Below are 56634 nucleotides of genomic sequence, written 5' to 3' on the forward strand. Positions count from 1 at the left end.
GGCGTCAGTTCACCTGGCGGGACTGGCCCTTCCAGTACGGCTCGCGGAGTTTGAACTTCTGGAGCTTGCCGGTGGCCGTCCGCGGCAGCTCGTCGACGAACTCCACCCGCTTCGGGGTCTTGTAGCCGGCCAGCCGGGTGCGGCAGAACGCGATCACGTCCTCGGCCGTCACCGGCGAGCCGTCGGTGACGATCAGCGCGGTCACCAACTCGCCCCACTTCTCGTCGGGGATGCCGATCACCGCGACTTCACGCACCGCCGGGAACGAGTTCAGCACGTCCTCGACCTCGATCGAGGACACGTTCTCGCCGCCGGAGATGATCACGTCCTTCTTGCGGTCGGTGATCGACAGGTAGCCGTCCTCGAACGCGCCGCCGTCGCCGGTGTGGAACCAGTCGTCGGCCTGCGCTTCGGCGGTGGCGTCGGGGTTCTCCCAGTAGGCGTCGAGGTTGTGGTTGGTCTGCGAGAGCACCTCGCCGGACTCGGAGACCGCGATGCGCACCCCGAGCGCGGGCGCACCGGCGCGCCCCAGCAGGCGGGCCTGCTCCTCCGCGGGCAGGTCGTCCCACTCGGACCGGAGCCGGTTGATCGTCAGCAGCGGAGCGGTCTCGGTCAGGCCGTAGATCTGGATGAACTCCCACCCCAGATCGGCGCGGATCCGCTCGATCGTCCGGGTCGGCGGCGGCGCTCCGGCCAGGATCACCCGCACCCGGTCACGCCCGGGGATCTCACCCTCCCAGGAGTCCAACGCCTCCAGCACCGCGTTCAGCACCGCCGGCGCCGCACACATGACGGTCACCCCGTGGTCGCGCACGCGCCGCAGGATCTCGGCGCCGTCGACCTTGCGCAGCACGACCTGGTGCACGCCGAGCCCGGTCATCGCGTAGGGCATGCCCCAGCCGTTGGCGTGGAACATCGGCAGCGTGTGCAGGTAGACGTCCCGGTCGGTGACGCCGGCGTGGAGCGCGAACACGGTCGCGTTGAGCCAGTTCGCGCGGTGGGTGAGCTGGACACCCTTGGGGCGCGCGGTGGTTCCGGACGTGTAGTTGAGCGTGCACGTCGCACCCTCGTCGGCCGCCCACGGCCGCGGTTGCCCGCCCCCGGTGAACATCGCGTCGTCACCCAGCACCACGGTGTGTTTCGCCGGCACCGAATCCAGCAGGCCGCGCAGCTCCGGATCGACGAGCAGGACGTCGGCTCCGCAGTGCGCGACGATGTACCCGATCTCCTCGGCGCCGAGCCGGAAGTTGATCGGCACCAGGATGCGGCCCCAGCCGGAGACCCCGAAGAACGACGCCAGCATGCGCCCGGCGTTGTGCGACACGATCGCGACCCGGCCGCCGACCGGGACGTCCAGCCCGTCGAGCCAGGCCGCCTGACTCCGGGCCATCCCGGCGAGCGACCGGTAGGACACCGCACCCAGCGACGGCGCCGGTTGGGTCGGTTCGTCGGTCACCCCGACCCGGTCGGGATAGACCGTTTCGGCCCGATCCAGAAAGTCCTTCACGTTGAGGGGATAGAACACGCGCCACCTCCGACGTCGAACTCGATCGATCGAAAGGTAATCGTGCGGGGCCCTCGACGCACCCGAAGTCGGTTACGCGGCGTGCTTGTGACCGCGACAACTTCTACTCAAAAATCGACAACCGACAAAACAGACTTTACTCGTTCCAGTGAGGCAGTTCACCCCAACATCTTTCTCATGGTTACCATGCGATCACTGACAGCTAAAACGTGTTGCGCAAACGTTACCGGGACCCGTTGACGACTACGAAGGGTTCTGGTGAAGTGTGCGCACTAATGTTGGATCCCGTTGCGATCCACACGGCAAGGAGGCGCACTGATGCCCACCCCTTCGCTTGACTCACTGCTCGGACGCTCCGGGATGAGCCGCCGGTCGCTCCTCCGCGTCACCGGGCTCGGTGCCGGCGCGATCGCCGCGGCCCCGCTGCTCGCGGCCTGCACCGGAGCCGACAGCGGCTCCGACAGCGGCTCCGGGACCGGCACCGTCACGTTCGGCTCGAACGGGTCCGACGAGGTGCCGAAGAAGGCCTACGCGGCCCTGATGTCGTCGGCCAAGGACGCGGCCGATGTGGACGTCAAGATCAACACCGTCGCTCACAACGACTTCCAGAACAACATCAACAACTACCTCAAGGGCAGCCCGGACGACGTGTTCACGTGGTTCGCCGGCTACCGCATGAAGTCGTACGCGAAGCAGGGGCTCGTCGCCGAGATCGACGACGTCTGGGAGAAGGTCGGCAGCAACTTCTCCGAGGCCTTCAAGACCGCCTCGACCGGTGACGACGGCAAGAAGTACTTCATCCCGCTCTACAACTACCCCTGGGGCTGGTTCTACCGCCCGAGCGTGTGGAAGGAAAAGGGCTACACCGAGCCCAAGACCTGGGACGAGCTCATCACGCTGGCCAAGAAGATGAAGGCCGACGGGCTCAACCCGATCGCCTTCGCGGACAAGGACGGCTGGCCGGCGTTCGGCACGTTCGACTACCTGAACATGCGCATCAACGGCTACCAGTTCCACGTCGACCTGATGGCGCACAAGGAGAGCTGGGAAGACGCGAAGGTCAAGAAGGTCTTCGACACCTGGAAGTCGATCTTCCCGTACCAGTCGGCCGACTCGCTGGGCCGCACCTGGCAGGAGGCGGCGCAGACCGTCGTCACCAAGAAGTCGGGCATGTACCTGCTCGGTTCGTTCGTCGGCCAGCAGTGGCCCGAGGGCGACACCGACATCGACTTCTTCCCGTTCCCGGAGATCGACTCGACGATCGGCGCGGACGCGATCGAGGCCCCGATCGACGGCTTCATGATGAGCAAGAAGGGCGGCGAGAACAAGAGCGCCCGCAAGCTCATGGAGTACCTGGCCACCGGTAAGGCCGAGGACGTCTACCAGGCCATCGACTCGAACAACGTCGGGGCGGCCAAGGACGCCGACGCCAGCAAGTACAACGCGCTGCAGAAGAAGTCGGCCGAGGTCATCGGGGCGGCGAAGAACATCTCGCAGTTCCTCGACCGCGACGCCGAGCCCGCGTTCGCGAACAACGCGGCGCTCCCGGCCTTCCAGCAGTTCATCAAGGACGGCAACGTCGCGTCGGTGACCAAGAGCCTCGAGGCGCAGGCCAAGCAGATCTACGGCAGCTGAGACAAGCGATGACGACCCCTCAGGCCACAGTGGCCAAGCGCAAGAAATTGCGCCGACTCACCGGCACCGACCGCGTCGTACTCGGGCTCATGGTCGGTATCCCGACGCTGATCGAGCTACTGCTGGTCTGGGGGCCGGCGCTGTTCTCGGTCCTCCTCGGGTTCACCGACGCCCGGACCGACATCGACCAGCCCGGCGGAGTGCACTTCGCCGGGCTGGACAACTACAAGTTCATCACCAGCGAGTACCCGCCGTTCTGGCCCGCGGTGCAGCACAACATCATCTGGCTGGTGTTCCTGGCGGTGATCGCCACGCCGCTCGGCCTGTTCCTCGCCGTGCTGCTCGACCAGAACCTCAAGGGCTCGCGGATCTACCAGAGCATCTTCTTCGTCCCCGTGATGCTCTCGCTCGCGCTGGTCGGCATCATCTGGCACCTGATCTACAGCCCGGACGCCGGTCTGCTCAACAGCGTGCTCGGCACCGCGGGTACCGCCGATCAGATCGACTGGTTCGGCGACTCGAGCATCAACCTCTGGGCCGCCCTCGTCGCGGCGTCCTGGAAACACGTCGGGTACATCATGGTGCTGTACCTGGCCGGCCTGAAGGGCGTCGACCCGTCGCTGCGCGAGGCCGCGGCGATCGACGGCGCCAACGCGGTGCAGACGTTCTTCCGGGTCGTCTTCCCGGCGATGCGCCCGATCAACATCGTGGTCGTCGTCATCACGGTCATCGAGGCGCTGCGTGCCTTCGACATCGTCTACGTGATCAACCGCGGCACCAACGGCCTGGAGCTGCTGTCCGCGCTGGTCGTACAGAACCTGGTCGGTGAGGGCACCCAGATCGGCGTCGGCGCGGCCATCGCGACCGTGCTGCTGGTGATCTCGCTGGTGCCGATCGTCATCTACCTCTGGCAGACCTTCCGGAACGAGGAGAAGTCATGACGGTCCTCACCGAAACCGGTGGTGAGACCACCGCTCCCCTGACCGCGGCCAAGACCTCCGAGGGTGGGCCGAAGCTCACCCGGGGCGGCCGGATCTTCAGCTACTCGTTCCTGACCGTCACGGCGTTCCTGTGGCTGGTCCCGCTGCTCTGGACGATCTACACGTCGTTGCGGCCGGAGAAGGACACCCAGAAGTACGGCTACCTGAGCACCGGCGGGTCGTTCAACTTCGACAACTACTCCAACGCCTGGAACCAGGGCGGGTTCTCGAAGTACTTCGTGAACTCGGCGATCATCACGATCCCGGCCGTGATCCTGACGCTGATGTTCGCCGCGATGGTCGCCTTCGCGGTGTCGCGCTTCAAGTGGAAGTTCAACGTCTCGCTGCTGATCCTGTTCACGGCGGGCAACCTGCTCCCCCCGCAGATCCTCGCCGCGCCGCTGTTCCAGCTCTACAAGCACTTCGAGCTGCCGTACTCGGTGAGCGACTCCGGGTCGCTGCTGAACACCTACTACGGCGTGATCGCCGCGAACATCGCATTCCAGGTGGGCTTCTGCACGTTCGTGCTGAGCAACTACATGAAGGCGCTGCCGGGCGAGCTCACCGAGGCCGCGATGGTCGACGGTGCCAGCGTCTGGACGCAGTTCTGGAAGATCATCCTGCCGCTGTGCCGTCCGGCGCTGGCCGCGCTGGGCACGCTGGTGGTCATCTGGATCTACAACGACTTCTTCTGGGCGCTGTTGTTCATCCAGACCGGCGACCGGCTACCGGTCACCACGGGTATCAACAACCTGTTCGGCCAGTACGCGCAGAACGACAACCTGATCGCCGCCGGTGCCCTGCTGACCGCGATCCCGGTGCTCGCCATCTACGTCGCGCTCCAGCGTCAGTTCGTCGCCGGCCTCACGCTCGGCGGTAGCAAGGGATGACGCTGCGTGCCGTCACCGCCCGGCTGGGCGGCAAGCTGGCCTACGGCGGTGACTACAACCCCGAGCAGTGGCCGGAATCGGTGTGGCGCGAGGACGTCGCGCTGATGAAAGAGGCCAAGGTCAACCTGGTCTCGCTCGGCATCTTCTCCTGGGCGAAGCTGGAGCCGGCCGAGAAGGAGTACGACTTCGGCTGGCTCGACCGGGTGCTGGACCTGCTCCACGACAACGGCATCGCGGTCGACCTCGCGAACGCGTCGGCCAGTCCCCCGCCGTGGTTCTCCCGCCGGTACCCGGACTCGCTCCCGGTCGACGTGAACGGCCAGCGGCGCTGGTACGGGGCGCGGCAGGCGTTCTGCCCCTCGTCGCCGGACTACCGCACGGCCACCGCGCGGCTGACCCGCACGATCGGCGAGCGGTACACGTCGCACCCGGCCGTGACGATGTGGCACGTCCACAACGAGTACGGCTGCCACAACTGGCACTGCTACTGCGACACCTCGGCCGAGGCGTTCCGCACCTGGCTGCGTGACCGGTACGAGAACCTCGACAGCCTCAACGAGGCCTGGGGCACCGCGTTCTGGAGCCAGCGCTACTACGACTGGGCCGAGGTCATCCCGCCCCGCACCCCGGCGTACAACTCGTTCGCGAACCCGACCCAGCAGCTGGACTACTGGCGGTTCTCCTCCGACGAGCTGCTCGACTGTTTCCGGGCCGAGGCGGACATCCTCCGCGAACTGTCCGACGCGCCGGTGACGACGAACTTCATGACGTTCTTCAAACCGCTGGACTACTGGGCCTGGGCCGCCGAGCAGGACCTGATCTCCAACGACCACTACCGGATCGTCGAGGGTCTCGGCCCGGGTGGGGCCACCCACGACCTGGCGATGTCCGGTGACCTGATCCGGTCGCTGGCCGGCGGCGAACCGTGGCTGCTGATGGAGCACAGCACCAGCGCGGTGAACTGGCAGCCGCGCAACCCGGCGAAGGGGCCCGGCCAGCTGCGCCGCGACAGCCTCACCCACGTCGCCAAGGGCGCCGACGGTGCGCTGTTCTTCCAGTGGCGGCAGTCGAAGGCCGGTGCGGAGAAGTTCCACTCGGCGCTGGTGCCGCACGCGGGCACGGACTCGCAGCTGTGGCGCGACGTGGTGCAGCTCGGCACCGACCTGGAGAACCTCGAGGAAGTGGCCGGCTCCACCGTCCGCGCCCAGGTCGCGATCACCGTCGACTGGGAGAGCTGGTGGGCCGTCGAGCTCGACTCGCACCCGAGCGCGGACGTCACCGGCCTGGGTGAGCTGCGCCGGTTCCACCGGGCGCTGTGGGAGCGCGGGGTCGCCTGCGACTTCGTGCACCCCGACCACGACCTGTCGGCCTACCGGCTGGTCATCGTGCCCACGCTGTACCTGACCGGCGGCGAGGCCGGGCCGAACCTGACCGAGTTCATCGAGGCCGGCGGCACCACGCTGGTGACGTACTTCTCCGGGATCGTGGACCACAACGACCACGTCCGGCTCGGGGGTTACCCGGGTGCGTTCCGCGACCTGCTCGGCGTCCGGGTGGAGGAGTTCAACCCGCTGCTGGAGAGCGTCCGGATCGACGGGCTGGACGACGCGACCGGAACGGTCTGGAGCGAGGCCGCGACCGCGACCACCGCCGAGGTGCTCGCCACCTACGGCGACGGCCCGCTCGCGGGTCGTCCGGTGCTCACCCGCAACACGGTCGGCGACGGCCAGGCCTGGTACCTCGGTACCCGGCTGGACGCCGCGAACCACGCCGCGCTGGTCGGGCGGCTGATGCAGGCGTCCGGCGTCGAACCCGTACTGTCCATCGCGGACTGGCCGGAGGGGCTGGACGTGGTCGAACGGGTCGGCGCCGACGCCCGGTACCTGTTCGCGATCAACGGGTCCGACACCGGGGTCGCGATTCCGGTGCGGGGACGCGACCTCCTCACCGGCCGGGACTGGGTGGAGAGCGATTCCGTCGGAGCGGGTGCGGTGGCCGTGATCCGGATCGCCGTTTAGGGCTGGAGGCATGGGCATGCGGGAATCGGCCAGCTGGCTGGCGCCGGGTCGGGTCAACCTGATCGGCGAGCACACCGACTACAACGACGGCTTCGTGCTGCCGCTGGCCATCGAATTCGGGTGCAGAGCGACGGTCTCACCCGGCCCGGCCGGAAGACTCCGGTTCGTCTCCGCGCAGGAGAACGACGCGGTCGAGCTCCGCGTCCCGGCGCTGCAGCCGGAGCGGGTCACCGGCTGGGCCGCGTACCCGGCCGGCGTGCTGTGGGCGCTGGGCCTCGAGGACCTGCCGGGGCTGACCGTCACCGTCGACTCCGACGTCCCGCTGGGCGCCGGGCTCTCCTCGTCGGCCGCGCTGACCTGCTCGGTCGCCGGAGCCGCGAACGACCTGCTGGAACTGGGCCTCTCGCCGCGCGAGCTGGTGACGGTCGCGCGCAAGGCCGAGAACGGCTTCGTCGGCGCGCCGACCGGCGGCATGGACCAGCTGGCCTCCATGCTCGGCGAGGCCGGGTCGGTGCTGTTCTGCGACATGCGCTCGCTCGACGTGCGTCCGGTGCCGTTCGACCTGGACGCCGAGGGCCTGGCGCTGCTCGTCGTCGACTCGAAGGCACCGCACCAGCACGCGGACGGCGAGTACGCGGCGCGGCGGCGCTCCTGCGAGCGGGCCGCGCACGTGCTCGGGGTGCCCGCGCTGCGTGACGTGACCGACCTCGACGGTGCCCTGGCGAAGCTCGCCCAGGACTCCGAGGGCGAGGAGCTGGTCAAGCGGGCCCGGCACATCGTCACCGAGAACGCGCGGGTCACCGACGTCGTCGCGCTGCTCGACGCCGGCCGGGTCCGGGAGATCGGCCCGGCGCTCACCGCGTCGCACGCGTCGATGCGCGACGACTTCGAGATCACGGTGCCCGAGGTCGACGTCCTGGTCGAGGCGCTGCTCTCGGCCGGCGCGTACGGCGCCCGGATGACCGGCGGGGGGTTCGGCGGGTGCGTCATCGCGCTCGTCGACAAGGACACGGTCGACGCCGCGACGCGTGCCGCCGTGGCCGCGGCGGCCTCGCGGGGCTTCGCCGAGCCGCGTGCCTTCGTGACCTCGCCGGCCGCGGGGGCACACGCCTTGGACGGGCCGGATGCTGGCTAGCCAGCGGCAGGCGCGCATCGTCGAGGAGATCCGCCGGGGCGGTGGGGTGCGGGTCAGCGACCTCACCGAGCTGCTCGGCGTCTCCGACATGACGATCCGCCGCGACCTGGAGGTGCTGGCGCGCGCCGGCGTGCTGCACAAGGTGCACGGCGGCGCGGTACTGGCGAACTCGCGGCGCACCGACGAGCCCGGCTTCGCGGTCAAGAGCGCACTGCAGCAACCGGCGAAGGAGGCGATCGCGGCCCGCGCGGCCGAACTGATCACGCCGGGCACCGCGATCGCGCTCTCGGCCGGCACCACCACCTGGACGCTGGCCCGCCACATCACCGCGATCCCGGAACTGACCGTCGTCACGAACTCGACGACGGTCGCCGACATCCTGGAGGCCCAGGCGCCCCGGGCCGGGTTCACGGTGATCCTCACCGGCGGGGTGCGCACGCCCAGCGCCGCGCTGGTGGGGCCGGTCGCCGACCAGTCGATCGCGTCGCTCCACGTCGACCAGCTGTTCATCGGCATGCACGGCATGGACGCGATCGCCGGGCTCACCACCCCCAACCTGGCCGAGGCCCAGACCAACCGCGCGCTGATCGGCAGTGCCCGGGAAGTCGTCGTGCTGGCGGACTCCACGAAGTGGGGCATCGTCGGGCTCGCCGACTTCGGGCCGCTGTCCACCGCGGACGTCCTCATCACCGACAGCGGCCTGCCACCGGCCGCCCACGACATCCTGGCCGAGTCGGTCGGCGAGCTCATCGTCGTCGACGCCCCGGCCGACCACCCTGCCGTCGGAGACCGCACATGAGCAACATCACCGAGATCCACCTCTCCGACTCCCGAGAGCTGTTCTACTTCGACGACGCACCGGGCAAGGACCGGTCGGCCGTCGACGAGCGGGGCCTGCCGCACGTGACGAGCACGTCCGAGCGCCGGTGGGACAATCTCGCCGGCGAGTGGGTGGTGATCGCCGGGCACCGGCAGTCGCGCACGTTCCTGCCGCCGACCGACCAGTGCCCGCTCTGCCCGACGCGCGACGCGGACCACCGCACCGAGATCCCGGCGCCGGACTACGACGTGGTGGTGTTCGAGAACCGCTTCCCGTCGCTGTCGGTGGCCTCGACCGGCGAGTCCGCGGTCGACGGCCTGTTCGACACCGAACCGGGCAACGGGCGCTGCGAGGTCGTGTGTTTCACGTCCGACCACAACGGGGCGTTCTCGCAGCTGCCACCGGAGCGGGTGCGTACCGTGCTGGACGCGCTGTCGAACCGCACCGAGGCCCTGGGCCGGATCCCGGGGGTGGAGTACGTCTTCGCCTTCGAGAACCGCGGCGAGGAGATCGGGGTGACGCTGTCGCACCCGCACGGGCAGATCTACGCGTACCCGTTCGTGCCGCCGCGCATGGAGCGCACCCGGCAGGCGCTGCGCGGGTACCACGAGGCCACCGGCGAGTGCCTGCAGTGCGCGCTGCTCGCCGCCGAGCAGGCCGCCGGTGCGCGGATCGTCGAGAAGGGCACGCACTTCACCGCGTACGTGCCGTTCGCGGCACGATGGCCCTACGAGGTCATGATCGTGCCCCACCGGCACGTGCCCGACCTGCCCGCGCTGAACGAGGACGAGCTCGCGGAACTGGCGGAGCTGTATCCGTCGGTGCTGCGCCGGTTCGACGGGCTGTTCGAGCAGCCGGCACCGTACATCGCGGGCTGGCAGCAGGCGCCGGTGCGCGCGGGCCGGGAGCAGTGGCACCTGGCGCTGCAGGTGTTCTCGATCCGGCGGGCGCCGGGCAAGCTCAAGTACCTGGCCGGCTCGGAGTCCGGTGCGGCGGTGTGGATCAACGACATCGCCCCCGAGAAGGCCGCCGCGGCGTTGCGTGGAGAGAATTGAGCCCATGCTGACGCCAGACGAGTTGCTGACCACGACGCGCAGTGTCCGGAAGCGGCTGGACCTGACCCGCGAGGTCCCGTTCGCGCTGATCCGGGAGTGCCTGGACATCGCGCTGCAGGCGCCGAGCGGGTCGAACGCCCAGTCCTGGCACTGGGTCGTGGTCACCGACGCGTCGAAGCGGGCCGCGATCGCGTCGTACTACGCGGACTCCTGGGAGCGTTACCTCGCGTCCGGACGCTCGGCGGGCGCCCTCTACGCCGACGACCCGGAGCGGGCCGCGGTGCAGCAGCGCATCGGCAGCTCCGGTCAGTACCTGGCCGACCACATGGCCGAGGTGCCGGTGCTGGTGATCCCGTGCATCCGCGCGGGCTCCCTGGGCGCGGGCAACCAGGCCGGCCTCTGGGGCTCGATCCTGCCGGCCACCTGGAGCTTCATGCTGGCGGCCAGGGCCCGCGGGCTCGGCACCGCCTGGACGACGCTGCACCTGCGTCACGAGGCGGCGATCTCGGAGCTGCTCGGCATCCCCGAGGGCATCGCCCAGGCGGCGCTGATCCCGACCGCCTACTACACCGGCGAGACGTTCAAGCCGGCCGCCCGCCAGCCCCTCGACGAGGTCCTCCACGTCGACGCCTGGTGAGCGGACGGGCGCTGGACGCAGCGCCTAGAATCGCGGCATGGATCAGGCCTGGAAGTTGGAGCAGCACTTCTGGGCGGAGCTCAGCGAAGGCCGGGCGGCCGGCTTCTACGCCCGCCACATGACCTCCGACGGGTACGTGGTGCTCCCCAGCGGTGTCGTCGAGCGGGACGAGCTGATCAGCCGCTGGGAGCAGCACGAGCCGCTCACCTACGAGCTCTCCGAGCCGCGTCTGCTGCTGGTGGACGGCAACGTCCTGGTGCAGTACCACGCGTACGCCGACGGGAGCTGGCTGCCGAACTACCGGGCCTGGGTGACGTCGCTCTACACGTGGGAGGGCGCCGACTGGGCGCTGGTCTTCCGCCAGCACACTCCCACCGGCGAGTTCGCCTTCTAGCGGTCGGCCGGGGAGAGCTCGGCGATCAGGTCACCGAGCACGCGGCGGGCGAGGTCGAGCTCGTCCGCGGCGCGGGCCAGGGCCTGGTCGTGGTCGTTCGTCGCGGAGAGCCAGCCCAGCGTGGCCAGCTCCTCGAAGCTCGCGCACACGTCGGCCAGCGCGCCGGCGCCGATGTTGGCGGCCGAGCCCTTGAGCTTGTGGGCCTTCTCGGCCGTGGCCGACGCGTCCCCGGTGTGCACGGCGTCGCGCAGCGCGGCGAGCGTCTGGGGTGCGGTGCTGACGAACGCGCTGACCATCTCGGCCAGGATCTCCTTCTCCCCGTCGGTGGGGGCCGGCCCGGCGATGTCGGCGAACCGGGCCCGGATGCTGCTCTCCTGCTCGGCGGCGGCGGCCACCAGCCCGGGCTCCCGCGCCCCGGCCCGCGGCGCGGCCTCCCCGGCCGGCGCCTCCGCCGCTCCGGCCGGTGGCGGCCCGGGGGCCGGAACCGCCGAGCGCGCGAACTCGTCCAGGACCGCGCGCAGGTCGTCGGCACGGACGGGTTTGGGCAGGTAGTCGTCCATGCCCGCCGCGCGGCACGCGGCCTTGTCCTCCACCAGCACGCTCGCGGTCATCGCGATGATGTGCGGCTGCCGGTCCTCGGGCACCTCGGCCCGGATCCGGCGGGTCGCTTCCAGCCCGTCCATCACCGGCATCTGCACGTCCATCAGGATGACGTCGTACGGCGCCAGCTGCACCGCACGCACCGCCTCGAGGCCGTCGGCGACGGTGTCGACCAGGTGCCCCTGCTTCGACAGCATCAGCTGGGCCACTTTCTGGTTCACCGGGTTGTCCTCGGCGAGCAGGATCCGCAGCGGCACCGACGCCGGCGCCGGCGGTGCCTCGACCATGTCGTCGGAGTCCGGCAGCCCGCGCGCCACGACCCGCGCCAGCGTCGAGTGCAGCGTCGATCCGCGCGCGGGTTTGGTCAGCACCGCGTCGAACAGCTTCTGCTGGTCGGGGCCCGGCCGCCAGGCGACGCTGGTGAGCAGGATCAGCGGCAGGTCCGCGGTGGCCGGCGACGAGCGCAGCCGGGCGGCCAGCTGCGCGCCGTCCACCTCCGGCATGTGCATGTCGAGCACCGCGACGTCGTACTGCGCGGAGACACGCAGCAGCTCGAGCGCCTCCGCCGCCGACGCCACGTCGGTGCAGCGCAGCCCCCACCCGGCCAGCTGCAGACGCAGCACCCGGCGGTTGGTCGCGTTGTCGTCGACGATCAGCGCGTGGGCGTCGGCGAGCGCGCTGTGGTCGGCCGGCTGGAGTTCCCGGTCGACGCAGCCGGTCAGCAACGCGGTGAGCGTGAACGTCGAACCGACGCCGACCTCGCTGTGCACCGCGATGTCGCCACCCATCGCGTTCGCCAGCCGGCGGCTGATCGCCAGCCCGAGCCCGGTGCCGCCGTACACCCGGGTGGTGGACGAGTCGACCTGCGCGAACGACCGGAACACCCGGTCCATCCGGTCGGCCGGGATGCCCGGGCCGGTGTCGCGCACCTCGGCGGTCAGCGTGACCGGCCCGTCCGGCGCGTCGGTGAGCAGGTGTCCGCGTACCGCGAGCACGACCTCGCCGACCGCGGTGAACTTCACCGCGTTGCTGAGCAGGTTCACCATGATCTGACGCAGCCGGGTGACGTCGCCGCGCAGCACCGGCGGGGTGGCCGAGTCGAGGCTGCCGACCAGTTCCAGGCCTTTGCGCTCGGCGTCCAGCGCCACCAGCGCGAGCGCCGAGTCCATGCACTCGCGCAGGTCGAACGCCTCGTCGTCGAGCTCGAGCTCCCCGGACTCGATCTTCGAGAAGTCGAGGATGTCGTTGATGATGCCGAGCAGCGCCTCGCCGGAGTCGCGGACCGTCTTCACGAACTCGCGCTGGTCGTTGTCCAGGTGGGTGTCCATCAGCAGCCCGGTCATGCCGATCACCGCGTTCATCGGCGTCCGGATCTCGTGGCTCATCGTGGCCAGGAACGAGGCCTTGGCCGCGGCCGCCGCGACGGCCTGGTCCCGGGCCTGCGAGATCGCCTCGATCGAGTCGTTGACCGCCTGCCCCATCCGTTCCAGCTCCACCGGCCCCGACACCTCGGCCCGGCGGCTCAGGTCACCGTCGGTGATCCGGTTCGCGGCCGCGGTGACCTCCTTGATCGGCCGGGTGATCCGCCGGGTCACCCACCACGCGCCCAGGCCGACGACGAGTACCGCCGCGGTCGAGCCCCACAGGATCAGCGCGCGGGTGTTCAGCGCGCTCTGCCTGCTGGCGGCCTGCCGCTCGACCAGCAGCCGCACCTCCTCGGAGCGCATGGCGTCCAGGCCGCTGGAGATCTGGATCATCGCGGCCGAGCCCTGGCCCGACACCGTGAAGCTGCGTGCCGCGTCGAAACCGGCGTTGCGGCGCAGCGACACGGTCTCGGCCATGATCGCGAGCTTGACCTGCACCGGCGGGTCGAGCGCGTCGAGCATGTCCTGCTGGCGGGGGTTGTCGGCGGTGGCGACGCGCAGCTGCGCGAGGTCCTTGCCGACCTGCCTGGTGGCCTCCAGGTACGGGAACAGGTAGCTCTCCCGCCCGGTGATGACGTAGCCGCGCTGCCCGCGCTCGGCGTCCAGGAACCGCTGGCGCACCACGTCGATGCGGTGCAGGACGTCGTAGGAGTGATCGACGGGCGCGCGTTCCTGCAGCAACGTCCCGATCCGGACGTAGGCGCTCAGCCCGATGACCGCCAGCACGAGCATCGCGAGCAGGAAGCCGATCGCGAGCAGCCGCCCGACCGTGAGCCGGGCGGTGAACGGGACGCTGCGCGGCGCGGTGGCCGGGGCGTCCGGGGGCACGGTGCCGGACGGTCCGGACGACTCGTCCGGACCGGTCGCGGATGGCTCCCTCCCCGCGCCGGTCAGCGCTGCCCCCTCGTCCGTCAGTGGGTGCGCGCGTCCGGGCGTTCGGCGAGAAGCACCCGAATCGCACCCGTCGGCCCATCGGCTCCGCGCCCGTCGTCCTGAAGGTTTTCCGATTCTGACGCCACGGCGCGTGGCGGTACGATGCCGCGGTGTCCGGGGACAAGCCCTTACCTGCGCAGTTCGAACCGACCACCTGGTACCCGGAGCTGAGACTGTTCCCGGCGGCCACCAGAGCGGGTGACTGGCCGGCCATCGCCGCCGGTTTCCAGCAGCTGGGCGGCTGGCAGGCGGCCACGGTCGCGATCGACCTGATCGCCGACGTCCACGGGGCCGACCAGTTCTTCCGGCAGGTCGTGGCCCGTGACCCGTCCCCGATGGCGGCGACGATCCTCGGGCGCTGCCTGATCCACGCCGGCTGGCGGATCCGCACCGCCGCCCGCGCCTCGCAGGTGTCCCGGCAGCAGTTCGACGCGCTCCACGCCCACCTGCGTGACGCCGAGCGCGCCCTGATGGACGTCACGGCGCGCGACCCCCGGGCGCTGCTGGCGTGGGAGAGCCGGCTGACCACCGCGCGCGGCCTGGAGCTCGGGGTCGCGGAGGGGCGGCGGCGCTACGACCGGCTCGCCCGGGTGGCCCCCCACCACTTCTGGGCGCAGAGCTTCTTCCTGCAGCACGCCTGCCCCAAGTGGGGCGGCTCCTGGGAGGAGGCGTTCGGGTTCGCCCGGCAGTGCGCGGCCGCCGCACCCCCCGGTGGGATGCACGGTGCGCTGGTCGCGACCGTGCACCTGGAGCGCTGGGCGAGCCTGACGGGCGACGAGTCGACGCAGCACGTGCTCGACGCCCGCCCGGAGGTCTGGGCCGCCGCCCAGCGTTCGGTGCTCCACCCGGCGTTCCGGCGGGAGCCCGGCTGGGTGTTCGCGGTCAACGCGTTCGCGTTCTTCTTCCACGTCACCGGCGACAACCCGGCCGCGCGGCCGTTCTTCCACCTGCTCGGCGACTTCGGGCACACCCGCTGGTGGGAATCGTTCGGCGACCCGGTGGAGGAGTTCCAGGCCGGGAAGGCGCAGACGTTCGGGGGCGTGCGGGCGTGATCAAGGAAACCGAAGTCGACGGCGTCCCGACGCTGATCGCGCCGGTCAACGGCCCGATGAGCGCCGGGCTGGTGTTCCGCGTCGGGTACGCCGACGAGGTGCTGGCACGCGCGGGCATCACGCACCTGATCGAGCACCTGGCGCTCTTCGACACCGGCCAGGCCGACTACCACTACAACGGTCGCACCGGCGCCGCGTTCACCGAGTTCCACCTGCGTGGCCGCGAACACGACGTGGTCTCGTTCCTCACCGGCGTCTGCACGTCGCTGGGTGCGCTGCCGATGCACCGCCTGGAGATCGAACGGCAGGTGCTGCTCACCGAGGAGTCCGGGCAGTCGCTGACGCCGGCGCACGTGCTCGCGCCCTGGCGGTACGGCGCCCGCGGCTACGGCCTGCCCGGGTACCTCGAGTACGGCGTCCCGGTGATCACCCCGGACGAGATCCAGCACTGGCTGCGCACCTGGTTCACCAAGGAGAACGCGGTGCTCTGGATCGCCGGTGACGGCGTGCCGGCCGGGTTGCGGCTCCCGCTGCCGAGCAGCGGCCGACGCTGGGCGCCGCCGGCCGTCACCAGCGCGCTGCCGGTCACGCCGGCGTACTTCCGGGGGCCGCTGAACGGCGCGGCGTTCGACGCGGTGGTGCCGATCGGCGCGGCGTCGCAGGTCTACGCCGAGGTGCTGCAGCGGGAGCTGTTCCGCGAGCTGCGCCAGGCCAGCGGCCTCTCGTACACCACCGCCACCGGGTACACCACGCACGCGCACGGCACCGCCCAGGTGACCGCGGTGGCCGACGCGCTGCCCGAGAAGCAGTCGGCGGTGCTCGGCGGGCTGATCGACGCGCTGCTGACGCTGTCGGTCGGGCGGGTCGAGCAGGCCGACGTCGACGCGGCCAAGACCAAGGGCCGGGAGGCGCTCACCGACCCCGACGCCGAGGCCGCGATGCTCAGCGCGCAGGCCAACGCGCTGCTGGTCGGCAGACCGATCCGGACGGTCGAGGAGCGGCTGGCCGAGCTCGACGCGGTCACCGTCGAGCAGGTCGCCGAGGTCGCGGCCGGCGCGATGACGACCGGCCTGCTGCTGGTGCCGCCGGGTAGCACCGCCGACTGGGCCGGGTTCACCGCCGCCCCGACGACGTCGTACACGGTGGTGCCCGGCCACACGTTCGCCGTGGTCGACGACGATCAGGACCGGTTCCACATCGGCCCGACGGGCGTCAGCCGGGTGATCGGCGACCAGGCCGCGACCGTGCTGTACGCGGAGTGCTCGGCGATGCTGATCTGGCCGGACGGCGGCCGGCTGCTGATCGGCCACGACGGCATGCGTGTCGCGGTGGAGCCGACGATGATCGCCGGCGACCCCACCGTGCTCTACCAGGTGGGGACGGGGTTGCCGCCGCACCTGGTGGTGCGGATGCCCGCGCGCGAGGAGTCGGAGATCCCCCGCCCGGAGCCCGTCGCGCCCACGCCCGCACCACCGGAGAAACAGGGCCTCTTCCGGCGGAAGAAGAGCTAGCTAGGGGCGGGCGCGGGCCGCGGCGTCGGCGATCGGGCCGCGGTGGACGCGCCCGTGGCCCGGCAGCACCAGGTCCGCGTCCAGGGCTTCGAGGGTGCCCAGGGTCTCCACCGTGCGGTCCAGGTCGTGGTGGAAGATCGGGTGCAGCAGCTGCGGGCCGGTGACCGGCGACGTCGGGTGCCCGGTCACCAACGTGTCGCCGGTGACGATCACCCCGTGCTCCGGCAGGAGATAACAGGTGTGCCCGGACGTGTGGCCCGGCGTCAGCACCGGCACCGGGCGCCCGGGCAGGTCGAGCGGCCCCTCGGCCGGGAACGGCGCGGCGTCGGGCAGCGTCACGTGCTTCGTGCCCCCGACCCGCAGCACGTGCAGACCCCAGGGCAGGAAGCCGGGCCGGTGCACGTTGCGCAGGACGTCGACCGGCGTGGCCTGCTCCCGGTACTCACCGTGCACGTGACGCACCTCGGTGGGCGAGAGGTACACCGGCGTGGACCCGCTCACCAGCTGCGGGAGCGAGCCGATGTGGTCGATGTGGCCGTGCGTCACCAGGACGGCCGCGATCTGGGCCGGTCGGTACCCGATCAGGTCCAGCGACTGCCGGACCGCGTCGACGTCACCCGGATAACCGGCGTCGATCAGCGTGACCGCGTCGCCGTCGGCCAGTACGACCCAGTTGACCGCGTCGCCTTCGACAAAATGCACACGATCGGCTACTTCCGTCACGGTGGGGGTGCCCATGTCCCGCGACGGTAGCAAGCGCCGCTACACGGGGATCGCGGCCCACACGGTTTTGCCGTCGGGCTGCTCCTGGCAGCCCCACTTGTCGGCGATCGCGGCGATCAGCGGCAGCCCGCGTCCGCGCGTGGAGAGCGGGTCGAGCTCGCGCACGACGACCGGCCGGCAGCTCTCGTCGTGCACCGACACCTTCACGAACGTGCCGCAGAGCTTGACCGCGAGGCGGAACGGCGTCCTGGCGTGGTCGACGACGTTCGCGACCAGCTCGTGGACGACGAGCAGGATGTCCTCGGCGGCGGTGCCACCGATGCGCCACTGGGTGAGCAGGTCACGCACCGTCCGACGGATCTCGGCCGTCGCGGCCGGCGTCGGTGCGTGCGCCTGGTCGAGCTCGACGGTCGGGTCGCAGTCGCTGCGCATCGGGCTGATCACCTCCACAGTCCCAGTATTTGCCACGACCCGCAGAGCGAAACAAATCGGATCTCAGGCGACCAGGCGCTCGGCCGTGTCCACGTCCGTGATCAGCACGTTCACCCAGTCGTTGAGTAACGCCGCCCGGATCGCGGAGAGCTTCCGCTCACCGCCGGCCACCGCGACCCGCCGGTCGATCGTGCGTAAGTCGGCGCTCGAGATCCCGACGACCCGCTGATCGAGCCGGGACTTCACCGGGCGCCCGTGGTCGTCGAAGAACCGCAGGCAGACGTCGCCGACCGCGCCGAGGGACCGCAGCTCGTCCTGGTCGGCCTCGGCCACCGCGTTGCCCGAGCGCAGCAGCAGCGGCGACGGTTCGAGGCTGCCGATGCCGACGAGCGCGACGGTCAGCTCCTTCCACTGCGCCATGACGGCGGCGACCGCGTCGTCCTGGGTGAGCGCCCGGCGGATCGCCGGGGTGCCGACCAGCCCGGGCGAGGGCACGAACACCGGGCGCGCGCCGGTCAGCTCGGCCAGCCGCCCGGTGAGGCGGGTGGCCTGCACCTGCGCCTCCGGGCTGCCGACTCCCCCGACGATCTGCACGACCCGGTCGGCGACCGAGGTGTGTTTGGGGTGCATGGCGTCGACGGCGGCGAGCAGCGACTCGCTCCAGGACGAGATGCCGATGACGTCGCCGCCCTTGAGCGTCGCGTCCAGGTACACCGCGGCGGCCGCACCGAGCGCGGGGATGACGTCGCCGTTCGAGCCCTCGGTGTCGACGACGACCGCGTCACGCAGCCCGTACCGCTCCTGCAGCCGCTCCTCGAGTTCGGTGTGCACGCCGGGCGGCAGCACGACGACCGTGCGGACGATGCCGCGGGTCGTGGCCTCTTTCAGCAGGCGGGAGACGCGGGGCTGCGAAATGTTTAGTTGCGCGGCGATCTCGGGCTGGCGCATGCCCTGCTCGTGGTACATCCGCGCGACCTTCGCCAGCATCCGGAGCTGCTCGGCCGCCGCGGTGCGCACGCCGGTGACCGGCATCGGCGTCTCCCTCAGAGTTATTCAAGCGAAGTGTAGTGGGGCCGCCGGAGCGGCCCCACCGACACCGGGTCAGGACTTGCGAGCGAAAACCCCGAACTCGTCGGCGTTCGCCTTGGTGACGATCTCGCAGTCGATCGACTGCTTCTCTTCCTTGCCGGACTTGCCGTCCTTGATCGTGGCGTCGGCCTGCTCGACGGCCTGCTCGGCGGCGAGCGCGGCGGGCTGCAGAGCGGTGGCGAGCATCTCGCCGGCCTTGATCGCCGCGATCGCGTCGGGGCTGCCGTCGAAGCCGACGACCACGACCTTGTCCAGCAGGCCGGCACCCTTCAGCGCCGCGACAGCGCCCAGGGCCATCGTGTCGTTACCGGCGATGACGCCCTGGATGTCCTTGTTCTTCTGGATGATCGTCTCCATCTTGGTGAACGCCTCCTGCTGGTCCCAGTTGGCGCTCACGCTGGCGACCTTCTTCATCGCCGGGTACTGCGAGATGACGTCGGCGTAGCCCTTGGACCGCACGCCCGCGTTGGTGTCGGACTCCTTGCCGGTCAGCTCGACGTAGTTGCCCTTGCTCTTCATGCCCTTGACGAACTCCTGCGCGGCCAGCTGGGCACCCTGAGCGTTGTTGGAGACGATCTGGGCGGTGGCGACGCCGGTCTTGTTGATCTCGCGGTCGATCAGGAACACCGGGATGCCGGCGTCCTTCGCCTTGGTGACCGGGCCGATCGAGGCGTCGGCGCCGGCGTTGTCGAGGATGATCGCCTTGGCCTTGCGCGAGATCGCGGCGTCGATCAGCTCGGACTGCTTGTTCGGGTCGTCGTCGTGCGACGCCACCGAGGTCTCGTAGCCGAGCTCCTTGGCCTTCGCGGCCGCGGCGTCGGCCTCGGCCTTGAAGAACGGGTTGTCGGGCGACGGGGTGATGATCGCGATCAGGCCGCCGGCGTCGCCGGACGACGAGCCGCTGCTCGCCGAGTCGCTGTCGTCGCCGCCGCACGCGGCGAGCGAGAACGCGCCGAGAGTGAGGGCGAGGCCGGCCGCGGCCAGGCGGCGCAGTCTGAGAGACATGGGGGGTGGTACCTCCACAGTGAGGGTTTCTCGGGGGTTGGGAGTCAGGAAGCTGAGGTTTGGGCCGCGGCGGCCGCTGCGGCACCGCGCTTCTGGAAGCGCTGCTGGCCCTGGTCGAGCATCACCGCGAGCACGATCACCGCGCCCTTGATGAGGATCTGCCAGAACGTCGAGACGCCCAGGTTCACCAGGCCGTCGGCGAGGAAGCCGATGACGAACGCGCCGACCAGCGTGCCGCGCACGTTGCCGCGGCCGCCGGAGAGCGCCGCGCCGCCGATGACGACGGCCGCGATCGCGTTGAGCTCGAACGTCTCACCGGCCTGCGGTGCGGCCGAGGTGAGTTCGGACGCGATGATCAGGCCGGCCAGCGCCGCGCAGGCGCCGGAGATCATGTAGACGCGGGCCTTGACCCGTTTCACCGGCACGCCGGAGAGTTCCGCGGCCCGCTCGTTGCCGCCGGTCGCGTAGAGCCACCGGCCGAACGGCGCCTTGCGGATCAGCACCGTGAACACGACCGCGAGGATCGCCAGCAGGTAGATCGAGACCGGGATGCCGAGGATCTTGCCGCCGCCGAGGTAGTTGAACCCGGTGTTGCCGAGCTCCGGGTCACCGCCCAGGTTCGGGTAGGTCTCGCCGTCGGAGATCAGCAGCGCCGCACCGCGAGCCACGTAGAGCATGCCCAGCGTGGCGATGAACGGCGCCACGTTGAACCGCGTCACCAGGATGCCGTTGACCGCGCCGACGAGTGTGCCGACGGCGATCGCGACCAGGATCGTCACCCAGACCGGCGGGTAGGCGACGACGCCGAACAGCGTCACGCCGCCGAGCAGCTCACCGGCGACCACACCGGACAGTCCCACGATCGAGCCGACCGACAGGTCGATGCCGCCCTTGAGGATCACCAGCAGCATGCCGAGCGCGAGGATGCCGTTGATCGCGACGTGCTTGGTCATCGTGATCACGTTCGTCACCGTGAGGAACGTGTCCGAGAGCAGCGTGAACACGATGATCAGCACGGCGAGCGCGATGAACGCGCGGGCCTCGAACACCACGTTCAGCACGCGCAGGCGGTTGGCCCGGGCGGCGGCCGAGGCGGCCGCGTCGCGGCGCTCCTCCGTGGGTGGTGGGGTGGTGGTGGCCGTACTCATGACGCCTCTCCGGTCTTCGTCGACGGAATACTGCCGCCGGAGGCGGCCATCAGGTCTTCGCGGGTGAGGGCCCCGCGGGTGAACTCCCCGACGATCCGGCCGCGCGAGAGGACCAGCAGGCGGTCGGGGATGTGCAGGGCCTCTTCGGCCTCGGAGGTGGTGAACAGCACGGCCAGGCCGCGCTGCGCCTGCTCGGCCATGAGCGCGAACACGTCGGCTTTCGCGCCGACGTCGACGCCGCGGCTGGGTTCGTCGAGCAGCAGTACCCGGGGGTCGGTGAGCAGCGCCTTGCCGATCACGACCTTCTGCTGGTTGCCGCCCGAGAGCGACCCGATCGGCGACTTCGGGCTGCTCGTCTTCACCGTGACGTCGGTGATCGTGCGGCTGACCGCGGTCTCCTCGTCGCGCCGGTTCAGGAACACCCGCCGGGCGAACGCGAGCAGGCCGGCGAGCGAGAGGTTCTCCCCCACGCTCATCGTCTGGACGAGCCCGTCGCGCTGGCGGTCCTCGGGCACCAGCATCAACCCGCGGGCGATCCGCTCCCGGATGCTTTCCCGGGCCAACACCTCGCCGGCCAGCGCCACTTCGCCCGACTGGATCGGGATGCGGCCGGCGAGCGCCTCGAGCAGCTCGGTGCGCCCGGCGCCCATCAGCCCGTACAGGCCGACGATCTCCCCGGCACGCACGCGCAGCGTGACGCCGTCGATCGCGAGCCGGTCGGAGTTCGACGGGTCCGGCACGACCAGGTCGGTGATCGTGAGCAGCTCGTCACCGAGGATCGTGTCCCGGTCGGGGAAGAGCGAGTCCTGGTCGCGCCCGACCATCTGACGCACGATCCAGCCCAGGTCGACGTCGTCGGCCTCGGCGGTGGCGACGAGCGAACCGTCACGCAGCACGACGACGTCGTCGGCGATCTCCAGCGCCTCGTCGAGGTGGTGGGAGATGTAGACGACCGCGACGCCGTCGGCGGTGAGTTCGCGGATCATCCGGAACAGCACCTCGACCTCGGGCTCGCTCAGTGCCGAGGTGGGCTCGTCCATGATCAGCACCCGGGCGTCCTGCAGCAGCGCGCGGGCGATCTCCACCAACTGCTGCTGACCCAGGCGCAGGTCACCGACGAGCGTCCGGGGGTCGATCTCCTCCTCGAGGCGCCGCAGGATCGCCGCGGCGGCGGTCCGCTCCTGCTTGCGGTCGACGGCGCCGGCGGCGGTGACCCGTTCCCGGCCGAGGAACAGGTTGTCCTCGATCGACAGGTTCGCGCAGAGGCTGAGCTCCTGGTGGATGATGACGATCCCGGTGTCGGCGGCGTGCCGGGCGCTGGTGAACACGACCGGTTCGCCGTCGACCGCGATGTGCCCGGTGGTGGGCGTCTCGATGCCGGCGAGGATCTTCATCAGCGTCGACTTGCCGGCGCCGTTCTCGCCGAACAGCGCGGTGACCCGGCCGGGCGCCGCCGCGAAGTCGACGCCCTTGAGCGCGTGGGTGCCGCCGAAGACCTTGGTGATCGCGCTCCCGGTCAGCACCGTCATGGCGTGACCTCGAACTTCACCGGGGTCAGCGTCACGACCTCGGGAGTGAGGAACGTGAACGCGCCGACGACCGAGATCTTCGTGCCCTTGAGCGTGTTCGGCTGCACGCCGGCCAGGACCTTCGTGCGGACCTCGTTGTTCAGCGCGGTGCCGGCGTCGGCGTACTGCACCTGGTTGAGGAAGTCGCCGAACTTGATCGTGCCGGTGGCGTCGCGCAGCGAGGTGCCGGTGATGGCCGGGCCGACCTGCACCCAGATCTGGGTGTCCGCGGGCAGGCCCTCGACGACGAGCGAGAGCAGGCTGCCGTTCAGGTCGCCGCCGGTGCCCTCGGCGGTGACCGGGAAGCTGTAGGGGCTGCTGCCCTCGCGCTTGCCGTACTTCTCGCCGGCGGCGTCCGGGTCGGCCTCGAGCGCGGGCACGAGCTCGGTGAGCGGCACCGCGTTCCGCTCGATCAGCGGGGCGATCTCGGGGAACGTCTCGGCGCCGAACTCGGCCGGGTCGAACGTCTGCTCGGCCGCGGCGCGGGTGGCCGGAGCGTCGGCGTCGCGCCACTCGGTGGCCAGGCCCATCGCGGCGAGCACGACGACGACCACGGCCGCCTGGACGGCCCGGACCTTGGCGCTCGGCCTGGTCGCCACGGTGCGGCGGCGGGCCGCGGGACGCGGCGGTGCCGCGGTCGGCGCCGGCTCCGGCCCGGCCTCGGCCGGTGACTCGGTCGACGATGACGACGTCACGGAAGCCTCCTCGAGGCGAGAGAGTGGGATGAACGGTGCAGGGCGGCGCGCCAGGCCGCCCTGGCGGCGGTGCGCTCGGCCCCGGTGGTGGCCGGGGTGAAGTCGGCGGTCGCTCCGGACCGCCAGGGTCCGAGGCCGGCGCCGGCCGCGGCGAGCCGCGCGACGCCCAGCGCGGAGAGGTCGGCCTCGTCGCCCCGCCGCACGGTGCGGCCGGAGAGGTCGGCCTGCGCCTGCATCACGGCGGCGCTGCGGGAGAGCCCACCGTCGGCCAGCAGCGTGTCCACCGGGGTTCCGGCGGCCTCGACCACGGCCACGACGTCCTCCACCTGGAACGCGACCGACTCGATCGCGGCCCTGGCCAGCGCCTCGCGTCCGGTGCCGAGCGTCAGCCCGCTCACCGTGGCGACCGCGTCGGCGTCCCACCAGGGGGCACCGAGCCCGCCGAACGCCGGCACCAGCGACACGCCGTCGGACGAGGGTCCGGCCGACTCGAGCAGCTCGGTCGGAGAGACCCGGAACAGATCGGCCAGCCAGGTGAGCGTCCGGCCCGAGGAGCGGATGTTGCCCTCCAGCGCGAGCGTCGGCGCGGCCCCGCCGACCTGCCAGGCCACCGTGAGGCACAGCCCGTGGGTGGCCTCGCCGGACGCCACGGCCATCACCGACGAACCGGTGCCGTAGGTCGCCTTCACCACGCCGGGGCGCCAGCCCTCGTGGGCGTAGAGCGCCGCGTGCGAGTCGCCCAGCACGGCACGCACCGGGACACCGTCCGGCAGCGGGTCGAATCCGCGGATCGCCGGGAACGGCCCGTCCGACGGCGTCACCGGCCCGAGCACGGCCTCGGGAACGCCGAACAGCTCGAGCAGCCGGGTGTCCCAGGCACCCCGCCGGACGTCGAGCAGCTGCGTGCGTGACGCGTTGCTGATCTCGGTGACGTGCGTGCCGGTGAGGCGGAACAGCAGCCAGGAGTCGATCGTCCCGAGGCACAGCTCCCCCGCGGCGGCGCGCCGCCGGTCCCGGTCGTACTCGTCGAGCAGCCACTGCGCCTTGAGCGCGGAGAACATCGGGTCCAGCGGTAAGCCGCTGATCCGTTCGACCATCGGCCCGACGCCCGTCGCGGCGAGCTCGGCGCACGTGCCCGCGGTGCGCCGGTCCTGCCAGCCCAGCAGCGGGCCGAGAGGTTTACCGGTGGCCCGGTCCCACAGCACGAGCGACTCGCGCTGCGTGCTCAGCCCCACCGCGACGACGCGGCGGACGACGTCGGGCGCGAACGAACCCACCGCCGACCGGACGCTCTCCCAGACCTCGAGCGCGTCCTGTTCCACCCACCCCGGCCGCGGGTGCGAGGCACCCAGCGGCGCGGAGGCGGCGGCGACGACGGTGCCGGCGCCGTCGACCAGCAACGCCTTGGTGGCGCTGGTGCCCTGGTCGATCGCCAGGATCAGCGGGTCAGGACCGGCCATGCCCGAGCAGCTCTCTGGCGGCGGCGGCGATGCCGTCGGCGGTCAGCCCGAAGTGCTCGAGCAGGAACGACGCGCTCCCGGTGGGCGCGAACACGTTCGGGACGCCGAGGATGCGCATCCGGACCGGGTGTTCGGTGGCGACCAGCGACGCGACGCCGGCGCCGAGGCCACCGCTGACCGTGGCCTCCTCGGCGGTGACGATGCCCCGGGTCTCGCGGGCCGCGGCGAGTACGGCATCGGTGTCGAACGGGTCGACGAACGGCATGTTGATCACCCGGAGTCCGATGCCTTCGGCACGCAGCAGCTCGGCGGCCCGTAACGCCCGCGACACCAGTGTGCCGATCGCGATCACCGTGACGTCGTCGCCGTCGGTGAGCGTGTTGGAGAGGCCGGGCCCGAACGGCGCGTCGGCCGGCGTGACGACCGGAACCTTGAACCGGGGGATCCGGATGAACACCGGGCCGGGGTTCTCGACCGCCCAGCGCACGGCCTGCCGGGTCTGCACCGGATCGGCGGGCACCACGACCGGCAGGTCGGCGACCGCACGCATCCAGGACAGGTCCTCGATCGAGTGGTGCGTCGGGCCGAGTTCGCCGTAGGCCATGCCGGGGCTCTGACCGCAGAGGATCACGTGGGTGTTGCTGTAGGCGGCGTCGGCCTTGATCTGCTCGAGCGCGCGGCCGGTGAGGAACGGCGCGGCGGCGGAGACGAACGGGATCTTGCCGCCGTTGGCGAGGCCGGCGCCGACGCCGACCAGGTCCTGCTCGGCGATCCCGACGTTGATCAGGCGCTCGGGGAACTGCTCGCGGAACCCGACGAGGTTGCTCGAACCGACGGAGTCGTTGCAGACCGCGACGATCCGCTCGTCCGACGACGCGAGCTTGATCAGCTCGTCGGCGAAGTCCTGGCGGCAGTCGAAGGTGTCCTCGGTGCTCACACCAGCTCCTCGAGGGCGAGACGGACCTGCTCCGCCGAGGGCACCTTGTGGTGCCACTCGACCCGGTCCTCCATGAACGAGACGCCCTTGCCCTTGATCGTGTTGGCGACGATCGCGACCGGCCGGCCGGACGTGGAGGGCTCCAACGCCTGCAGGATGGCGACGTGGTCGTGGCCGTCGATGTCGCGGAGCTCCCAGCCGAAGCTGGTCCACTTGTCGCCGAGCGGCTCGAGCGCCTTGGTGTCCTCGGTGCGTGCGCCCTGCTGGAGGCGGTTGCGGTCGACGATCGCGGTGAGGTTCGCCAGCTCGTAGTGGCTGGCGGTCATCGCCGCCTCCCAGTTGCTGCCTTCCTGCATCTCGCCGTCACCGAGGACGACGACGGTCCGCCACGACCTGCCGTCGAGCTTGGCGGCGAGGGCGGCGCCGGTGGCGACCGGGAAGCCGTGGCCGAGCGGGCCGCTGTTCGTCTCCACGCCGGGGACCTTCACCCGGTTGGGGTGGCCGTTCAGCGCCGACAGGGGCGCCATGAACGTCGCCAGCTCGGCGCGCGGGAAGAAGCCGCAGTACGCGAGGGTGGAGTACAGCGCGGCGGCGCAGTGGCCCTTGGAGAGCACGAACCGGTCGCGGTCGGGCCAGTGCGGCCGCGCCGGGTCGAGGTTCAGCACGCCGGCGAAGCAGGTGACCATGATGTCGGTGACGGAGAAGTCGCCTCCGATGTGGCCCAACTTCGCGGTGCTGATCATCTCGACGATGCTGCGCCGCACGGCGAGCGAGATCGTCCGCAGTTCGACGGCCTTCTCCTGGTCGCTCAGCCCGGCAAGCCTCGAGCGCAGCTCCCGGTATTCCGCGGCCAGCGGCGGGTCAGCCACTAACATAGTGAATATCTATTCCGGCTCGAATTTGCATACGCACACAGTGGCGTCGCCTTTTGCGTTTCGTCAAGCGTCGGCTCTCAACTGCATCGATGCAGTCGGGCACGATTGACAGGTAACGCGCCGGAAACTACGTTGACCGCAACTCCCATTCGACTATGAATGGATATTCACATGGAGCCGTTATTCGGTGCCGGAATCTGGCACTTCGGGCAGTACGTCGATCGTTACGCCACCGACGGCTACGGTCCCCCGGTCAGCACGCTCGAGGCGATCGACCGGGCCGGCCAGGTCGGGTCGCTCTCGGTCGTCGACCTGACCTACCCGTTCGCCCCCGCCGACCTGCCGGTCGCGGATGTGGCGGACGCGTTGAAGCGCAACAACCTGCGCGCGATCGCGATCACGCCGGAGATCTACACGCGCACGTTCGTCAAGGGCGCGTTCACCAACCCCGACGCGGCCGTGCGGCGCCAGGCGATCGAGCTGATCTCGGCCGGCGCCGAGGTGGGGCGCGAGCTGGGCGTCGACTACATCAAGCTCTGGCCGGGCCAGGACGGGTGGGACTACCCGTTCCAGGCCGACTACGCCGAGATCTGGAAGTACTCGGTCGAGGGCGTGCGCGAGCTCGCGACGACGTTCCCCGACCTGAAGTTCGCGATCGAGTACAAGCCCCGTGAGCCGCGCAACCGCATGGTGTTCTCCGGGGTCGCGCGCACGCTGCTCGCGATCGAGGAGATGGGACAGCCGAACGTCGGCATCCTGCTCGACTTCGGCCACTCGCTCTACGGCGGGGAGTCGCCGGCGGACGCGGCCCAGCTCGCGATCTCGCGCGGCCGGCTGTTCGCGATCGACGTGAACGACAACTTCCGGGGCTGGGACGACGACATGGTCGTCGGCTCGGTGCACCTGACCGAGACGTTCGAGTTCTTCTACACGCTGCGTCAGCTCGGCTGGGAGGGGATCTGGCAGCTCGACCAGTTCCCGTTCCGCGAGGACCAGGTGCAGGCGGCCCGGGACGGCATCGACGTGATGCGCGCGATCTACCGGGCGATCGACCTGGTCGACCACGAGGCGCTGAAAGCCGCGCAGCAGGCGCAGGACGCGCTGGCGGCCCAGCGGCTCATCCGCCGGGCGCTGCTCAGCACGCTGCCGGAGTAGGGCCGGACGAGGCGTGGACGTCGGGGACGTTCACGCCTCAGACGGCGCTCGCGAGGACGTGCTGGAAGGCTAACTCGGACGCCCCGATGAGCGCCGAGTCGCGGCCCAGCGCGGGGGTGATGAGGGGCGTGACGGCCCGCGACTCCGCCTTCGCGCGGTGCGCGAGCTCGCGCTCGATCGTGGCGCACTCGATCCGCAGGATCTCGGCGAGCGTGTCGCCGACCACCACCGCCTCCGGGTTGAAGACGTTGATGAGGATCGCCAGCGTGCGCCCCAGCGACGTCGCCACCCGCACCACGGCCTCGGCGGCGCGGGGCGAACCGCGCTCCGCGTCGGCCAGCACCGCGGCCACGGCGGCCGGCCCGAGGTCGGTCACCCCGGCGTAGCGCAGCAGCGCGTGCTCGCCGATGATCGTCTCGACGCACCCGTTGCTGCCGCAGTGGCAGCTCGGGCCGTCGGGGTCGAGCATGATGTGCCCGATCTCGCCGGCGTACCCGTTCGAGCCCTGCAGTAACGTGCCGTCGACGATCACGCCGCCACCGACACCCACCGACCCGGTGACGTAGACGACGTCACGCATCTGCCGGGCCGCGCCGCGCTGGTGCTCGGCGAGCGCGCCGAGGTTGGCGTTGTTGCCGATCCGGATGTCGAGCCCGGGAAGCCGCTCGGCCAGCGCCTGGCCGAGCGGGACGTCCCGCCACCGGATGTTCGGCGCGTGCACGACCAGCCCTTCGGTGACGTGCACCGTGCCGGGCGCGCTCACCCCGACGCCGACCAGCGTCGCGCTGGCCGGCATCTCGGCGGCCAGCGCCAGTGCGTCGGCCGCGATCCGGTCGACGACCTCACCGGGCGCCGGCTCCACGATCGTCGTCTCCCGGCGCACGTGCACCCGGCCGCCGAGGCCGACCGCCGCGGAGACGATCCGCTCGACGTCGAGCTCGACGGCCAGCACGTACGGCCCGTCCGGGCGGGGCGCGACGACGTGCGACGGGCGGCCGGCCTTGTCGCCGCCGCCCGGCACGTGCTCGTCCACCATTCCCCGTCGCACCAGGTCGCCGACCAGGTCACCGATCGTGCTGCGGTTGAGCCCGAGCGAAGTGGTGAGCTCCGCCCGGGTCAACTCGCCGTACCGGTGAATCTCGCGCAGCACCTGGCTGAGGTTGTGTCGCCGGATCTCCTCCGGCCTCACGACCGTGGAACGGGACACGGTAACGATCAGTCTTCTGCGGGGCTGCGTCGCGACAGCGCGTCCGCACCGGCCGCGACCAGCAGCACCAGCCCGGTGACGAGGAACACGTAGGCCGAGCTGATGTTCTTGATCAGGTTCAGACCGTTCGGAATCATCGCGATCACGATCGCGCCGATGACCGCGTCACGCACCTTGCCCCGGCCGCCGAACAGCGACGTACCGCCGATGACCGCGGCACCGACCGCGTAGAGGACGTCGGTGTTCTTACCGAAGTCCGACGGCACACCACCCAGGTAGGACGCCCCGATGATGCCCGCGAGACCGGCCATGCCCGAGCAGATGACGAACGCCGACATCCGGATCCGCTTCACGTCGATACCGGCGCGGCGGGCGGCCTGACGGTTGCCGCCGACCGCGTAGAGGAAGCGGCCGTACTGCGTCCGGGTCAGGATGTAGGTCCAGAACACGAACACGATCGCGACGATCAGCACGGCCCACGGCACGCCCTGGATCTTCGCGAACACGGTGCGCGACCGGTCCTGGTTGAGCACGAACACCGCGATGCCGGTGACGACCGCGATCGCGCCCGCACGCACCAGCACCAGGTCGAGCGGTTCGGCCGACAGGCCTTCCCGGCGACGGCTGATCGAGCGGTAGGCCGTGGTGCCCAGGTAGGCCAGCATCGCGAGCGCCCAGACCACCCAGGCGAAGACGACCGGCATGTAGCCGTTCTCGATCTTGTCGACGAGGTCGAAGTTCCGGGTGGGGATGGCCGCGCCGGTGCCGATGAACTTCAGCAGCACACCCTGCCAGGCCAGGAACAGCGCCAGCGTGACGATGAACGACGGGATGCCGACCCGGGCCACCAGGAAGCCGATCAGGGTACCGATCGAGGTGCCGACGGCGACCGAGAGGAACATCGCGAGCAGCTGGGTCGTGCCGAGGTGGGCCACCGCGACCACGATGCCCAGCGCGATGATCACCGCGGGGATCCACAGCTTCGACAGCGCGGCCAGCACCACGGTCGCGACCATGATCAGCATCAGCGCGACGAACACGCCGGTGCCGAGGGAGGCCTGCAGGTCGCCGTCGTTGTTCAACGCCAGCGCCAGGCTGGCGGCACAGACACCGCCGGCGGTACCGGCCGACAGGTCGATCTCGCCGATCAGCAGGACGAAGACCATGCCCATGCCGAGCACGGAGATCTGCGCGGCCTGCTGGAGCAGGTTCGCGAAGTTGCCCTTGCTCAGGAAAACGTCGCTGGTGTTGGCGAAGATGATGACCAGCACCAGCGCACCGAGGATGGCCGGAAGCGCGCCACCCTCACCGCCGCGCACCTTCGCGACGTAACCCTTGAAGGCGTCGACCACGTTGCGTGGTCCGGCGTCCGAGGCGAACGCGGCGGCGTCGGCCTCCGGCGTCGACTCGAGCACGCTCGCGTCGGAAGCGACGCTGTAACCCTTGTTGTCAGTAGTCATCAGATGCTCACAGGTTCGCGTCCGCAGTGGCGCGGGACAGGCCGAGGTCGCCGGACCGGCCGGTGGTGATCAGCTCCACGACCTGGCTGACGGAGGCGTCGGCGGCCTTCACCTCGGCCGCGATCCGACCCAGGTAGAGGGCGTCGATCCGGTCGGAGACCTCGATGACGTCGTTCATGTTGTGCGAGATCAGCACCACGCCGAGCCCGCGGTCGGCCAGCCGCCGGACCAGGTCGAGCACCTGCCGGGTCTGGGCGACACCGAGCGCGGCGGTCGGCTCGTCGAGGATGACGACCTTGGAGTTCCAGAGCACGGCCTTGGCGATCGCGACCGTCTGCCGCTGACCACCGGAGAGGCTGCTCACCGGCTGCCGCACCGACTTGACCGTCCGGACCGAGAGGCTCGACAGCACCGTGCGCGCCTGGGCCTCCATCGCGCCCTCGTCGAGCTGACGGAGCCGGTTCTTGCTCTCCCGCCCGAGGAACATGTTCTGGACGATGTCCAGGTTGTCAGCGAGCGCGAGGTCCTGGTACACGATCTCGATGCCGAGCGCGGCGGCGTCGCGAGGGCTGCCCAGCGTGACCTGGTTGCCCCCGAAGAAGAACTCACCGGAGTCGACGTGGTGGATGCCGGCGATGCACTTGATGAGCGTCGACTTGCCCGCGCCGTTGTCGCCGACGAGCGCGGTGACCTGACCCGGGTAGACCGAGAGGTCGATGTCGTGCAGGACCTGGACCGGTCCGAAGCTCTTGTTGACCTTGCGTAGTTCGAGGATGGGGGTGTCCGCCATCGCTGCGGCTCCTTCAGGAGAAAGCGCCGGCGGGCAGAGCCCGCCGGCGCGAACAACGAATCAGGCGACGCCGGCCTCGGTGCACATGGCGGCGTACTTGCCGGTGCACAGCTCGGCCTTGGTCACGAAGCCGTCAGCGACGACGTCCTTGACCGTCTCCTTGGTGATCGCCTTCGGGGTGAGCAGCAGCGACGGAACCTGACGCTTGCCCTGCGTGTCCTCGACCGTGCCGGTGGTCTCGCCCTTCTCGCCCTTGAGCAGCGAGACGGTGAGCTTGACCAGGCCTTCGGCCTCGTCCTTGATCGGCTTGTAGACCGTCATGTACTGGTCGCCGGCGAGGATGTTCTGCAGACCGCCGGCGGTCGCGTCCTGGCCGGTCACCGGGACCTTCAGGCCGTTCTTCTTCAGCACCGTGATGGCCGAGTTGCCGAGGCCGTCGTTGGCGGCCAGAACGCCGTCGACCTTGCCGCCGGCCGCGGTGAGCAGCTGCTCGAAGATCGTGACGGCCTTCGCGTTGTCCCAGTCCGGGACGCTCTGGTCGCCGACCTTCTTCCAGCCGGTCTGCTTCGAGAGCACCGAGTCGTAGCCCTGCTTGAACAGCGTGGCGTTGTTGTCGGTCGGCGACCCGTTGAGGTCGATGTACGTCGGGTTCTTCTTGCCGGACTTGGTCAGAGCGTCGACCAGGCCCTGGCCCTGCAGCTCGCCGACCTTCACGTTGTCGAACGACACGTAGTAGTCGGCGGTGCCGCCGAGGGTCAGACGGTCGTAGTCGATCGTCTTCACGCCCGCGGCCTTGGCCTTGGCCTGAACCTGGGCGCCGGTCGCGGAGTCGAGGTTCACGATCGCGAGGACGGAGACGCCCTCCTGGATCATGCCGTCGGCGATCGACACGAACTTGCTCTTGTCGCCGAGCGCGTTCTGGATGTCGGCGTCGACGCCGGCCTCCTGGAACGCCTTGGTGAGCAGCGGCTTGTCGAAGCTCTCCCAGCGAGCGGACGACTGGGTGTCGGGGAGGATGACCCCGACCTTGCCCTTGACCGACCCCGAGCTGCTGCCGGAGCTCGCGTTGTCGGACGACGACGAGTCGTCGCCACCGCATGCCGCCAGGACGAGCGCCATCGCGGCGCTGACAGCGACCATTCCGAGCGCACGCATGCGCATAGGGTGTCCCGCCTTCCCCATTGAAGGGCCGATGTCGCCAGAGGACATCGGCAATTGTTGTGGCCGGGAACTTATCGACTGCAAAGGCTCCACGGGAAGGCTCGTTACGGACCCGTTACGGCGCTGACGGTGCAACCGTCACCGTTTTGCGAGCGATTATTACCATTATGTCCGTATCAGCTGCTCTTCGTCCAGTAGCCGATCCGCGAGCGTATCGATCGCACGATCGAGGCGCGCACGATCGACGGGATCGGTCGTGTCCCAGTCCTCGAGCTGGCCCACGAGCCACCGCCGCCAGGCCGCGGCGACCTGACCGAACGCCTCGGCGCCGCGCTCGGTGAGCGCCAGCCCGGCGCCGTCCGCACGCAGGTGACCGTCCTCGACCGCCTGCAGGAACACCGGCGCCAGCACGTCCGCCGGGACGCGGTGCGCGGCCGCGATCTCCTCCAGCGTCGGCGGGCTCCCCCGGCGCGCACGCAGCTGCACCTGGCCGACCACCCAGGCCTCTCCGGGCTCGAGCGCGGTCCCCGACCCGGCCAGCACCTCCGGAGCGGCGGTGGCCGCGCCCCGGCGGATCAGCTGGGCCACCGTGCGTTCGAGCTGCCGGTCGGCGTCGGCGGTGTCGGGCGTGCCGAAGCCCTCGCCGACGTCGGTGGCGCCGGCCCGGGCGGTGTTCCGCAGCGGTACCTGCTTGAGCACCAGCGACACCAGGAAGCCGACCACCGCGATCGGCACCACCCAGCCGAAGACGTGCCCGATGGCCGACGCGTAGGCGCCGATGAACGGGGCGGCGTCGACGGCCGGGAGGCGGTGCAGCGCGGTCGGGTCGGCCACGGTGTCCGGCGGAACGGTCGGCGACACCCCGAACGCCGTGGTCAGCTCCTGGGAGAGCCGGTTCGCGTAGAGTGTCCCGAAGACGGCAGTTCCCACGGCGCCACCGACCGTGCGGAAGAACGTCACGCCGGCCGTCGCCGTGCCGAGGTCACGGTAGGCGACGGTGTTCTGCACCGCGATCGTCAGCACCTGCATGGCCAGGCCCAGGCCCGCACCGAGCACGAACATGTACAGCGACTCCAGCGCGACGCCGGTGTCCCGGTCCATCGTCGACATCAGCGCCAGCCCGAGCGTCATCACCGCGGTGCCGGCGACCGGGAACGCCTTGTAGCGGCCGGTGCGGCTGATCACCGAGCCGCTGAGCACCGACATGACCAGCAGCCCGGCCATCAGCGGCAGCGTGCGGAAGCCCGAGCCGGTGGCCGAGACGCCGTCGACGTACTGCAGGTACGAGGGCAGGAACGTCATCGCGCCGAGCATCGCGAACCCGACGACGAAGCTGAGGACGCCGCACACGGCGAAGACCGGGTTGGCGAACAGCCGCAGCGGCAGCATCGGCTCGGCGGCCCGCTTCTCGGCGAAGACGAAGAGCGCGAAGAACGCGGCCGCGCAGCCGAACATCCCGAGGATCATCGGCGAGGTCCAGGCGTACTCGTCGCCGCCCCACTCCAGCGCCAGGATCAGCGAGACGACGCCGAGCGTCACCAGCACGATGCCGAGGTAGTCGATGAGCGGTTTCGTCGTCCGCGTGACCGACGGGATCGTGCGCGCGGCCAGGACGACCATGACGACCGCGACCGGCAGGTTGACGTAGAAGCACCAGCGCCAGGACGCGTGGTCGGCGAACAGGCCGCCGAGCGTGGGGCCGAGGACGGTGGTCAGCCCGAAGACCGCACCCAGCGCGCCCTGGTAGCGGCCGCGGTCACGCAGCGGGATCACGTCGGCGATCAGGGCCTGCGCGGTGACCATCAGCCCGCCGCCACCGATCCCCTGGATCGCCCGCCCGACGATCAGCAACGTCATCGAGTGCGCGACGCCGGCCACCGCGGAGCCGAGCACGAAGCAGACCGCGGAGGACTGGAAGATCAGCTTGCGCCCGAACAGGTCGCCGAACCTGCCCACCAGCACCGCGGACACGGCCTCGGTGAGCAGGTAGGCGGTCACGACCCAGGCCATGTGCCCCGCGCCGCCGAGGTCGGCGACGATCGTCGGCAACGCCGAGCTGACGATCGTCTGGTCCAGGGCGGCCAGCAGCATGCCGAGCAGGATCGTCGTGAAGACCAGGTTCATCTGAGTGCGCGAGAGCGTCCCCGGCGTCATACGTACTTCATGCCCGTTTTAGGTAGTTAGCCACATCACAAGATATAAAGTTGCACCAAGCAACTGACGAGATAAAGTTGCATGCATCAAAGACCTATCGCGGAACGAAGGCTGGGAATGACGACTGCTACCGCTGGAGCGCCACCGACTGCGGAGCCGATGTCGCACCGTCAGATCCTGGAGGCCCTCACCGGTCTCCTGCTGGGCATGTTCGTGGCGATCCTGTCGTCCACGATCGTGACCAACGCGCTGCCGACGATCCTCACCGACCTGCACGGCGGTGAGTCGGCCTACACCTGGGTGGTCACCAGCACGCTGCTGGCCACCACCGCCACCACCCCGATCTGGGGCAAGCTCGCCGACCTGACCAGCAAGAAGACGCTGGTCCAGATCGCGCTGGTCATCTACGTCGCGGGTTCGGCGATCGCCGGCCTGTCGCAGAACATCGGCGAGCTCATCGCCGCACGCACGATCCAGGGCATCGGCGTCGGCGGCCTGACCGCCCTCGCGCAGGTGATCATGGCCGCGATGATCTCGCCGCGGGAGCGCGGCCGGTACTCCGGTTACCTCGGCGCGGTCTTCGCGGTCGCCACCGTGTCCGGCCCGCTGATCGGCGGCGTCATCGTCGACACCGACTGGCTCGGCTGGCGCTGGTGCTTCTACGTGGGTGTTCCGATCGCGGCGCTGGCGCTGTTCGTCCTGCAGAAGACGCTGCACCTGCCGGTGGTCAAGCGCCGGGTCCGGATCGACTACCTGGGCGCCACCCTGGTGACCGCGGCCGTGTCGCTGCTGCTGATCTGGGTGTCGCTCGCCGGCTCGCAGTTCGACTGGGTGTCGTGGCAGACCGCGGTGATGGTGCCGGGCGCTCTGCTGCTGGGCGCGCTCTTCGTCTGGGCGGAGTCGCGGGCCTCGGAGCCGATCATCCCGCTCGGGCTGTTCCGTAACCGGACCGTCCTGCTCGCCACCATCGCCAGCCTCTTCGTCGGCGTCGGGCTGTTCGGTGCGAGCGTCTTCCTCAGCCAGTACTTCCAGATCGCCCGGGGCGAGTCGCCGACCGCGTCCGGCCTGCTCACGCTGCCGATGATCGGCGGGCTGTTCCTCTCCTCGACGATCTCCGGGAAGATCATCAGCGCGACCGGCCGGTGGAAGCGGTTCCTGGTGGCCGGTGCCTTCCTGGTCACGGTCGGGTTCGGGCTGATGGGCACCGCCCGGGCCGACACCCCGTACTGGCACCTGGCGATCTTCATGGCCGTGATCGGTGTCGGCCTCGGGATGACCATGCAGAACCTGGTGCTGGCCGTGCAGAACACCGTGAAGACCAGCGAGCTGGGCACCTCGAGCTCCACTGTCGCGTTCTTCCGCAGCCTCGGCGGTGCGGTGGGCGTCTCCGCGCTCGGCGCGGTGCTCGGGCACCGGGTCACCGGCTACCTCGAGTCGGGGCTGCGCGCCATCGGCGTGAACTCGGCCGGCTCGGGTGACGGCAGCCTGCCCGACCTCTCCACGCTCCCGGCCCCGATCCGCTCGATCGTGATGGACTCCTACGGCCACGCGGCCGGCGACGTCTTCCTGGTGGCGGCTCCGTTCGCGCTGCTGGCCTTCGTCGCGGTGCTGTTCATCCGCGAGGTCGCGCTGCGCAGCTCGGTCGGCGACACCCCGGCGGCGTCCGCGGCGGGTGCGGCCGCTTCGGGTGCGGCCGCTTCGGGTGCGGCCGCTTCGGGTGCGGCCGCCTCCTCCGTGGACGGCGCGGAGCCCGCGCTGGTCGGCGCGGCGACCGTCGCGGACGAGCCGGCCTCGCACGTGCCGAGCGGTGCGCCCGAGGAGCGGCCCGCACCGGTGAGCACGCTCCCCCGGCGCGGCGTCCGGCACCCCGGGCGGCACGAGGCCGGGCGGCACGAGGCCACCCGGCGCGGCGCTCGACGCAAGGCGGAGCACGAGCTCCAGTGATGTGGGTACGGGCGTGACCAGACTGGGTAGCCTCGGTCAATGGCACGCTCGTACGACCTGGTCCTGTACGGCGCCACCGGCTTCACCGGTGGCCTGACCGCGGAGTACCTGGCAGCGCACGCGCCCGCCGGGCTCCGCTGGGCCCTCGCCGGCCGCGACCTCGGAAAACTGGCCGAGGTCCGCGGGCGGCTCGGTCGTCGGGCGGCCGAACTGCCCCTGCTGCACGCCGACGCCGGGGACGCCGCGTCGCTGCGCCGGCTCGCCGAGTCGACCGAGGTGGTGGCCAGCACCGTCGGGCCGTACGTGAAGTACGGCGACCCGCTGGTGGCCGCGTGCGCCGCCGCCGGCACCGACTACACCGACCTGACCGGTGAGCCGCGTTTCGTCGACGAGACCTACCTGCGCCACCACGCGACCGCGGTGCGGACCGGCGCCCGCCTCGTGCACGCGTGCGGGTTCGACTCGATCCCGGCCGACCTCGGCACGTGGTTCACCGTCCAGCAGCTGCCGGGCGGCGTGCCGTTACGGGTGGAGAGCTTCTACCGGGTCTCCGGCCGGGCGTCGGCGGGCACCGTGCACTCGCTGGTGGGCGCGGTCGCCGACGCCGGCGCGGCCCGGCAGGCGGCCCGGGAGCGCCGTCGCCGCGACCCCGCGCCCGGGGCCGAGCCGCTCCGGCTGCTCCCCCGCACCCACCCGGTGGGCCTCTGGACCCTGCCGATGCCGACGCTCGACCCGCAGATCGTCGGGCGGTCGGCGGCCGCGCTGGGGTACGGGCCCGGCTTCACCTACGGGCAGTACCTGGCGTTGCCGTCGCCGGTGCACGTGGCCGGTGCGCTCGCCGGCACGGCCGCGATCGCCGCCGCGGCGTCGTGGGCGCCGGCTCGCGAGCGGCTGCTCGGGCGGTTCGCGTCCGGTTCCGGGCCCACCGCCGAGCAGCGGCTCGCCGGCTGGATGTCGGTGCGGTTCAGCGGGGTGGCCGCGGACGGCACGCGCGTGCTGACCGAGGTGCACAGCGACCTCGACCCCGGTTACGCGTCGACCGCGATCATGCTCGGCGAGTCGACGCTCTGCCTGGCCCTGGACGAACTGCCGGCCACCGCCGGGCAGGTGACCACGGCCGCGGCGATGGGCGCCCGGCTGGTCGAGCGGCTCGACGCGGCCGGCATCACGTTCCGCGTCCGGCGGCGGTGGCCCCGGTCCGGGTAGCCGACGCCGTCTCCGCGGCGGCCAGGCGCACCAGGAAACACGCGCCGGTCGGGCGGTTGGGCCGGTAGGCGAGCCCGATCCGGCCGGCCTCGGCGAGCGTGCGCACGATGTAGAGCCCGAGCCCGGTGCCCCGTTTGGTGGTCGCGACGCCGGTCTCGGCCCGGCTGAACCGCTCGAACAGGTACGGGACGAAGTCGGCCGGCACCCCCTCGCCGTGGTCGCAGACCGCGAGCTCGACCGTGCCGTCCTCCGCGCGCGCGGTGAGATCGAACGGCGGCGCCCCGTACTTCACCGCGTTGCCGAGCAGGTTGGTGACGATCTGCTGCAGGTGTCCGGGGTCGGCACGCACCCGGACGTCCTCCGGCACCGAGATCGTGACGTCGAGCGCCTGGTCCGGCGGCAGCGTGACCACGGCGTCGCGCAACGCCTCGCGCAGGCCGACCGGCACCACCTTGGGGGTGAGCACGCCGGCGTCGAGCTGGGCCACCGTGAGGATGTCCTCGACCAGCCCGTTCAGCCGCCGCCCGGCGGCCTCTATCCCCCGCAGGTACTGCTGTTTTCGCTGGTCGGGTAGCTGGTCCCAGTCGTCGGCCAGGGTCTCGGTGTAACCCAGGATGCCGGTGATCGGCTGGCGCACGTCGTGCGAGAGCATCGCGACGAAGTCGGCCATCCGGTCCCTGGCGTCGGTCAGGTTGCCGTTGATCCGTTCCAGCTCGTCGGCGTGTTCGGCCAGCTGGGCCCGCGCCGCCGCCTCCTCCTCCTCCAGCCGCTTGCGTTCGGTGACGTCGACGACCTGCGCGGTGAACCGCACCGGCGCGTTCTCCAGGTCGCGGTGGAGCGTCACGGTCGTGGCGCCGTGCACGACCCGCCCGTCCGCGTGCCGGTAGCGCTGCTCCCGGGTGAAGCCAGGGGTGGCCCCGGCCAGCGTCTCGCGCATCGCCGCTTCGGTCCCCGGCACGTCCTCCGGGTGCGTGACCTCGGCGAACAACACTCCGGCGAGGGCGTCCGGCGGCCGCCCGAGCATCGCGCCGAACGCCCGGTTGACCTGCTTGATGCGGCCGGTCGGATCGATGAGCGCCATGCCGGCGAGCGAATGGTCGAAGACGGTCCGGAACCGCTGTTCGCTCAGCCGGAGCGCGCGGCGGCTGCGCGAGCCGCGAGCCGAGATGAACACCGCGATCAACCCGACGGCGGCCGCGGTGGCCAGCCCGACCCGTCCCCCGGTCGTCGCGCCGGAGAGCGGGGCGTAGAGCGACTCGTCCGGCACCGTCGCGACCAGGCGCCAGCCGGTGCCCGAGACCGGGTAGCTGCTGAACGTCCAGCGTCGGCCGCCGGACCCGTACCCGTCGAAGACCCGGCCGGCCGGGTGTCGCGCCAGCATCGCGGCCATCGTCGGCTCGGCCGTGTCCAACGTCTGGTTCCGGCCGGTGACCGACCGGTTCGCGGCCACCACGCGGCCCGCGCCGTCGGTCAGGTAGACCCGGTTGCCCGGGATCGTCAGCGCTTTCGCGAGGTAGGCCGAGAGCGGGCTGCGGGCGACCTCGACCGCGCCGGAGAACACGCGGCGGCCGTACGGGGTGTCGTACGGCATCGCGAACGCGGTCACCGCGAGCCGCCCACTGGCCGACGGTACGACCGGCGACACCGCGGGCACGCCGGTGCGGAGCGCGGTCGTCAGGTGCGGGTACTCCGGCCGGAGCAGGTTCCGGCCGATGAGCGCGGGGTTCGGCGGCGCGACGTGGAGCACGCGACCGCGCGCGTCGAGGAGCACGGCGGCGGGGTAACCGAACGTGGTGACCGAACGCCGGAAGTCGGCGTCGTCCACGGTCTCCGCGGCCAGGAACGTGGTGGCCTGCTGGCGTTCGCGCGAGAGCAGGTCCTGCACGTAGCTGGCCACGAACTGGCTGCCGAGCGACACCCGGACGTCGAAGCGCTGTTCCAGGTCGTCCCGGCTGGAGCGCTGCGCCCACGACAACGTCGCCGCCACGACCGCGCAGAGCAGCAGCCACACGCCGGCCGGCAGCACGACGTCCCGCATCCGGGCCATCGGCCCGGATTTCGCCACGCGCTTCACCACGAAGAGTTAACCAGCTAAATTATGACAAAAACACCATCTTGCTCGGCGAATCAATCCTTCGCGTAGCGCTCGAGCGTGGTGAGCACCTGGGCCGCCGCGGTGCTCAGCGTCGCGAGTTCGGCGTCGGTGAACTCGCGCGGCTCCAGACCGATCACGCAGTGCGTGCCGATGACCTGACCGTCCGGCGTGCTCAGCGGCACCCCCGCGTAACTGCGGACACCCTGGTGGACGACGAGCGGGTTGTCGTGCTCCTCCGGGTCGCGTGACATGTCGGTCACGACCTGGGGGCGCCCCGACCGCACCGCGCGGACGCAGAACGACCACTCGATCGGCACGTTCACGGCGTCGCCGTACTCGTCGAGCCCGTAGCTGCCCCGGACCACCGCCGCGGAGTCGAGCATCAGGTTGGTCATCGCGATCGGCTGGCGCAGCCGCTCGGCCGTGCTCGCGGCGATCGCGTCCAGCTCCTCGACCAGGTCCGGGTCGGCGAGGTCGTACCGGGCGAGCGCGCTCAGTCGCGCGAAGGACGACAGCGCGTCCAGGTCGGCGTCGGTGATCCGCTTCACGGCGCACTGCTCCGCATCAGCTCGTAGACCTGGGCGAGGCGGTCGTAGCTGGCGAGCCGGATCGCCAGCGCCTCACCACAGAGCGCGGTGACCGGGGCCGCCGACCGCATCGCGTCGAGCAGGCGGTCGATCGCCCCGGGGTCGGTCTCGGTGCCGTGCAGCCGGGCGGTGGACAGGAGCTCGGCCCAGATGCCGGGCGCCTGCGGACCGTAGATCCGCTCCACCGCGCGCCGCGCGTCGGCCAAATCGGGTCGAGTCACCCCGGCCACCGCGGAAGAAGTCACAGCTTCTCCCATCGGCCGGGAACTTCCGGAGCTGAGCGGTGCACACTGACGTCCGTGGCGATCTTTTCTCCCGGCTTCCAGGGCCGGCGGCGGTCGGCGACCGGCCTGCTCCCGCCCGGCCAGTACGAGACGAACGGCTTCCCGGTGCTCTCCGCCGGGCCCACCCCCCGAGTGCCGCTGGACACCTGGGAATTCACGCTGACGACCGAGGACGGCACGAGCCGCACCTGGTCGTGGAGCGAGTTCCAGGCGCTCCCGACGGCGAACCCCACCGTCGACATCCACTGCGTCACCAAGTGGTCGAAGTTCGGCACGACCTGGGAGGGCGTGTCGCTCGACACGCTGCTCGACGGCGTCGAGACCGCGGCCGAACACGTGCTCGTGCACTCCTACGGCGGGTACACGACGAACCTGCCGCTGGCCGACCTGCGCGGCGGGAAGGCCTGGCTGGCCTTCGGCTACGACGGCAAGCCGCTGCACCCCGAGCACGGCGGTCCGGTGCGGCTGCTCGTGCCGCACCTGTACTTCTGGAAGTCGGCCAAGTGGGTGAAGCGGCTGGAGCTGCTGGTCACCGACAAGAAGGGCTTCTGGGAGCGGGCGGGCTACCACAACTACGGCGACCCGTGGCGGGAACAGCGCTACGACGGGGACTGAGCGTCCGGAACCAGGCCCGGCAGAACAGCACGGCGAGGACGAGGTCGACCGCGTCACCGCCGTAGTAGAGGAGCAGCGCGCCCGGCTCGGCGCCCGGCGACCGCGCGTAGAGGTACTTGGCCAGGATGCCGTGCCCGGCCGACGCCGCGACGAGCACCGCCGCCCGGAACCGGAACCCGGCCGGGCGGGGGTGCGTGCCGAGGATCGCGGCCGTGAACAGGTAGCCGGCCAGCAGCATGTGGACGTGGACGAGCGGGTGGTCGGCGTACGGCGTGGTCCAGAGCAGCCAGAGCGCTCCGACGTTCAGCAGCGCGGCGATCGCCGGGTTGCCGAGCGTCCGCAGCGGGAGTGAGCGGAGCAGACGCACGAGCGTGCGGGCACGGGCCACCGGCAGCGCGCGCAGCGCGAGCCGGACCGGCCGGCCGAGCGCGAGCAGAAGCGGGGCCACCATGCCGACGAGCAGGTGGCTCAGCACCTGGTGGGTGAACCCGTGGCCGGGGAGCAGGACGCCGACGCCGAGGACACCGAGCCCGCCCGCCCAGCAGGCGCGGTACCGCGCCGGCCAGCCGGGCCCGACCTCGCTCACCGCGAGCCGGTAGACGACCAGCGGCACCACCAGGGCCGACCCGATCAGCAGCAGCCCCGCCGCCGACCACCCGTGGTTCACGTCGCGACCCGGCGGGCCCGGATCAGCAGGGTCGCGCCGGCGGCGAGCAGCACCACCGCGACGACGTTCCACGCCCAGTCGTAGGGCGCGACGTCGACGTGGTAGCGGATCTGGTGCAGGCGCAGCAGCTTGTGCTGGACCGTACCGTCGTAGAGCTGGAAGGCACCGGCCGCGGCCAGCTGCCCGCCCCACCAGCGCCGCGCCGCGAACGCCCGGCGCCGCCGCAGGTCGGCCAGCAGGAACAGCGCCGCCACGGTCGCGAACCAGCTCGCCGCGTGGAAGATCCCGTCGGAGACCAGCCCGGCCGCGGTGGTCGACTTGTCGTAGAAGTGATGCCAGTGCAGCAGCTGGTGAAAGATCGTCTCGTCGACGAACGCCGCGACCCCGAGACCGAGCAGCGCTCCGGACAGCACGTTGCGTTCCACGCGGTCGGCTTCCCGGCGCGTCGGTCCGTAAACGCGGGGCCGCGCCGCACCGGCCGATTGGGCCACACTCCACGAATGCGACAAACCGGCGGTTCCGGAAATAGACGCTTCAGTCGGCGCACCGCGCTGGTGTTCGGGGCCGGCCTTCTCGCCGGCTGCCGCACCGCGCCGGGCGGGGCCGGTGGCGTGGTCACCGGAGGCACCGTCGAAGCCGCCACCGACGCGCTCCTGCGCGACGCCGGCACCTGCCGCCCGTCCGTCCAACTCGCACAGGGCCCGTACTGGTTCGACGTCGACCGGCTGCGTAGCGACCTGCGGGAGACCCGCCGCGGCACCACCCTCCGGCTCGCGCTCCGGGTCGTCGACGGCGCCGGCTGCGGACGGGCGCCGGTGCGCGACGCGGTGGTCGAGATCTGGCACTGCGACGCGGCCGGGCGCTACTCCGGCTTCGACGGGCCGGACCGCACCGCACCGGCGAACCCGCCGCTCGGCTGGCCGAACACGCGGGGCGCCGAACGGCCCGCGGCCGACCCGACCGGCGACCCGATGGGCTACGACACCCGCACGTCCGACGGTTCCTACAGCGTCGGCGACGCCGAGGCCCAGCCCGCCGACGACGGCACGTACCTGCGCGGCGCCCAGCCCACCGGCGCGGACGGCGTCGCGCGGTTCACCACGATCTACCCCGGCTGGTACGTCGGGCGGGCGCCGCACGTCCACGTCAAGGTGTACCTCCGGCGCCGCACCGTGCTCTGCACCCAACTGTTCTTCGACGACGCGACGAACGACGAGGCGCACCGCACACCCCCGTACCGCCCCGGCGCGCCGCGCAACCGGTCGGACCTGTTCTTCCAGGACTCGCTGCTGCTGGCCGTGCGCCGGTTCGGCGACGCCTACCTGGGCGCGATCACCCTCGGCGTCGATCTGCTCGACGTCCCGCCGGGCGCCCCAGGTACCCTAGGGGGGTAGAGTAGGCGCATGGCACACGCGTACATCGCCGACAAGGACGCCTACCTCAAACGGTTGCGGCGGATCGAGGGGCAGATCCGCGGGCTGCAGCGCATGGTCGAGCAGGAGGAGTACTGCATCGACATCCTCACCCAGGTCTCCGCCGCGACGAAGGCCCTCCAGTCGGTGGCGCTCGGCCTGCTCGACGAGCACCTGGCGCACTGCGTGGTCGACGCCGCCCGTAACGGCGGCCCGGAGGCGGACGCGAAGGTCCGCGAGGCTTCCGAGGCGATCGCGCGTCTCGTTCGATCCTAGGGAGAGATCCATGTCTGTTACGGCGACCTACCCGGTGACCGGGATGACCTGCCAGCACTGCGTGAACGCGGTGACGTCCGAGGTGGGCGAGGTACCCGGCGTCACCGCGGTCGAGGTCGACCTGGCCGCCGGCTCGGTGACCGTGACCAGCGACGCCCCGGTCGACGTCGACCAACTACGAGCCGCGGTGGACGAGGCCGGTTACGAACTGGTCAGCTAACCCCCGCCGGTTCGTGCGTGACCCCGGCATCGTCACCGCGCGGATCAGGGCTGGCCCGGGCAGGTCTCGTCCGGGTCGACCTTAGCCAGCAAGGTGCCGACCAGATCACCGAAGCGGGCCAGTTCCGCCGGGGTCAACGGGTCGACGACGAGCGAACGCACGGTGGCCACGTGGCCGGGTGCGGTGCGCACGACCTTCTCCCAACCGTCCTCGGTGAGCACCGCGTTCGTCGCGCGGCCGTCCTCGGCGCACGGTTCGCGCCGCACCCAGCCCCGCAGCTCCAGGCGTTTCACCACGTGCGACAAGCGCGACAGCGAGCCGTTCGCCAGCTCGGCCAGCTGGCTCATCCGCAGCGTCCGGTTCGGAGCTTCGGAGAGCCGCGACAGCACCATGTACTCGAAGTGGCTCACCCCGGCGTCGCGCTGGAGCTGCGTGTCGAGCGCCGCGGGGAGCTTGATCAGCAGACCGGCCAGGCGCAGCCAGGTGCGCTGCTGGTCGGCGTCGAGCCAGGGGGCTTCGGATTCCACCCCTCCAGTGTACGCCATAAGTTGACGCTTCAACTTTCGAACCGTACGGTGGTTAAAGGTTCAACTAGTTAAGGGGCCGTGACCATGCACCCGTTCGACACGCACCTGGAGAAGACCGCGGCGGCGGCGCCGCACGCGCTCTGGACGCCCGAGGACGGTCCGCTCCCCTCCCTCTACCTGAGCCACGGCGCTCCCCCGCTGTTCGAGGACGCCACCTGGATGGACCAGCTGTTCGCCTGGGCGCGGTCCCTGCCCAAGCCGAAGGCGATCCTGATCATCTCGGCGCACTGGGAGATGGCGCCGCTCTCGGTGAGCAGCACCGGGGCCAACACCACGCCGGTCTACGACTTCGGCGGCTTCGACCCCCGCTACTACCGGATGCGCTACGACACTCCGGACTCGACCGACCTCGCGTCCCAGCTGCTCGCGGTGCTGCCCGACACCGAGACGGTCTACGAGCACCGCGAGCGCGGCCTCGACCACGGCGCCTGGGTGCCGCTGAAGGTGATGTACCCCGACGCCGACGTCCCGGTGCTGCAGATGAGCATCCCGACGCACGACCCGGCGCGGCTGCTGGCCCTCGGCGAGCGGCTCCGGCCGCTGCGTGAACAGGGTGTCCTGGTGATCGGCTCCGGCTTCATGACGCACGGCCTGCAGTTCCTGCGCGACTACTCGCTCGACGCGAAGGCACCGGGCTGGTCGGCCGAGTTCGACGCGTGGGCCGCCGACGCGCTGGCCCGCGGTGACGTCGACGAGCTGGCGGCGTTCCGCGACCGGGCGCCCGGCATGCCGTACGCGCACCCGACCGTGGAGCACTTCACGCCGCTCTTCGTCGCGCTCGGCGCGGCCGCGAACCCCGAGGCGCCGGTGACCACGACCGTCGACGGCTTCTTCCTCGGCCTGGCGAAGCGGTCCTTCCAAGCAGCCTGAGCGGTGTTCGCGCATCAGTGGTGGCCCTGATGCGCGAACGCCTTTTCGGCAGATGTGTCATCGGACGAACAGTCCGCACGTCGTGTCACCGATCGTCCCTGCCTGCGGAAACCTGGACCCTGTGCGTACGGCCAGAGAGACCCCGCGGCCGCCACCCCACTCGAGGAGTACGCACCATGACCGCCCGGACTCTCCGCCTGCTGCTCGCCGCGGCCGCCACCACCGGCGTCTTCGCCCTGACGGGCTGCGGCAAGATCACGATCTCCACCGACGGCTCCTCCCCCTCGACGACGCCCACGGGTGCCGCGCAGCAGCCGTCGAGCGCCGCGACCGCCTCCGACGACGGCCAGGCCGCCTCCGACGGGCTCGGCACCGACGTCAACCAGCTGAACCCGTGCAAGCTGCTGACACCCGCCGAGGTCAACCAGTTCACCGGTAGAGAGATAACCCAGATCGACCGCGACAACTCCACCGCGGGCACCACCCGGTACTGCCAGTGGCAGCTGGAGCAGGGTGTGCTCGTGCTGAGCCTGTCGCCGACCTCGGCCGACGACTTCGCGGTGCGCGACCCCGCCGCGCAGGACTTCGACGGCGTGGGCGACGAGGCGTTCACCAGCTCCGGTCACCTCTACGTCCGCAGCGGCGACCTCTCGATCGACGTCTACTCGACGAGCAAGGGCGGCGACGGCGGCAGCGCCGAGAACATCGCCGTGGAGAAGACCGTCGCCCAGCGCGTGATCGACCAGCTCTGAGCACTCCGGGGCCGCTCCCTACGAGGGGGCGGCCCCGTCACGCGTTCAGCAGGCCGCCGAGCAGGGCGGAGATCACCCGCTCGAAGAGTTCGTCGGCCCCCGGCCCCGGCCCCGCCGCCGACCCGAACATCGCCGCGAGGTGCGGATAGCGCTCCGGCGTGACGACCGCGGCCAGGTAGCGCGCGGTCGCGGCCCGCCCGTCGGCCGTCGTCGACGAGCGGGTCGACAGCTCGTCCCGGGCGAACAGGCTGACGACGCCGCTCAGCATCGCCACCGCCTCGAGCTTGGCCTGCGCCGGCCGGTCGAGCGCGCTCAGCGCCGCCAGCCCCTGCTCCAGATAGGCCACTCCGTTCGGCCCGATGCCGGTGGCGCCGGGGTGGATCTCGACCATCCAGGGATGACGCCGGTAGAGCCCACGTAGGTCGCGGCCGATCGAGAGCGCGTCGGCGAGCCAGTCGCCGCTGACCGGCTTCGGGTACGCGAGCTCGCCGGTGACCGCGTCGACCATCAGGTCCACCAGCTCGTCCCGGGTGGCCACGTACCGGTAGAGCGACGCCGTACCGGCGCCGAGCGCCCCGGCGACCTTGCGCATCGACACCGCGGCCAGCCCGGACGCGTCGGCCAGCGCGATCCCCGCGGCGGCGATCCGCTCGCGGCTGTACTCCGGCGCCGGCCCGTGCCCGGTGCGTTCAGGCCGGAGCCAGATCGGGTCGTTCATCGCACCTCCTTTGCGAACACCGTACCCAGTCGGGTACCGTCCTCTACTGCGAACACCGATCGCAGTAGAGGAGGCTCGCATGATCGAAGCCCGCCACCTGGTGAAAACCTATGGAAACGTCCGCGCGCTGGACGGGCTCGACCTGACCGTCCCGGCCGGGACCGTGTGCGCACTGCTGGGTCCCAACGGTGCCGGCAAGACCACCGCGGTACGGATACTAACGACGCTGGCCACCCCCGATTCCGGGCACGCCACCATCGGCGGGTTCGACGTCGTCGGCCGGCCGCAGCGCGTCCGGGAACTGATCGGGCTGGCCGGGCAGCACGCGGCCGTCGACGACGACCTGACCGGCCGGGAGAACCTGGTCATCCTCGGCCTGATGCTGCACCTGGGCCGCCGCGCCGCCACAGCGCGGGCCGACGAGCTGCTCGAACAGTTCGACCTGGCCCCGGCCGCCCGGCGCCTGGTCAAGACGTACTCGGGCGGGATGCGCAGGCGGCTCGACCTGATCGCGGCGTTCCTGGTCGAGCCGGCGCTGCTGGTGCTCGACGAGCCGACGACCGGGCTCGACCCGCGCAGCCGCCAGGAGATCTGGACGGCGGTCACCGACCGCGCCGCCGCCGGCACCACCGTGCTGCTCACCACGCAGTACCTGGAGGAGGCGGACCGGCTGGCCGGGCAGGTGGTCATCGTCGACGCCGGCCGGGTCGTCGCCGAAGGCACCCCGGACGCGCTGAAGGACGCCCTCGGCGCGCGCGTCGACGTGGTGGTGGAACACCCCACCGACGCCACCGCGGCCGCCACCACGCTCGAACGCTGGGCCACCGGCAGCCCGGTGATCGACGGAACCCAGGTCAGCGCGGCGGTGCCGGCCGGGGTCGTCACGCTGCCCGAGGTGGTGCGCGCCCTCGACGCCGACGCGCTCGCGGTGGCCGACGTGCGGCTGCGCCGCCCCACGCTCGACGAGGTGTTCCTGGACCGGACGGAGGCAGTGGTATGACGAGTGCGGTGGTCGACGGGATGGCCGCGGCCGAGCGGGTGCTCACCCGGCTGCGTCACGACCCGTCCGGAATCGCGTTGACGCTGGCCGGGCCGGTCGTACTGGTCATCGCGTTCGGCTACATCATCGGCAGCGCGATCGAGGTGCCCGGCGGCGGGTACCGGGCGTACCTGCTGCCCGGCCTGTTCGTCGTGATCGCGGTGAACATCCTCCCGCCGCTGGTGACGATGGTGCGCGACAACCAGCTCGGGGTCGTCGACCGGTACCGCTCGATGCCGATCGCCCGCAGCGCGGTGCCGTTCGGGCAGGCGGCGGCCACCAGTGTCTACGGCCTGGTGAACTTCGTCCTGATGGGGCTGATCGGGTTGCTCGTCGGGTGGCGGATCGAGCGCGGGGCCGGCCGGGCGCTGGCCGCGCTGGGGTTGCTGCTGCTGGTGCAGTTCGCGATGACCTGGGTCGGGCTCTACCTGGGGCTGGTCGTGAAGAGCCAGGAGGCGGCCGGGCAGTTGTCGGTGGTCGTGCTGCCGATCTCGATGGTGTCGAACGTGATGGTGCCGACCGGCGGGATGCCCGGCTGGCTGCGGGTGATCGCGGAGTGGAACCCGGTGAGCGCGCTCGGGCAGGCCGTGCGTGAACTGTGCGGGAACCCGATCCCGGCCGAGTCGTCGGCCTGGCCGCTGCAGCACCCGGTCGCGGCGTCACTGCTCTACGCGGGCGTGATCCTCGCGATCTTCGTCCCCGCGACGACGCTGCGGTTCGCCCGTCCCCGTTAGCTCCACAGAGCCACGTGGACGGGTGGGCGGCGCGGGGTGCTCGGGGTGGCGCCGGGTGGGGCGAGCATCGCGGCGGTGGCACCGGGCGTGGTGACGAACTCCTGCAGCGCCCTGGCCGCCGCACTCGCCCGGCCCCGCCCGAGCACGGTGGCGTACCAGAGCCCCTGCACCGGCGTGCCCGGCAGCGGTAACCGCACGAGCGTCCCGAGCCGCAGGTCGGCCCGCACGACGTGCCCGAGCGCGAGCATCACCCCGTCGCCGGCGCGGGTGGCGTCGATGGCCTCGGTCTCGGTGGGGAAGCGGACGAGGTCGGGCCAGGTCGGCAGACCGGCGAGCCACCGGCCCTCCTCGGACAGCTCCTCCAGGCCGGCCGGGCCGGTCAGCCAGACCTGGCGCAGCGGCTCCGCGCGGGGTGAATCCGCCACCAGGACGCGTTGGTAGCGCAGGAACGGGACGGCGTCCAACGAGTCGCCCGCGGCCGGGCGCGGCCCCAGCGCGACGTCGGCGACGCGCCGCGCCAGCGCGTCCGCGAGGTCGGCGCCCTCGAGCACCACGAGGTCCACTTCGCAGTCCGGCAGCCGCCGGGTGAACGCGTCGAGCAGCGCGCCGGCCGCGTGTTCACCGAAGTCCGCGGTCGCGGCCACCCGCAACGACCGGGTGGCGGTGACGGTCTCGGCCACCTCGCGCCGCGCCTGGTCGGCGAGCCCGACGATCTCCTCGGCGTGCACGGCCAGCCGCCGGCCGCCGGGCGTGAACGCGATGCCCCCGCCGGCCCGCACGAACAGCGGATCGCCGAGCTCGGACCGGAGCGCCGCGACCGCCGCCGAAACGGCCGGTTCGCTCACCCCGAGCTCCGCCGCGGCCGCGCGCAGCGAGCCCAGCCGGACGACCAACGCAAACGTGCGCAACTGGCTCAGGGTCATCGCCGACACCTCTTAACCGTTCGCTTATGACGACCTTGACACTTGTAAACGCTGGTAACAAGGTCGGGTTCGGATATCCCCATCCCTCGATGTGGAGGCACCTAGGTGCAAGTTCCCGCTCCCTTTGACTACGCCCGCGCGGAGAGTGTCGAGGACGCGCTGGCCCTGTTACACACGCACGGCCCGGAGTCGCGGGTGATCGCGGGCGGGCACAGCCTGCTGCCGATGATGAAGCTGCGGCTCGCCCGGCCCGAATGGCTGATCGACATCAACGATCTCTTCGAGCTGGACTACATCGTCGAGGACGCCGGCGTGATCCGCGTCGGCGCGCTGACCCGGCACGCGACGCTGCTCAACTCCGCGACGATCGCGCAGCGGTTCCCGATCGTGGTCGACGCCGAGAAGGTCATCGCCGACCCGGTCGTGCGCAACCGCGGCACGATCGGCGGCTCGCTCTGCCAGGCCGACCCGGCCGAGGACCTGTCGACGGTGTGCGAGGTGCTCCGGGCCGAGGTCGTCATCCGGGGCCTGGACGGCGAGCGGGTCGTCTCGATGGCCGAACTGCACCGCGGCCCGTACGAGACCGCGGTCGCGCAGGACGAGCTGCTGACCGAGGTGCGCTTCGCGCTGACGCCACGCACCGGCAGCGCGTACGAGAAGGTCGAGCGGCGCGTGGGCGACTGGGCGGTCGCCGCCGCGGGCGCGTCGGTGACGCTGGACGAGACGGGGGCGATCGCGGACGTCGCGATCGGGCTGACCTCCGTCGGGCTGGACGGGCGCACCGCGACGCGGGCCGAGGACGTCCTCCGGGGCGAGCGGCCGTCGGAGGAGGCGTTCGCCGCCGCGGCCGCGCTCGCCGCCGAGGACTGCGACCCGGTCGCCGACCAGCGCGGGCCGATCGACTACAAGCGGCACCTGGCCGCCGAACTGACCAAACGCGTGCTCCGGCGCGCCGTGGAACGGGTGCGCTGATGCAGATCACGATGACGGTCAACGGCACCGAGGTCACCGCCGAGGCCGAGCCACGCACGCTGCTGGTGCACTTCGTCCGGGACACGCTGAAGCTGACCGGCACGCACTGGGGCTGCGACACCAGCAACTGCGGCACGTGCGTGCTGCTGATGGACGGCGAACCGGTGAAGTCGTGCACGGTGCTGGCCGCGATGGCCGCCGGGCGCGAGATCCGCACCGTCGAGGGCCTCGCGCAGAACGGCGAGCTCGACGCCGTCCAGAAGGGATTCATGGCCGAGCACGGCCTGCAGTGCGGGTTCTGCACCCCGGGCATGATGATGACCGCCCGCGCGCTGCTCGACCGCAACCCGGATCCGGACGAGACCGAGATCCGCACCGCGATCTCCGGCCAGATCTGCCGCTGCACGGGCTACGCGACGATCGTCCGCTCGGTGCGGTGGGCCGCGAAGAACAGCGCTGACGCGTCCGAGGGGGCATCCGCATGACGGTCACCGAGACCAACCCCGCCGCCACCGACGAGAACCGCCCGATCGGGTTCGGGCGGCTCCAGCGCAAGGAAGACCCGCGCTTCGTCCGCGGCAAGGGCCGTTACCTCGACGACATCGCGCTGCCCGGCATGCTCCACGGCGCGATCCTGCGCTCCCCGGTGGCCCACGCGACGATCGTCTCGATCGACACCACCGAGGCGCTCGCCCACCCCAAGGTGCTCGCGGTCATCACCGGCAAGGACCTGGAGGGCCTCAACCTGGCCTGGGCGCCGACGCTCTCCTACGACGTCCAGGCCGTGCTGGCCACCGACAAGGTGCGCTTCCAGGGCCAGGAGGTGGCGTTCGTCGTCGCCGAGGACCGGTACGCCGCGCGCGACGCGCTCGAGCTGATCGACGTCGACTACGACGTTCTGGAACCGGTCGTGGACGTGCGGAAGGCGCTCGACGCGGACGCGCCGATCATCCGGGACGACAAGGAAGGCCAGACGAACAACCACATCTTCGACTGGGAGGCCGGCGACTCCGCGGCCACCGATGCGGTGTTCGACTCGGCCGAGGTCGTGATCTCGGAGGAGGTCATCTACCCGCGCGTGCACCCGGCGCCGATGGAGACCTGCGGCGCGATCGCCGACTACGACCCGATCGACGGCAAGCTGACGCTCTACGAGACCACCCAGGCCCCGCACGCCCACCGCACGGTGTTCGCGCTGGTCGCCGGGTTGCCCGAGCACAAGATCCGGGTGATCAGCCCCGACATCGGCGGCGGCTTCGGCAACAAGGTCGGCATCTACCCCGGCTACATCCTGGCCGTCGTGGGCTCGATCGTCACCGGCAAGCCGGTGAAGTGGGTCGAGGACCGCTCGGAGAACCTGATGTCGACGTCGTTCGCCCGCGACTACATCATGAAGGCCGACGTGGCCGCGACGCGCGACGGCCGGATCCTGGCCGTGCGCACGCACGTCATCGCCGACCACGGCGCGTTCAACGCCAGCGCGAACCCGACGAAATACCCGGCCGGGTTCTTCCACATCTTCACCGGTTCGTACGATCTCGAGGCCGCGTACTGCAAGGTCACCGGCGTCTACACCAACAAAGCACCCGGCGGCGTCGCGTACGCGTGCTCGTTCCGGGTCACCGAGGCGGTGTACCTGATCGAGCGGATGGTCGACATTGTCGCGGCCAAGCTCGAACTCGACCCGGCGCAGATCCGGCTGAAGAACTTCATCCGGCCGGAGCAGTTCCCGTACGCGAACAAGACCGGGTGGGAGTACGACTCGGGCGAGTACGAGAAGACGTTCCGGCTGGCTCTGTCCCGCGCGGGCTATGAGGAGCTGCGGCGCGAGCAGGCCGAGAAACGGGCGAACGGCGAGCTGATGGGCATCGGCATCTCGTTCTTCACCGAGACGGTCGGCGCGGGGCCCCGGCGCCACATGGACATCCTCGGCCTGGGCATGGCCGACGGTGCCGAGGTGCGGATCCACCCCACCGGCAAGGCCGTCGTGCGCCTGTCGGTGCAGACCCAGGGCCAGGGCCACGAGACGACGTTCGCGCAGATCGTCGCCGAGGAGATCGGCATCCCGCCCGAGGACATCGAGGTCGTCCACGGCGACACCGACAACACACCGTTCGGCCTGGGCACCTACGGCAGCCGGTCGACGCCGGTGAGCGGCGGCGCGGTCGCGCTGGCCACCCGCAAGGTGCGGGAGAAGGCCAAGCACATCGCGGCCGCGATGCTCGAGGTGCGGCCGGAGGACCTGGAGTGGGAGAAGGGCCGCTGGTTCGTCGCCGGTGACCCCACCCAGGGCAAGACGATGGCCGAGATCGCGATGGGCGCGCACGGCACCGTCGAGCTGCCCGAGGGCATCGACGGCAACCTGGACGCCGAGGTCACGTACAACCCGCCGAACCTGACGTTCCCGTACGGCGCGTACATCTGCGTCGTCGACGTCGACCCCGGCACCGGGTACGTGAAGGTGCGCCGGTTCATCGCGGTCGACGACTGCGGCACCCGGATCAACCCGATGATCATCGAGGGTCAGGTGCACGGCGGCCTGACCGACGGCGTCGGCATGGCGTTGATGGAGTTCATCGGGTTCGACGAGTCCGGGAACTGCCTCGGTGGGTCGTTCATGGACTACCTGATCCCGACCGCGATGGAGGTGCCGGACTGGGAGACCGACTTCACGGTCACCCCGTCGCCGCACCACCCGATCGGGGCGAAGGGCATCGGGGAGTCCGCGACCGTCGGCTCGCCGCCGGCCGTGGTGAACGCCGTCGTCGACGCGCTGGCCCCGTTCGGCGTCACGCACCTGGACATGCCGTGCACGCCGGACCGGGTGTGGGCGGCGATGCAGGGCCGGGCGACCCCGCCGATCTGATGAGCATCGCTGACCTCGCTGCCGAACTGACCCGGTCCCGGCAGCCGTTCGTGAAAGCCACCGTCGTGCGCGCGGGCAAACCCGCCAGCGCGCACGCCGGTGACACGGCGCTGGTGCTCGCCGACGGAGCCATCGCGGGCTTCGTCGGCGGGACCTGCGCGGAGTCGTCGGTCCGGGTGCACGCGCTGGCCGCGCTGGGCACCGGCGACCCCCTGCTGCTGCGGATCTCGGCCGGCGCGCCGTCGACGGTCGTCGAGGAGGGCGCGGTCACCGTGGCGAACCCCTGCCTGTCCGGGGGCAGCCTGGAGATCTTCCTGGAGCCACGGACACCGGCTCCGCGGCTCGCGGTGATCGGCGAGACCCCGATCGGGGTGTCGCTGGCCGCGCTGGGGGCGCCGCTCGGGTTCGAGGTGTCCACGTCGCTCGACGGCGCCTCGGCCGTCGTCGTGGCCTCCCACGGTCGCGACGAGGAGCCGGTGCTGGAGGCCGCGCTCCGGGCCGGCGTGCCGTACGTCGGGCTCGTGGCCTCACGCAAACGCGGGGCGGCGGTCCTCGCGTCGCTCGACGTCAGCGACACCGAGCGGGCCCGGGTGCACTCCCCCGCCGGGCTGGACCTCGGCGGGCGAACCGCGGCCGAGATCGCGCTCTCGATCCTGGCCGAGATCGTCGCGCTCCGCTCGCAGCAACCGGCGCAACCGGTGATTCCGGTGGGGACGACGCCGATCGCGGTGATCGACGCACCCGCCACCGCGCTCGACCCGATCTGCGGGATGACCGTCGCGATCGTGCCGGGCGCGATCCAGGCGGACGGGCCCGTGTACTTCTGCGCCGAGGGATGCAAGCGGCGCTACCTCGCGGAGCGCGGGTGACCGGGGCCGCCCGGGCCGGTGCGTCCCCGGAGGTGGCCACTGCCTTCCCCGACGTGGACGCACTGGCCACCGCGCTCGACACCGCGGGCTACGTCGTCGACCCCGGGCTGGCGACCGCGCTCTTCCTCGCCGTCCGGCTCCCCCAGCCGGTGCTCCTCGAGGGCGAGCCGGGCGTCGGCAAGACCGAGGCCGCGAAAGCGCTGGCCCGCGCGCTGGACACCCCGCTGGTCCGCCTGCAGTGCTACGAGGGCATCGACGCCTCCGAGGCGCTGTACGAGTGGAACTACCCGCGGCAGATGCTCGCGATCCGGATGGCCGAGGCCCGCGACGAACGGCTCGCCGAAGCCGACCTGTTCACCCGCGACTACCTGCTGCGGCGGCCGCTGCTCACCGCGCTGGAACACCAGGGTCCCCGCCCGGCGGTGCTGCTCGTCGACGAACTGGACCGCGCCGACGACGACTTCGAGGCGTTCACGTTCGAGCTCCTCGCCGAGTCGTCGGTGACGATCCCGGAGCTCGGCACGATCACCGCGGCCCGCCCGCCGATCGTCGTCCTCACCTCCAACCGCACGCGTGACCTGCACGACGCGCTCAAACGCCGCTGCCTGTACCACTGGATCGACTACCCGTCGCCGGAGCGCGCGGCCGAGATCGTGCGCCGCCGTGTGCCCGACAGCGCGCTGCCGCTGACCCTGGAGGCCACCGCGGCGGTCTCCCGGATGCGCGGGCTCGACCTGGAGAAACCGCCGGGCATCGCCGAGACGATCGACTGGGTGGCCGCGCTCACGCTGCTGGGCGTTCCGCACGTGGACACGGACGCGTTCGGGACGCTGGGCAGCGTCCTGAAGAGCCGGGACGACCTGGAGCTGGTGCAGGCGCAGGGCCGCGGCTGGCTGACGGACGCCGCCCGTGCCTGACGCCCTGCGCCCGGCGGAGCTGGCGGTGCGGTTCGTCGCGGCGCTGCACCGGGACGGGGTGCCCGCGGGCCCGGACCGGGCGGCGCGGTTCGCGGCGGCGGTGCGGCTGGTACCGCCGGTGACCAGGGACCGGCTGTACTGGACGGCCCGAACGACACTGGTCGCCGACGTCGACCAGCTCCCCGCGTTCGACGCGGTGTTCAACCGGATCTTCGGCGACGACGCTCCGCCGGTGGACCTGGCCGACTCGCGGGGCGACCCCACCGCGCCCCCGGTGCCCGCCGACACCCGGCCGGCGCCGGCCGACCACCGCCCCGCCGAGCCGGGGGCCTCCGGGGGCGGCGCGTCGTCGTCGTCGTCCGGCGACGGTGCCGGCTCACCCCGGGCGGTGCCCGCGCTGGCCTCGACGACCGAGCGGCTCCAGCACACCGCGTTCGCCGAGCTGTCCGACGCCGAGGTCGACGCCGTCCGGCACCTGGTCCGGCGGCTCGTGCTGGCCACTCCGCAGCGACGCACGCGCCGCTCCCGGGCGTCGAGGCGGAAAGGCGAGCGGATCGACGTCCGCCGCACCGTCCGCGACGCGCGGAAGACCGGAGGCGACCCGGTCGCACTGGTGCACCGGCGCCGCCGTCGCCGTCCGCGGCCGCTGGTGCTGCTGTGCGACGTGTCCGGGTCGATGGAGCCCTACACCCGGGTGTTCCTGGCGCTGCTGCACGGCTCGGTGACCGGCGCACGGGCCGAAGCGTTCGTGTTCTCCACCCGGCTGACGCGGCTGACCCGCCCGCTCGCCCGCCGCGACCCCGACCTGGCCCTGCGCCGCGCCGCCGACGCCGCCCCGGACTGGGCGGGTGGGACTCTGTTGGCGCGGTCGCTCCAACGGTTCCTCGATTCCTACGGCCGGCGCGGGGCGGCGCGGGGAGCCGTCGTCGTCATCCTGTCCGACGGTTGGGCCCAGGACCCGCCCGCCGAGGTCGCCGCGCAGATGGCGCGGCTGCGACGGCTCGCGCACCGGATCGTCTGGGTCAACCCCCGGAAAGCGGCCACCGGATACGCGCCGAAGGTCGGCGGGATGGCCGCGGCACTACCCTTCTGCGACGCGTTCGTCAGCGGGCATAGCCTGGCCGCACTGGACGAGGTCGCCGCGGCGGTTTCGCACCCATCGAAAGGAATGCAGTGATGCAACTCGACAGCGCGTTCGACGTGAAAGCACCGATCGATCAGGTGTGGTCGACGCTGATGGACTTCGAGCGTGTCGCCGCCTGTCTGCCCGGTGCGCAGGTGCTCAACACCCTGTCCGAGGATGCGTACCAGGTCGGCATGAAGGTGAAGCTCGGGCCGGTCACCATGCAGTACAAGGGACAGTTAGAGGTCGTGGAGCGGGTGCCGGACGAGCACCGGGCCGTGCTGCGCGGCAAGGCCAAGGAAGCACGCGGCCAGGGCACCGCCGAGGCGACGGCACGGTTGTCGCTGGTCGCGGACGGGGACACGACGCGCGGCACGGTGTCGGCCGACGTGAACCTGTCCGGGCGGGCGGCGGCGATGGGGCAGGGGGTCATCAACACGGTGACCGAGCAGATGATGGCGCAGTTCGCGACGAACCTGCAGGCGATGCT

General features: G+C 71.3%; 53 protein-coding genes and 1 pseudogene (1 of these 54 only partly in view). 29 read left to right on the forward strand and 25 right to left on the reverse strand.

The window, feature by feature from the left end; genetic code table 11:
* Positions 1-4 precede the first annotated feature (4 nt).
* Positions 5-1525 carry an AMP-binding protein gene (locus ABD437_RS25155; RefSeq protein ID WP_344651388.1) on the reverse strand — a complete coding sequence of 507 codons (1521 nt, stop codon included), beginning with the start codon at positions 1523-1525 and terminating at the stop codon, positions 5-7.
* Between the two features lie 318 nt (positions 1526-1843).
* Here ABD437_RS25155 and ABD437_RS25160 point away from each other — a divergent pair, with 318 nt between their 5' ends.
* The 9 genes from ABD437_RS25160 to ABD437_RS25200 are packed head-to-tail and all read left to right on the forward strand — an operon-like array spanning position 1844 to position 11089.
* A complete protein-coding gene (locus ABD437_RS25160; protein WP_344651389.1) occupies positions 1844-3160 on the forward strand; it encodes an ABC transporter substrate-binding protein in 1317 nt (438 codons plus the stop codon).
* Between the two features lie 8 nt (positions 3161-3168).
* Positions 3169-4101 (forward strand): carbohydrate ABC transporter permease, encoded by a 933-nt coding sequence (locus ABD437_RS25165; protein ID WP_344651390.1) that lies wholly within the window; start codon positions 3169-3171, stop codon positions 4099-4101.
* Positions 4098-5030, forward strand: a complete 933-nt coding sequence (locus ABD437_RS25170) for a carbohydrate ABC transporter permease (RefSeq protein ID WP_344651391.1) — start codon at positions 4098-4100, stop codon at positions 5028-5030. Before ABD437_RS25165 ends, ABD437_RS25170 begins: the two co-directional genes overlap by 4 nt.
* Positions 5027-7048 carry a beta-galactosidase gene (locus ABD437_RS25175; protein ID WP_344651392.1) on the forward strand — a complete coding sequence of 674 codons (2022 nt, stop codon included), beginning with the start codon at positions 5027-5029 and terminating at the stop codon, positions 7046-7048. Before ABD437_RS25170 ends, ABD437_RS25175 begins: the two co-directional genes overlap by 4 nt.
* A gap of 10 nt (positions 7049-7058) precedes the next feature.
* A complete protein-coding gene (gene galK / locus ABD437_RS25180; protein ID WP_344651393.1) occupies positions 7059-8183 on the forward strand; it encodes a galactokinase in 1125 nt (374 codons plus the stop codon).
* Entirely contained in the window at positions 8173-8982 is an 810-nt protein-coding gene (locus ABD437_RS25185; RefSeq protein WP_344651394.1) for a DeoR/GlpR family DNA-binding transcription regulator, read from the forward strand. Before galK ends, ABD437_RS25185 begins: the two co-directional genes overlap by 11 nt.
* Positions 8979-10058, forward strand: a complete 1080-nt coding sequence (galT, locus tag ABD437_RS25190; RefSeq protein ID WP_344651395.1) for a galactose-1-phosphate uridylyltransferase — start codon at positions 8979-8981, stop codon at positions 10056-10058. The genes ABD437_RS25185 and galT overlap by 4 nt, the downstream gene beginning before the upstream one ends.
* Before the next feature lie 4 nt (positions 10059-10062).
* Positions 10063-10695: a nitroreductase family protein gene (locus ABD437_RS25195; RefSeq protein WP_344651396.1), complete on the forward strand. Its 633-nt coding sequence runs from the start codon at positions 10063-10065 to the stop codon at positions 10693-10695.
* A gap of 37 nt (positions 10696-10732) precedes the next feature.
* A complete protein-coding gene (locus ABD437_RS25200; protein ID WP_344651397.1) occupies positions 10733-11089 on the forward strand; it encodes a hypothetical protein in 357 nt (118 codons plus the stop codon).
* On the opposite strand, the gene ABD437_RS25205 is transcribed toward ABD437_RS25200, so the two are convergent.
* On the reverse strand, positions 11086-13941 hold the full coding sequence (locus tag ABD437_RS25205; RefSeq protein ID WP_344651398.1) for a hybrid sensor histidine kinase/response regulator: 2856 nt from the start codon (positions 13939-13941) through the stop codon (positions 11086-11088). The genes ABD437_RS25200 and ABD437_RS25205 overlap by 4 nt on opposite strands.
* A gap of 215 nt (positions 13942-14156) precedes the next feature.
* Between ABD437_RS25205 and ABD437_RS25210 the strand changes: the two genes are divergently transcribed.
* On the forward strand, positions 14157-15098 hold the full coding sequence (locus ABD437_RS25210) for a hypothetical protein (RefSeq protein ID WP_344651399.1): 942 nt from the start codon (positions 14157-14159) through the stop codon (positions 15096-15098).
* Complete coding sequence (locus tag ABD437_RS25215; RefSeq protein WP_344651400.1) at positions 15095-16609, forward strand: peptidase M16 family protein; 1515 nt, start codon at positions 15095-15097, stop codon at positions 16607-16609. The genes ABD437_RS25210 and ABD437_RS25215 overlap by 4 nt, the downstream gene beginning before the upstream one ends.
* Here the strand turns inward: ABD437_RS25215 and ABD437_RS25220 are convergent, their stop codons facing one another.
* The 10 genes from ABD437_RS25220 to ABD437_RS25265 form a co-directional block, all read right to left on the reverse strand.
* Complete coding sequence (locus tag ABD437_RS25220) at positions 16610-17347, reverse strand: MBL fold metallo-hydrolase (RefSeq protein ID WP_344651401.1); 738 nt, start codon at positions 17345-17347, stop codon at positions 16610-16612.
* Positions 17348-17371: 24 nt separating this feature from the next.
* Positions 17372-17782 (reverse strand): ATP-binding protein, encoded by a 411-nt coding sequence (locus ABD437_RS25225; protein ID WP_344651402.1) that lies wholly within the window; start codon positions 17780-17782, stop codon positions 17372-17374.
* Positions 17783-17827: 45 nt separating this feature from the next.
* Positions 17828-18796 carry a sugar-binding transcriptional regulator gene (locus tag ABD437_RS25230; protein WP_344651403.1) on the reverse strand — a complete coding sequence of 323 codons (969 nt, stop codon included), beginning with the start codon at positions 18794-18796 and terminating at the stop codon, positions 17828-17830.
* Positions 18797-18865: 69 nt separating this feature from the next.
* Entirely contained in the window at positions 18866-19858 is a 993-nt protein-coding gene (locus ABD437_RS25235) for a D-ribose ABC transporter substrate-binding protein (RefSeq protein ID WP_035856678.1), read from the reverse strand.
* 44 nt (positions 19859-19902) lie between these two features.
* Entirely contained in the window at positions 19903-21006 is a 1104-nt protein-coding gene (locus tag ABD437_RS25240) for an ABC transporter permease (protein ID WP_344651404.1), read from the reverse strand.
* Positions 21003-22535, reverse strand: a complete 1533-nt coding sequence (locus tag ABD437_RS25245) for a sugar ABC transporter ATP-binding protein (protein WP_344651405.1) — start codon at positions 22533-22535, stop codon at positions 21003-21005. The genes ABD437_RS25240 and ABD437_RS25245 overlap by 4 nt, the downstream gene beginning before the upstream one ends.
* Complete coding sequence (locus ABD437_RS25250) at positions 22532-23269, reverse strand: DUF2291 family protein (RefSeq protein WP_344651406.1); 738 nt, start codon at positions 23267-23269, stop codon at positions 22532-22534. The genes ABD437_RS25245 and ABD437_RS25250 overlap by 4 nt, the downstream gene beginning before the upstream one ends.
* Positions 23266-24729, reverse strand: a complete 1464-nt coding sequence (locus tag ABD437_RS25255; protein WP_344651407.1) for an FGGY family carbohydrate kinase — start codon at positions 24727-24729, stop codon at positions 23266-23268. The genes ABD437_RS25250 and ABD437_RS25255 overlap by 4 nt, the downstream gene beginning before the upstream one ends.
* Complete coding sequence (locus tag ABD437_RS25260) at positions 24716-25666, reverse strand: transketolase family protein (RefSeq protein WP_344651408.1); 951 nt, start codon at positions 25664-25666, stop codon at positions 24716-24718. Before ABD437_RS25260 ends, ABD437_RS25255 begins: the two co-directional genes overlap by 14 nt.
* Complete coding sequence (locus ABD437_RS25265) at positions 25663-26541, reverse strand: transketolase (RefSeq protein ID WP_344651409.1); 879 nt, start codon at positions 26539-26541, stop codon at positions 25663-25665. Before ABD437_RS25265 ends, ABD437_RS25260 begins: the two co-directional genes overlap by 4 nt.
* 171 nt (positions 26542-26712) lie before the next feature.
* On the opposite strand from ABD437_RS25265, the gene ABD437_RS25270 reads away from it, so the two are divergent.
* Entirely contained in the window at positions 26713-27696 is a 984-nt protein-coding gene (locus tag ABD437_RS25270; protein ID WP_344651410.1) for a sugar phosphate isomerase/epimerase family protein, read from the forward strand.
* Between the two features lie 37 nt (positions 27697-27733).
* Here the strand turns inward: ABD437_RS25270 and ABD437_RS25275 are convergent, their stop codons facing one another.
* From ABD437_RS25275 to ABD437_RS25295, 5 genes are all read right to left on the reverse strand, one after another.
* Positions 27734-28846 (reverse strand): ROK family transcriptional regulator, encoded by a 1113-nt coding sequence (locus ABD437_RS25275; RefSeq protein WP_344651411.1) that lies wholly within the window; start codon positions 28844-28846, stop codon positions 27734-27736.
* Between the two features lie 65 nt (positions 28847-28911).
* Complete coding sequence (locus ABD437_RS25280) at positions 28912-30363, reverse strand: sugar ABC transporter permease (RefSeq protein ID WP_344651412.1); 1452 nt, start codon at positions 30361-30363, stop codon at positions 28912-28914.
* Between the two features lie 7 nt (positions 30364-30370).
* A complete protein-coding gene (locus ABD437_RS25285) occupies positions 30371-31153 on the reverse strand; it encodes an ATP-binding cassette domain-containing protein (RefSeq protein ID WP_344651413.1) in 783 nt (260 codons plus the stop codon).
* Between the two features lie 60 nt (positions 31154-31213).
* The gene (locus ABD437_RS25290) at positions 31214-32314 is read right to left on the reverse strand and encodes a sugar ABC transporter substrate-binding protein (RefSeq protein ID WP_425558231.1); all 1101 of its coding nucleotides are present in this window, start codon (positions 32312-32314) and stop codon (positions 31214-31216) included.
* Positions 32315-32479: 165 nt separating this feature from the next.
* On the reverse strand, positions 32480-34468 hold the full coding sequence (locus tag ABD437_RS25295; protein ID WP_344651415.1) for an MDR family MFS transporter: 1989 nt from the start codon (positions 34466-34468) through the stop codon (positions 32480-32482).
* Between the two features lie 159 nt (positions 34469-34627).
* On the opposite strand from ABD437_RS25295, the pseudogene ABD437_RS25300 reads away from it, so the two are divergent.
* Together ABD437_RS25300 and ABD437_RS25305 are read left to right on the forward strand one after the other, a co-directional pair.
* Positions 34628-36328, forward strand: a pseudogene (locus ABD437_RS25300) (MDR family MFS transporter); the annotation flags it as partial.
* Between the two features lie 123 nt (positions 36329-36451).
* Positions 36452-37618 (forward strand): saccharopine dehydrogenase family protein, encoded by a 1167-nt coding sequence (locus tag ABD437_RS25305; RefSeq protein WP_344651417.1) that lies wholly within the window; start codon positions 36452-36454, stop codon positions 37616-37618.
* On the opposite strand, the gene ABD437_RS25310 is transcribed toward ABD437_RS25305, so the two are convergent.
* The 3 genes from ABD437_RS25310 to ABD437_RS25320 all read right to left on the reverse strand — a co-directional run bounded on the left by ABD437_RS25310 (position 37578) and on the right by ABD437_RS25320 (position 40521).
* Positions 37578-39683, reverse strand: coding sequence for a sensor histidine kinase (locus ABD437_RS25310; RefSeq protein WP_344651418.1), 2106 nt, complete (start codon positions 39681-39683; stop codon positions 37578-37580). The genes ABD437_RS25305 and ABD437_RS25310 overlap by 41 nt on opposite strands.
* A 62-nt stretch (positions 39684-39745) precedes the next feature.
* Positions 39746-40261 carry a GAF domain-containing protein gene (locus tag ABD437_RS25315; RefSeq protein ID WP_344651419.1) on the reverse strand — a complete coding sequence of 172 codons (516 nt, stop codon included), beginning with the start codon at positions 40259-40261 and terminating at the stop codon, positions 39746-39748.
* On the reverse strand, positions 40258-40521 hold the full coding sequence (locus ABD437_RS25320) for a hypothetical protein (protein ID WP_344651420.1): 264 nt from the start codon (positions 40519-40521) through the stop codon (positions 40258-40260). The genes ABD437_RS25315 and ABD437_RS25320 overlap by 4 nt, the downstream gene beginning before the upstream one ends.
* 78 nt (positions 40522-40599) lie before the next feature.
* Here ABD437_RS25320 and ABD437_RS25325 point away from each other — a divergent pair, with 78 nt between their 5' ends.
* A complete protein-coding gene (locus tag ABD437_RS25325) occupies positions 40600-41199 on the forward strand; it encodes a sulfite oxidase-like oxidoreductase (protein WP_344651421.1) in 600 nt (199 codons plus the stop codon).
* On the opposite strand, the gene ABD437_RS25330 is transcribed toward ABD437_RS25325, so the two are convergent.
* Together ABD437_RS25330 and ABD437_RS25335 are read right to left on the reverse strand one after the other, a co-directional pair.
* A complete protein-coding gene (locus ABD437_RS25330; protein ID WP_344651422.1) occupies positions 41114-41866 on the reverse strand; it encodes a cytochrome c oxidase assembly protein in 753 nt (250 codons plus the stop codon). The two genes, ABD437_RS25325 and ABD437_RS25330, sit on opposite strands and share 86 nt — an antisense overlap.
* Complete coding sequence (locus tag ABD437_RS25335; RefSeq protein ID WP_344651423.1) at positions 41863-42291, reverse strand: DUF2243 domain-containing protein; 429 nt, start codon at positions 42289-42291, stop codon at positions 41863-41865. The genes ABD437_RS25330 and ABD437_RS25335 overlap by 4 nt, the downstream gene beginning before the upstream one ends.
* A gap of 75 nt (positions 42292-42366) precedes the next feature.
* On the opposite strand from ABD437_RS25335, the gene ABD437_RS25340 reads away from it, so the two are divergent.
* From ABD437_RS25340 to ABD437_RS25350, 3 genes are read left to right on the forward strand one after another with little or no spacing between them, the layout of a single operon-like run.
* Positions 42367-43260, forward strand: coding sequence for a peptidase associated/transthyretin-like domain-containing protein (locus ABD437_RS25340; RefSeq protein ID WP_344651424.1), 894 nt, complete (start codon positions 42367-42369; stop codon positions 43258-43260).
* Positions 43261-43269: 9 nt separating this feature from the next.
* Positions 43270-43554, forward strand: coding sequence for a metal-sensitive transcriptional regulator (locus tag ABD437_RS25345; protein ID WP_344651425.1), 285 nt, complete (start codon positions 43270-43272; stop codon positions 43552-43554).
* A gap of 10 nt (positions 43555-43564) precedes the next feature.
* The gene (locus ABD437_RS25350) at positions 43565-43774 is read left to right on the forward strand and encodes a heavy-metal-associated domain-containing protein (RefSeq protein ID WP_344651426.1); all 210 of its coding nucleotides are present in this window, start codon (positions 43565-43567) and stop codon (positions 43772-43774) included.
* Between the two features lie 44 nt (positions 43775-43818).
* Here ABD437_RS25350 and ABD437_RS25355 read toward each other — a convergent pair whose 3' ends face one another.
* Positions 43819-44301 carry a MarR family winged helix-turn-helix transcriptional regulator gene (locus ABD437_RS25355; RefSeq protein WP_344651427.1) on the reverse strand — a complete coding sequence of 161 codons (483 nt, stop codon included), beginning with the start codon at positions 44299-44301 and terminating at the stop codon, positions 43819-43821.
* Between the two features lie 84 nt (positions 44302-44385).
* On the opposite strand from ABD437_RS25355, the gene ABD437_RS25360 reads away from it, so the two are divergent.
* Entirely contained in the window at positions 44386-45231 is an 846-nt protein-coding gene (locus ABD437_RS25360) for a dioxygenase family protein (RefSeq protein WP_344651735.1), read from the forward strand.
* Between the two features lie 176 nt (positions 45232-45407).
* A complete protein-coding gene (locus ABD437_RS25365) occupies positions 45408-45983 on the forward strand; it encodes a DUF3558 family protein (RefSeq protein WP_344651428.1) in 576 nt (191 codons plus the stop codon).
* 37 nt (positions 45984-46020) lie between these two features.
* On the opposite strand, the gene ABD437_RS25370 is transcribed toward ABD437_RS25365, so the two are convergent.
* Positions 46021-46701, reverse strand: coding sequence for a TetR/AcrR family transcriptional regulator (locus ABD437_RS25370; protein ID WP_344651429.1), 681 nt, complete (start codon positions 46699-46701; stop codon positions 46021-46023).
* 79 nt (positions 46702-46780) lie between these two features.
* On the opposite strand from ABD437_RS25370, the gene ABD437_RS25375 reads away from it, so the two are divergent.
* Together ABD437_RS25375 and ABD437_RS25380 are read left to right on the forward strand one after the other, a co-directional pair.
* The gene (locus ABD437_RS25375; RefSeq protein ID WP_344651430.1) at positions 46781-47701 is read left to right on the forward strand and encodes an ABC transporter ATP-binding protein; all 921 of its coding nucleotides are present in this window, start codon (positions 46781-46783) and stop codon (positions 47699-47701) included.
* On the forward strand, positions 47698-48474 hold the full coding sequence (locus tag ABD437_RS25380; RefSeq protein WP_344651431.1) for an ABC transporter permease: 777 nt from the start codon (positions 47698-47700) through the stop codon (positions 48472-48474). Before ABD437_RS25375 ends, ABD437_RS25380 begins: the two co-directional genes overlap by 4 nt.
* On the opposite strand, the gene ABD437_RS25385 is transcribed toward ABD437_RS25380, so the two are convergent.
* Positions 48471-49397 (reverse strand): LysR family transcriptional regulator, encoded by a 927-nt coding sequence (locus ABD437_RS25385; RefSeq protein WP_344651432.1) that lies wholly within the window; start codon positions 49395-49397, stop codon positions 48471-48473. The two genes, ABD437_RS25380 and ABD437_RS25385, sit on opposite strands and share 4 nt — an antisense overlap.
* Positions 49398-49502: 105 nt before the next feature.
* Here ABD437_RS25385 and ABD437_RS25390 point away from each other — a divergent pair, with 105 nt between their 5' ends.
* The 7 genes in view from ABD437_RS25390 to ABD437_RS25420 are tightly spaced (each overlapping or abutting the next) and all read left to right on the forward strand, a layout consistent with a single transcriptional unit that may run on beyond the window.
* Positions 49503-50369 (forward strand): FAD binding domain-containing protein, encoded by an 867-nt coding sequence (locus ABD437_RS25390; RefSeq protein ID WP_344651433.1) that lies wholly within the window; start codon positions 49503-49505, stop codon positions 50367-50369.
* A complete protein-coding gene (locus ABD437_RS25395; protein WP_344651434.1) occupies positions 50369-50854 on the forward strand; it encodes a (2Fe-2S)-binding protein in 486 nt (161 codons plus the stop codon). The genes ABD437_RS25390 and ABD437_RS25395 overlap by 1 nt, the downstream gene beginning before the upstream one ends.
* Entirely contained in the window at positions 50851-53235 is a 2385-nt protein-coding gene (locus ABD437_RS25400) for an aerobic carbon-monoxide dehydrogenase large subunit (RefSeq protein ID WP_344651435.1), read from the forward strand. The genes ABD437_RS25395 and ABD437_RS25400 overlap by 4 nt, the downstream gene beginning before the upstream one ends.
* A complete protein-coding gene (locus ABD437_RS25405) occupies positions 53235-54104 on the forward strand; it encodes an XdhC family protein (RefSeq protein WP_344651436.1) in 870 nt (289 codons plus the stop codon). The genes ABD437_RS25400 and ABD437_RS25405 overlap by 1 nt, the downstream gene beginning before the upstream one ends.
* Positions 54101-55021, forward strand: coding sequence for an AAA family ATPase (locus ABD437_RS25410; protein ID WP_425558232.1), 921 nt, complete (start codon positions 54101-54103; stop codon positions 55019-55021). Before ABD437_RS25405 ends, ABD437_RS25410 begins: the two co-directional genes overlap by 4 nt.
* Entirely contained in the window at positions 55014-56198 is a 1185-nt protein-coding gene (locus tag ABD437_RS25415; RefSeq protein ID WP_344651437.1) for a vWA domain-containing protein, read from the forward strand. Before ABD437_RS25410 ends, ABD437_RS25415 begins: the two co-directional genes overlap by 8 nt.
* Positions 56198-56634, forward strand: the 5' portion of a protein-coding gene (locus ABD437_RS25420) for an SRPBCC family protein (RefSeq protein WP_344651438.1). The gene runs 571 nt beyond the window's last position; the window shows 437 of its 1008 coding nt (coding positions 1-437); it begins with the start codon at positions 56198-56200; the stop codon falls past the right edge of the window. The genes ABD437_RS25415 and ABD437_RS25420 overlap by 1 nt, the downstream gene beginning before the upstream one ends.

It is taken from the genome of Cryptosporangium japonicum, assembly GCF_039524755.1.
GTDB lineage: Bacteria > Actinomycetota > Actinomycetes > Mycobacteriales > Cryptosporangiaceae > Cryptosporangium > Cryptosporangium japonicum.

What these genes read in the sequence shown, in the direction of transcription:
- ABD437_RS25160 (WP_344651389.1), top strand. Translation starts at nt 1,844, where the DNA reads ATGCCCACCCCTTCGCTTGACTCACTGCTCGGACGCTCCGGGATGAGC.
- ABD437_RS25165 (WP_344651390.1), top strand. Translation starts at nt 3,169, where the DNA reads ATGACGACCCCTCAGGCCACAGTGGCCAAGCGCAAGAAATTGCGCCGA.
- ABD437_RS25170 (WP_344651391.1), top strand. Translation starts at nt 4,098, where the DNA reads ATGACGGTCCTCACCGAAACCGGTGGTGAGACCACCGCTCCCCTGACC.
- ABD437_RS25175 (WP_344651392.1), top strand. Translation starts at nt 5,027, where the DNA reads ATGACGCTGCGTGCCGTCACCGCCCGGCTGGGCGGCAAGCTGGCCTAC.
- galK (WP_344651393.1), top strand. Translation starts at nt 7,059, where the DNA reads ATGGGCATGCGGGAATCGGCCAGCTGGCTGGCGCCGGGTCGGGTCAAC.
- ABD437_RS25185 (WP_344651394.1), top strand. Translation starts at nt 8,173, where the DNA reads ATGCTGGCTAGCCAGCGGCAGGCGCGCATCGTCGAGGAGATCCGCCGG.
- galT (WP_344651395.1), top strand. Translation starts at nt 8,979, where the DNA reads ATGAGCAACATCACCGAGATCCACCTCTCCGACTCCCGAGAGCTGTTC.
- ABD437_RS25195 (WP_344651396.1), top strand. Translation starts at nt 10,063, where the DNA reads ATGCTGACGCCAGACGAGTTGCTGACCACGACGCGCAGTGTCCGGAAG.
- ABD437_RS25200 (WP_344651397.1), top strand. Translation starts at nt 10,733, where the DNA reads ATGGATCAGGCCTGGAAGTTGGAGCAGCACTTCTGGGCGGAGCTCAGC.
- ABD437_RS25220 (WP_344651401.1), bottom strand. Translation starts at nt 17,347, where the DNA reads ATGGGCACCCCCACCGTGACGGAAGTAGCCGATCGTGTGCATTTTGTC.
- ABD437_RS25230 (WP_344651403.1), bottom strand. Translation starts at nt 18,796, where the DNA reads ATGCCGGTCACCGGCGTGCGCACCGCGGCGGCCGAGCAGCTCCGGATG.
- ABD437_RS25235 (WP_035856678.1), bottom strand. Translation starts at nt 19,858, where the DNA reads ATGTCTCTCAGACTGCGCCGCCTGGCCGCGGCCGGCCTCGCCCTCACT.
- ABD437_RS25240 (WP_344651404.1), bottom strand. Translation starts at nt 21,006, where the DNA reads ATGAGTACGGCCACCACCACCCCACCACCCACGGAGGAGCGCCGCGAC.
- ABD437_RS25245 (WP_344651405.1), bottom strand. Translation starts at nt 22,535, where the DNA reads ATGACGGTGCTGACCGGGAGCGCGATCACCAAGGTCTTCGGCGGCACC.
- ABD437_RS25255 (WP_344651407.1), bottom strand. Translation starts at nt 24,729, where the DNA reads ATGGCCGGTCCTGACCCGCTGATCCTGGCGATCGACCAGGGCACCAGC.
- ABD437_RS25265 (WP_344651409.1), bottom strand. Translation starts at nt 26,541, where the DNA reads ATGTTAGTGGCTGACCCGCCGCTGGCCGCGGAATACCGGGAGCTGCGC.
- ABD437_RS25270 (WP_344651410.1), top strand. Translation starts at nt 26,713, where the DNA reads ATGGAGCCGTTATTCGGTGCCGGAATCTGGCACTTCGGGCAGTACGTC.
- ABD437_RS25280 (WP_344651412.1), bottom strand. Translation starts at nt 30,363, where the DNA reads ATGACTACTGACAACAAGGGTTACAGCGTCGCTTCCGACGCGAGCGTG.
- ABD437_RS25285 (WP_344651413.1), bottom strand. Translation starts at nt 31,153, where the DNA reads ATGGCGGACACCCCCATCCTCGAACTACGCAAGGTCAACAAGAGCTTC.
- ABD437_RS25290 (WP_425558231.1), bottom strand. Translation starts at nt 32,314, where the DNA reads ATGCGCATGCGTGCGCTCGGAATGGTCGCTGTCAGCGCCGCGATGGCG.
- ABD437_RS25295 (WP_344651415.1), bottom strand. Translation starts at nt 34,468, where the DNA reads ATGACGCCGGGGACGCTCTCGCGCACTCAGATGAACCTGGTCTTCACG.
- ABD437_RS25305 (WP_344651417.1), top strand. Translation starts at nt 36,452, where the DNA reads ATGGCACGCTCGTACGACCTGGTCCTGTACGGCGCCACCGGCTTCACC.
- ABD437_RS25340 (WP_344651424.1), top strand. Translation starts at nt 42,367, where the DNA reads ATGCGACAAACCGGCGGTTCCGGAAATAGACGCTTCAGTCGGCGCACC.
- ABD437_RS25345 (WP_344651425.1), top strand. Translation starts at nt 43,270, where the DNA reads ATGGCACACGCGTACATCGCCGACAAGGACGCCTACCTCAAACGGTTG.
- ABD437_RS25350 (WP_344651426.1), top strand. Translation starts at nt 43,565, where the DNA reads ATGTCTGTTACGGCGACCTACCCGGTGACCGGGATGACCTGCCAGCAC.
- ABD437_RS25360 (WP_344651735.1), top strand. Translation starts at nt 44,386, where the DNA reads ATGCACCCGTTCGACACGCACCTGGAGAAGACCGCGGCGGCGGCGCCG.
- ABD437_RS25365 (WP_344651428.1), top strand. Translation starts at nt 45,408, where the DNA reads ATGACCGCCCGGACTCTCCGCCTGCTGCTCGCCGCGGCCGCCACCACC.
- ABD437_RS25370 (WP_344651429.1), bottom strand. Translation starts at nt 46,701, where the DNA reads ATGAACGACCCGATCTGGCTCCGGCCTGAACGCACCGGGCACGGGCCG.
- ABD437_RS25375 (WP_344651430.1), top strand. Translation starts at nt 46,781, where the DNA reads ATGATCGAAGCCCGCCACCTGGTGAAAACCTATGGAAACGTCCGCGCG.
- ABD437_RS25380 (WP_344651431.1), top strand. Translation starts at nt 47,698, where the DNA reads ATGACGAGTGCGGTGGTCGACGGGATGGCCGCGGCCGAGCGGGTGCTC.
- ABD437_RS25385 (WP_344651432.1), bottom strand. Translation starts at nt 49,397, where the DNA reads ATGACCCTGAGCCAGTTGCGCACGTTTGCGTTGGTCGTCCGGCTGGGC.
- ABD437_RS25395 (WP_344651434.1), top strand. Translation starts at nt 50,369, where the DNA reads ATGCAGATCACGATGACGGTCAACGGCACCGAGGTCACCGCCGAGGCC.
- ABD437_RS25400 (WP_344651435.1), top strand. Translation starts at nt 50,851, where the DNA reads ATGACGGTCACCGAGACCAACCCCGCCGCCACCGACGAGAACCGCCCG.
- ABD437_RS25405 (WP_344651436.1), top strand. Translation starts at nt 53,235, where the DNA reads ATGAGCATCGCTGACCTCGCTGCCGAACTGACCCGGTCCCGGCAGCCG.